This window comes from Yersinia alsatica, assembly GCF_902170305.1.
GTDB classification, from domain to species: Bacteria; Pseudomonadota; Gammaproteobacteria; order Enterobacterales; family Enterobacteriaceae; genus Yersinia; species Yersinia alsatica.
The window spans coordinates 230,685-288,355 of record NZ_CABHWW010000023.1 but is presented as its reverse complement, the minus strand read 5'-3'; the positions used below and the strand labels follow the sequence as shown (position 1 = coordinate 288,355).

Below are 57,671 nucleotides of genomic sequence, written 5' to 3'. Positions count from 1 at the left end.
TCTTCGCCAGCTAAGAACTTTTTGTTTTTCATAGGAGTCTCCAAAAAAAGCGGAGACGAACCCATGCCCTGACGGGGACGGAATCGTCCCCGCAGGGTGGTATAATTGATGTGGTTACTGAATTAACAGTTGTTGTGTTACTTCGAATAACTCACGCTTTAGATCTTTGACGTCATTAATCACAATGCTTTGAGGAAAGAATTTCTCAACACTGCGTGTTTGAATCCCGATCCCCAGCAGCTCAAAGCCACTGCGTCTGCACCGGTCAACAATGTCATGCGTGGCAGCCCAATCATCTGGGTCACCATCCGTTAGCACTATCATTAGCTTTCGCTTCTGTTTTTGCGCTAACAAACTGTTTGCCGCAAACCACATTGCTTGTGCCATAGGCGTACAACCTCGTGGTTTTTGGTCAAAACAGGCGGCCCGATGTCGAACCGATTGCTTGGGCAATAATGCGATAGAAACTTCCTGATGAATACCAGGAAAATAACTGACCGCAGGTACAACACCCGGTATGCCTTCCAGTGCCATGGCCAAAGCCAAAGCGGCTTCATTGGCAACATGAAAGTACTTTCGATTACCTTCGCCAATGGGTTTACCCATTGAACCCGATATATCGACCAGCAAGTGCACAGCAGCATTAGGCGCAATGCGAGGTTGCCTTTGAATAAACAATCTCGACTCACCTGCTTGTGAAGCGGCAAGACGATGGGTTGCAACTCGAAGACCGTGCCGTTTGGCATGATTCCGATTGTCCTGACTGGACTGAACCATGCCCCTAAGTCGGGCTCGAATTTGAGCAGACTCAGACGCCGATAAGGTCAAGATAGCCTCATCACCCAACATAGCCTGCTCTGCTTGGGGCAAACTGAGTGGTGTGACGCCCAGATGTCCTTCAGCTTGTTCCGACAACACTTCTGCCACTTGGGCAAAGGTATCGGGTTCAAACTGAGCGGCACTGGCCTCTAAGGCTTGTCGCAAATTGTCAGCTTGATCAGAGTTATCAGAATCACTCGTTTCAGCAGCATCCCCTGTTGCAGACGAACCTGTTTCCGGGGTTTGACTGTCACTACTGCTATTGCTGTCATTACTCACATCTTGTCCAATGTCATCACCGCCATCAGCATCAGACTCATTCTGTGGTGGACGAGACTCTTCTTCCAACATGGCAACGATGGCATCGACAAGTTTCAGCACTTCACCTGTAGATGCCAGGCTAGGCACTGCTGTCAGCATGGCGCTTAACCGGCTCATCGCTGCGGCAGGAAAGAGTTGTCTCACTCTTTCATCAACAGCTTGATACAAAGGCGTCAGCGCTTTCTGGCCCAGAAAATGGCATCTCAAGCGAAACAACAACCAGGCTTGCAAGTTAGATGCAGGCTCAGGCTGTTCAGGTACACACATTTGCTGTGTGTCCACCATGTACTCAATCACTTGCGAAATACTGCGCCGGGTTCCGGGGTAATCCTTTGCCAATTCGTTTTCAATGCGCACATCCTCAATAATATTGAGAAGTGCCTTACGGATCGGCTTAGACGACGCCTTCTTCACCATGTCAAAATTGGTATGCCGAATATGCGCCGCTTCATGAGCCAGATAACCCCAAGCTATCTGTTGATAGTGTGGGTCGTCTGGGTTTGCTGTTGGGATCACAATCCGCTCACCATCGGTAAACGCATCTTGTCCTTGAATAAGCACCTTCACACCAAACTTTTCGCCATAAGCGGCGGCAACGATTGGCAGTGCGTTTTTTAATGGATGATTCATGGGAGTCTCCTAATCATTAGGGGGAATACTCCCTCAGCGGGAGCGTTTCCCCGCTGGGAATGTAAGTGTTTAAACCTGTGCTTTTAGCTTATCCAGGTCGTATTTTTGACCTAACCAAGCCACCAATTGAGCTGGACTCTCGTGCTGCTCAAATGACGTTTTAAGCTGGTCTAAACTCAGGATGTCATCCAATGTCAGACCGTACTGGTCTTGTAACTGAGTAGACACCTCGTGTTGATATTGCAGCCAGGCCCGCTCATAAGCGGTTTGCTGCAATGCCATGTTTGGAACAAATACCATGGCCGTTACCCAAACTCCTTGTGCGTCCGCATCTGCGATCAAAACAGGGTTCTTGGGGATCAAGACACTATGTGTTGAGTACGACCGTTGTACTAACGTTCGACAACACGCCACTTCTGGTATCGATTCACTTTCAACCGCATCAGTCACACCACGAAAATGTGCTTCAAACTGGTTCAGTTGGCTGGGGTTATGGATGGTTGATTGCATAATTTCCTCTTACATAGTTCAGAGGACATGCGCCCTTAAGGGCAACATGCCCTCAAGGACGTTAGAAATAAAATGAGTTTGGTACAGTCGAACCAAGGTTTGGTCTGACGGTTGGTTGTGGTATTGCACGTAAGTTATCTGCCTGAGCAGATACTGGCTGTGCGGGTTTGGGTTCAGGTTTGGGCATCAGTTGTCTGATATCCAATTGACCTTCACCGTGCATTCTCATCTTGTCTGGATCAGACAAAATTAAAATGGTCGCCATCAGTTCGTAATAGAGATTGTCTGTCACAGGGCCGGTCTTTGGCAGACGAACAAATAAATTGTCCATCGCTTCAACCATCGGCTGAACTCGATGATCCAGGAAGGACAAACCATCCAACTTGTCTCTTAATCGCTTGAGCGGATTAAGGGCTCGCTGACTGATTTGATTCTTTCCTGCAACGGAACGCTCAAACAGTTCATTGGCATCACGAGCCACCTCCCTAAAGAGGGTGTGTCCCATACCATTGACCTTGTCATCTAAGCCTCCAGCTTGTTCAGCCGGTTGCATTCGATAGATGGCATAATCGAACTGAAGCCGTTGTTCCACGTCTTCGACGGGTGATAATGCACGTCGGATTGCATCTGCAAATTCCGGGTGTTTCGCAACCCAGTCAAACGTCACCTGATCATAGTTGTCCAAGAACAACTGCTTACACTGCGCAAACTCCTGACCGATCCGGTCAAGCTCTGGAACAATCTGATCAATTCGGTCTTCAGGGACGGCATAGCCACCTAAAAACCGCACACCGACTTGCTCACACAAGCGCTGCGCTTCTTTCTTAAGCCTTTCAAAGTTCGCCAATGCCTCAGGGTCGCAAATTTTTTTACTCCCTAAGCTGGCAACATCCTTCGGTGGAAGTTGGCTGCCATTGGCTAGTCTGAAATCTTCAGGCCTTAGTTTTTTTCTACCGCTCCAGATGGAACAGTCGATGTGACAAATCAAAAGTTTGTCGAGGGTTTGAATACTCATAGTGCATCCTCATGCGAGATGGGGACGCACCACTCCCAGCAGGAGCAATGGCCCCCGTTTGGGTGGTAGTAGTTGACGCGCTAATGGCAACATCACTATCAGAAATAGTAATTTTGCGAATCAGGCGACGATTGGTTGAGATCGATTTTCGCAGGCATTAAGTCCAGTGCTTCAGCAATCGGGCGAACCCGCTCTAAATCACTGCCTAGCAACCGCAATACATCTTTTTCCAACTTCAGTTGGTCGGATACTTCTATCCCTTCAGGACTCGCTACTGTGAGCGAACACAGAGGTGGTAATTGACGCTTAAAGGCCAGTAACAGCAACAATGGCCACGGGCCATCATCAGTGTTAACAATGCCAGCGCCTTCACCTGACACCATGCTGATTTGATTGGTACTAGGTAATTCGCTTTTGCAAAACCCTAATGACCATTCTCCAATCCTGACCCGGTTATCATCAATAACAGCCAAGCCATAGGCTTCAAGCAGCTTTGCCATATCGAACAACGCTTTTTGCGCCAGCGAGATTTGGCCATTGACGTCCTTGCGAGTACGAAACTCCCAACTGACGTTATTGGCGCACGCGACACTATCAAGCGCATTTGAGAGTTCAAATGGCCGCCCTTGATGATCAATACCGACGTGTCCAACAAATCGATAACCCTTGTTGATTTTCTCATTGATTCTTCGGTCTGCTTCTGCGTTAGGATCAGTCGAATCAATCAATCGCTGCTGCGACAATTGACCGGCTTTTCCAAACCGAACTTCAATCTCCTGGTTATCTGATCCAACATAAATGGCCCATTCTTTGGCTGTCCCATCAGAATGACTGTAACGGTAAAGAGCAAAGCACTTTTCCATCATCAATCCTCCCAGTGATCACCGAAGACATCAGCGGCAATACGGTGAATGGCTTCACGTTGCTCCAACTCAGCACGAGCCGTCAAAGACCGAACCAGTGCATACTCCACTGCGTTAGGAGCACCTTTAAAAGCAAGTGTTAACTTTGCCCAGCGCACCAAGGTCCGAGTGGACATGGTGATACTAAGCTCAGCACCGCCATCCGCGCCCCCAATAAAAAGACGACGAATGTCACCAGCCACTTTCACCATTTTTTGGCGAAAGACTTCTGGCAAGCCCGGCGCAACATTCTCCAGAATGGCTTCCTCTACAGAAGGCTCTGCATAGGTCGCTTCGATGATTCTAAAGCGATCAAGAAAAGCCAAATTCTGTTGAAGCACGCCTTGATACAAGCCCGTTTGGTCACCGCTGCCCGCACTGTTGCCGGTAGCGATAAAACGAAACTTGTTATGTGGCATGATGATCTCACCGCCATTTTGTGCGATGACCAACGGGGCACCTTCCAAAATGTCATTGAGCCCAGCCAGTTCAGCAGGCTCAGCAAGATCCATTTCATTAATGATCAGCAAATGGCCATGCTTTACAGCCAGTGCCAGCGGTCCATACACAAAGGTCATGTTGCCATTAACCAGCGTGTGGTGACCGATAAGATCGGACAACTCCAATCGACCGTGCGCAGTAATTTGCTGAACAGGCCAATTCAATCGAGAAGCAACTTGGCAAATTAGCGAGGTCTTACCGCATCCAGTGGGGCCTGTAATATACAAACCGTCACCGTCTGGGTTAGACAAAAACGCCAATATGTCACGTAAGTCTTCTTTTCTAAAAACATACTCATCCTTGCGAACGGGAATGTTTGGATGGGTAGTGTCGGCACCAAATCCTTCCAGAACGAAAGCATCAGGAGCCGGGACATTAAACGCTTGATTCACTTGAACCAAAAATGGGGATTGTTCAGTCATGGTAAACCTCATCTGTTTTGACGAGGCCCCATGCCCCAACAGGGAATGAAGTCCCCGTCGGGTGGTGTGTTGATTGTGGTATGGCTGTGTATATAAGAGTTCAGCTCGCTCTATCATTCGTACCCAGCATTGGCTACGAGTGAAACTGCTTTCTGATGCTCTCGATGTAAGCGCATGAGAAAGGAGCCGAAATCGGCTCCAAGTGAACGTTAAAAGTAAAATGAGCTCGGCGAGTCACCTGGCAGAACCAAGTTCTCTTGCTCAAGACTGATTTTGATTGGTGTTTCAACGGGCTGCTCTGGCTTATTGGTGCTGATACGCAACCGCTCTTGTGGCGCTTTTCGGTAAGCAGCTAAAACCTGTTCGTCCAGCTCGCCTAATTTATCGGTGGCCAATTGCTTATAGTCCACCGCACCTGCCATCATGTAGCGGCTGAGTTTGACCCCAGCATAGTCGGCATGAGCGTAGTTACCCATCATAGCGACCAATTTCGACTGAGCATCTCGCATTTCCTCTTTCAAAGATTTAATGTGGTTTTCCAGTCGGACCACTTCGGCGTGTGCTGAGCAATACTGTCGAGACAGCGATGTCCAACGGTATTGGGCTTCACCCTTGGGAACAAAACAATCTTGCTCAGGGCATTTTGGCGGTTCTTTTTTAGTTTGAACTAACTCCCAAAACTGAAGCGCCGTTTCTTGCAACTCAGTTAAGAACGCCGCGTCTCGTTGTATTTCAAACTCAATCAGTTGATCCTCAAAATAGAATACCAACCAACCACGCGTGCTATTGGCGACCAGTATTTGATGCTGTACTTGTACCCAATACAACTGGTACGCCTCGCTTTGTTCTCGGTGAGCTTGCACATCCTCAAAAACTGACTGGCAAGGACATTTCAGTTCAACGGGTTCGCCCGCATCGTTGATGCCATCAAAGCTGGCTCGAAAGATTGCGTTATGATCGGCTTCTGCACATAACGGCAGAAGAAAGTCATTATGCGCATTCTCAAATGCTCGCCTTGCTTGAGGCTCCAACCTTATACCGCGAAGCACATTTGGATTATTCGACAGGTCTTCCGGTAATACGAATCCAGTTTTTTCTGCCCATAATCGCCAAGGTGTTTTGTAGGGTGAACGCCCCATAATAATTGGGGCTTCAGATGCCGTAACCCCTGCAATGCGCCACTGGTGCCATGCAGGAGTACGTTGTGATAGGTCGATAACCTTCATATTGCCTCCTTTGAGGGGGAGACTCCCCCGAAGGAGAGAACTCCCCTTCAGGGTTAAGTGGTTACTTTGCAGCTTGCGCTAACGCTGTTTGGTGCTGAACAACACTTGCTTGAACCGAATCAATTGCCGCTTTACGGCTTGAATCGAACCTAAGACAAGGGCAACAACCAATACCAAGCGAAAAAGTGAGGCTGATTTAGTCATGGAAGATCTCCAAAAAATGACGAGACCTTCCCCCTGACAGGAGAATAATCCCGCCAGGGTTAGTAAAATGAATGCGTGGCACTAAGAAGCTAAAGGCTGTGTGAGCGCTTTGGCTGCTTGTTGCTGTGCATTAAATATTTCTTGTTTCGCAAACGTCAGTTCAACACCCTGAAAATGTTCATTGGCATATTCCAATGCACTATTCCAAGCGTTTGAAGCTTCTGCCCGCTCGATAAGCTTGTAAACAAGCCCTCGGGTTCGATCATCAACTTGCTCGGGGGGAATCACTGATGGCTCAACAACGTGTGTTGCTTGGCCTTCGATAATTCGCTCAGCTTCGTCTTGATCGAAAATTCCCACAAAGCCAAACGCAATGCGGGAACACTGGATCATGGATTTATGCCTTAGCATTCGCTTAGTGTGCGTCTGCCATGGACCATCTACCCGGTAAGGGCCATTTTTGCCGTTACCTTCAAAAGGTGGTCGATAGACTTCATCCAGATACTCAGTGATTTTGACTGGGTGCGAACGGTCGCGCCGGTAGATAATGCATTCCATCCATTCAGGGCATTCTTTCGCGCCATCCAGGGAGACTTTGTTTTCTGAAGTCTTAAACTCCATGCCATCAAACTGGTCGTGTTGATTGATGATGCGAGACCATCCATCGACACCTACCACTGGAATAATTCCAGCTTGCTTATCAGGGAACGCAAAAATCTCTTTGGTGAAAGGGTTCAAGCCGTACTGATCTGCAACCACCAAGAGCGCCATCATCTGCTCATTGGTCGGTGCACTACCGTCACGTTGCTTGAATGCTGTTGCTTTTAGGGTATCGAACAACTTGTTTGGATCGACACTAAAGCGCTCAGCAAAGCGTTGGATTAGCTTTGGTTTTTCCATTGTGGACTCCGACAATCAAAGTGGGAGTCTGACCCTGACGGGAAAGTACTCCCGGCTGGGTTAAAGCGTTTTCGCTCGGTTAAAAATCTGGTTCAGGATATGTTTGTGCCCAATTACCTTGGGAGCCCGCATCATCTGCCGGTGATGGCTCGGATGCTTTGTTCACACTATCAAGAAGCAGAAACTCGTCCGCGTCCACTTCGGTCAATCGATGCTTAATCCCATCTTTCTCCCATGAGCGCGTGCGCTGAGGCCCTTGAACAAAAAGCTTCGCTCCTTTTTGGATCAAATCTTTTGCTCTTAGCCCTAACTTAAATCCACCACGATCTCGAAAAACAACCCGATGCCATTCCGTATGCTCTTTGAGCTCATTGGATTGACGGTTGCGCCATTTCTCAGAAGTGGCCAGTGAAATGCTGGTCACCAAATCACCTGATGGATAGGCTCGCGTCTCTGGCTCAGAGCCAACGTAGCCTATGAGTGTTACTTGGTTTTTCATGATGTTCTCCTCGTCTTAGTTAAACTCTGTGCACACAGTCGTTTCTACCCGGCTGGGCAAAGAAGACTGACGGCGCAGATAGGTTGGTATTTCGAGTAAAGCCATGTCGTACTGATGTGGCTCTTTGTAAAACGCAGATGTCAAACGGGGCATACCAGGAGCTTTAGGCACTGCCATTGGACGACGTTTTGGTGTTGGTGTGAGCAATCGCTTGATTTGAGTAAGTACAAATCGAAACGGGCGCAAGCATTGACCAGCAAGCAATCGCAAAAGCGACCAGCTCAGTTTTGCAAGCAACATAATGCCTGCGATTTGGATAATAAATCCGAAGATATATTCCATTGGTGACTCCTTAATTTGGTTGTGAAGGAGTCACCCCCAACTGGGGAAAACTCCCCCAGTTGGGTGGTGAAAAGGCGAACCGCAAGGAACGCATGGTTGAGCATGTAAAAACATGCAGGCTATTTGTTTAAGGAGGCTAGCTACCTCTTAGTACCACTGAGAAAACTCAGCGGCGGGCTTCCTTTGAGCTCATGCTCTCAGGCGCAGATATTACTGAAACAGATCAGCAATATTTGATAGTCAGTGTAACCGTCTTATCCAGACAGGATAGTTAGAAAGATGCTCGATTCTTCCACCTAGCTGAAAGGCCATTACCTCACAGAGGATTAGGCTAGGGACTGATTATTGTCATATCAGGAGCAAACTTATGGCCCAAGCAAAACCCAATTACTCAAAACCCATCTTTGAACAATCATTCACAATTAACAGCTTACAAGCACAACGTGTCGTTGACCGTGTTTTTAGACGGACGGTCAGTGCGCTTTACGGAATCGATGTCATCCTGCGCATCATTGGCGATGAGAACGAAATTGATGAAGTGGAACAGATCATTAGCCAGTTGATCGAGGATTGCGCTAAGGCGGTAGACAACGAACAAGCTCGTTTGGACAAACTGATGGAGTCCAACGGCATCGATGAAGTACCTGACTACACCGACCCGATTACCTTCAACGCCAAAATCAGCTCGCCTCAGGTTGGCCAGTTTGTCGGCTTAGTTCGCAAACTCGATGCGTTGATGATCTCAATGGACACACTCTGGTTGTCTAGCGTGCTTAGCAACAAACAACGTGTTGATGGCAACTACGCATGGCAACAGCGAATTATCAAACTTGCACGACGCATTATTGATATCGAAATTCGAGCACGAAAATCAGCTCAAGCCAAGGGTAAAGAAGCAGAAGTTGAGCAAGCGGTACCTTCAACCGATGACGATATCACTGAAGAGGAAACAGATACTCCCGCCAACTAGCGAACGGCTCCCATCACACAGCCCCTCTTGAAGGGGCTTTTTCAAGATACGACGCAAGGCTTGCGCTGCATATAACTATTCAAGCATTGGTTATATATGATTTTTGTAAGCGTGGTAGTTATCGAGTACTTGATGATAAAGCATGGCCGACTTTTTTCTTGCGGCAGGATGGAAGGCATTGATGAAGACAACCCCGTCATTAACATGCACTCGTTCGCTAACTTTTTTAAGCTCAGGGAATACGTAACGTTTAACTTGATTATATGTGCCGCAAAGCACAACAATGTCAGGGTTAATCAACTCAATTTGCCTTCGAACAAAAGGGGCAAATTCTTTGGCATGGGCGTCAAATGATTTTTGGTCGGTTCGCGCACTTCCAGATGTTTTCCTTATATTTATGTATGCAATATTCTTAACTGCATTTTTTTCATTTAATTTAGCATCTCTCAGTGACGGCACAGCCCCATCATATTTTTGAAGTCCGTAAGCCCAACGCCCCACCCGACGAAGAACCTTTCCTCGCCACCATCCACTTGCCTTCACCTCAATAGCTCTATTAATAGCGTTGACAATATTTTGCTTTGCTTCATTTGTTTCCTTTAAAACAAACAAAACTTTTTTACCACAACTATCCCAGCCCTCAGTTGAAATCACTCCATCGTAGTTGAAATACCAATCCTTCGGGAATGCCTCTGACCATGCAACCATTAACTTATCAAGACAGTCTATTTCTGAAACATATTTATCATCCATAGGAAAACTCAGGCTGGTTCTTATAAAACATCATTTGGATAGATGGGTAGTTCCATTAGGTAGCCATTCAATATTTAAAGTGCCACCACCAAAACGCACAATCCCTTCCTTTTTCGGCAGCTCGTTACATTGACCTCGGTATTCTATGAAATTATCCAGAAGTTCAAGCAAGTGTAATTTGAAGCCTGATTCGGTGACCTGCTCAAAAATGTCATCTTCAAGAGTCCAAGATGTTCCGCTTAGGCGGTCTTCGTCATCTTCCGCACGAAACACCACCTCACCCGACACCTTCACAATGTCAGGGTGTTGTTTTGAAAGCATAGACAAACGAGTAGCTTCAAAGTTTTGATCGAAATTAGGCATTATTAATTTTCCTTTTATCATAAATTTTATATGTGCCAGACTATCAGCTTTTCCTTTTTGCAGCAGCCTCCTAAGTCTGAAAATGGTAAAAAAAATCAGAGCAAATTGCGCACACGCTGAACAGAAAGCATAACAGGCCCAAAGTTCCAAATTGGTTACCTTAAGGCGCAATAAGCTCATTAAAGTAACCAAGATGGAACATTATTGGCAAAGCTGTTTTAGATGGATACGCTCAATTATTCCCCGAAATTTCTTCCGTCGCCTCCTGGCAGTTTCTGTGCATCCATTCCGTTTAGCCGTTCAATGGCTCTGTCTGCGGTACTTTGACGGTTTCCATCTACGTTTAGCGTACTTCCTGAGCCGGTGAGTCTTTCCAGATCCAGTGACGACCCGATTACCTTCAACGCCAAAATCAGCTCGCCTCAGGTTGGCCAGTTTGTCGGCTTAGTTCGCAAACTCGATGCGTTGATGATCTCAATGGACACACTCTGGTTGTCTAGCGTGCTTAGCAACAAACAACGTGTTGATGGCAACTACGCATGGCAACAGCGAATTATCAAACTTGCACGACGCATTATTGATATCGAAATTCGAGCACGAAAATCAGCCCAAGCTAAGGGTAAAGAAGCAGAAGTTGAGCAAGCGGTGCCTTCAACCGATGACGATATCACTGAAGAGGAAACAGATAACCCCGCCAACTAGGAAAATAGCCCCTAATGAAGGGGCTTTAATTATACAGTAGGTTTTAGCACTTTTTTTGTCGAAGAATTTTATAAGCTATAAATTCTCTTAGGGAAGGTGCGAACAAGTCCCATGCGTGCTCTGCGTCGGCTTACAAGCCTGGATGCAAGGCGTGGTTCGCAGCAAATGGCCCTAGTCCTTTGCAAGAAGCACAACACAGCAGGCAGGCTTGTAAGCCACGCCCTTCGGGGCTTGCACAGCAATCGGCTCTCAGCGTTATCCGACTTCGACAGGCCCCGGCATGCCTTCAGTCAGATGCCTTGAACGCCAATTGCTGTGTAAGCCAGAGTGCCGCGAGGACTTATTCGCACCTTCCCAAGCTTGTTGACCGCCACTATCATCGTGATGTAGTCCGATAGCGACACGCCACTTGGCTTTTCACAGCAATCCACTATACCGCCAACGGCTTTTTTGCACTGGCCAGCATTCCCTTTAAAGACCGTACACTCGACGTTATGTTGGCCATCAGCGCCCGTACATGACATATCATTGGTCATAAACTGCGCCGCATTAAGCATGGCAGCGGCCTCTGCAAAGTTGGCCTGCTTGATTGACTCTGGCTCTAAACAATCAGTGCCCATACAGCGAACTGGCCCCTCACAGTTGTATTGAGTTTCCATTCGTGCATTTTGCACTTCAACGCTTTGTCCGCAGTCATACACCAAACTTTGGATATAACAGAAGCCTTCATGACCAGCCCCGCCTTCAGTGCATTCGGTTCTGACATACTGGCAGGCCGGGTTTTGCTCCAGCGCGGCACACGTATTGGTGGTCGTGTTTTGTCCGTTATTGACGATGGTTTGTGTATTACCATTGGCATCTACCCAGCTATCTGAGCTGCCCATGTTGAACTCTGGATGAGCAGTCGAAGCATTGTAGGTCGCTCTTGCCCTCCAGCATGAGAGCCCCAGTCCATCAGAACTGCCGCGACTGGTTAAATGAGCAGGAGACGAAACTACCGCCGGATAAAGGCTTCCAAGATTGGCCAACTCGCCACTACCAACCGTTAACCCGTCGATTCGTTTTGTGCCCGTATCCAAACACTGCCACTGCACCGCAGTAAACTGATCCGTTTGCATCAAGCATTGGTCTATGCCCGGATCACTTGATTGATGAACAACCTCCTGCTCTAAGTATTTGCCAGAGAAGGCCAATGAAGCGCTCAGTTTCGCAGGAGCCAAACACTTCTGAACTTCTCGGCTGCAAGTATCGAAATCGACTTTGTTCCAGCCGGATTCACATCTGGAACGAGTGACTTCCTGAGGTTCATGCCACGAAATAATCGACCCATTAACGACCTTACACAATGAGCCAACCAAGGTTCCTTTTGGACAGGTCATTTCAGGGTGCTTAATGGACGGTTTCGTCTCAGTCACCGTTTCCTTATTGCCCGTCAGTGAGAGTGTCGTTTTCCAACCATTTGCCTTGGATGGCGACTCAGTGATTTTTAACTCAGTATTTTGATTATCAAAAATCCTCAGCGTCGCGTTTCCAGTTTGCATGGTGCTGCTGTGCTGAGGAACAAAACTGAGCGTTTCGGAGCTAAAGCAACCACGCTCAATGGACCAGCTTTGTTGATGGGTTTCAGCGGATACACGTCGCTCTAACTGACACTGAGTAAGCGTGCTGATCTTCTCGCACACCTGGTAATCCGGTACATGCTTGGTTTCAGTAAATGGCGTAATCGTCTGAGTAGGCTCACAAGCCTCAAAACTACTTGGCATAAGGTTGGATACCACACACTTTGGATCGCTGGTTTGCAAACCACAGTCATAGGTATCGGTAAAACGAATGCATTCACCTTTATCATTGGTCTCGGCACATTCTGACGACATGAAGCCACAGGAAGGATTCGCTTCAAGCACTTGGCAGGCCTGATTTTCAATCCCCTTATAGCTTTCGTCATCCACACTGACTTGTACACGCCGACACAAAGGCGATATGCCAGTCACAGGGCTTGGGGCAAAGTAGGATTCACAAACTGAAACACCATTGACCACCGTACATCCGTTGGTTGAAGAAGGCTGATCCGTGCATTGAATGCTGTAGTCTGAAAACTTTGTCGGAATATCCGCTGCTTGTTCGATACAGGATTGCGGCGACCAACTATCATTCATCACCACCTTGGTTGGATCAAAGCGTACCTTGATGCGTGCATACCCCTCACCACTACCAGTGACCGATACGCGAATTTTTACCGGCACTTCTAAACCTGGTTCTACCGTTTTTAGCTTAGCAGTGAGATCGGTATTTGGATTGCGCTCCCAACTGGTACTGAGCTCGCAGCGGCCAGCCGTTTCTGGTGGAAAGTTATTGTTCGGCCCAGACCAGATTTTCTGATCGCCAAGCCACACTTGCATGTAATCATCCCATTTTGCGTACTCAAGAACGGCTGAGGTAATCGCATCGGGATTCACGACTTTGAGTGTGATGGCCTGTTCAAATACTTTACAACTGCCACTCCAGTAGTTGTCGCCAATTCGTCCTATCCAAACTTCAAGACACCCCTCACCACAAGAGCGAAGGTTCATCGGCCCTGAAACATGCTCAATGATGCCTGCCGTGTAATCGTGAGTAATAGTGCAGCTGTTAACCGCTGTATTGAGCCTGTCACATTGCTGGTAATTTGGGCTACCCTCACCTTGAGACTCACAGCCGGGGAAGCTTTGGGTTAATAGATTGGGGTCAGTTTGAACCGCATCAGTTAATGCCCAAAGCGGATCATTGACCATATCTGGCCGAGACCTGTCTTTGATTTGCTGTAGCGAACGAAATGCTTCACCCGTAGCGCCACTTTCGGATGCCATGCTCTCTTGGCGCTGTGTCCCCAATTGATTCATACTGGCATCAGAGCCATAAACGCCCGTTAAGACATCCAATGAGCCCTGATCCATACCAGGGAAAAGCTCTTGCAAGCTAATGGACTCATTACCACTGCCATTCGGCACCGACAATGTATTGCCATTGAGTGCGGGCATCGACCAGTTTTGCAGCAATTGCTTACCTTCTTGTTGTCCGCTTAGGCCGGATTGGCGCTGTACATCAGCGGCCACACCATGTAAGGGCAAGCACGCCATAGTGATAGATAAAATACCCGCTAACACTCGGGTAAAAAATGTTGGTTTCATAGTTAACCTCCCGAGTTACAGCAGTCTTGCCAGCGCCACAAAATGTAGAGCGCATCTTCTCCGGCACCGGGGATCGTTCGCCACTCTCCCCATTTCATGGTGCTTTCACCGATGACATGCGCACTTTCAGTTTCTGGTACAGGGAAGAACATACTCATCTTGTATTGGGATTTCGGCAGCATGGGTTCGATAACAGGTCGGCATAGCGCACTGTTCCCCATTGTTCGCCTAGCAAGACCACGCCTGTGTTGAGCCGCGATTGCACGCGCCGCTAAATGGCTGGTATTTTCTGCTAATGAGCCAAAGGCTAAGGTGTGGCCAGATAACGGATAGAGATGGCCCCAACTGCCAGCACACCAAAACAACTGGTCGATGGGTTTACCAAGCGTTGATGAAGCAGCGTCAGCGGTACAAGCCGAAATAGCCAATGGATTGGCAACGGCAGCCGCTTCAGGCTGAGTAAAAAAGGCCAGTTCATCGTTCAGCCATGTTGGGTCCAATTCGGACAAATACATCAAGTCAAAGTCCATGTAACCATCGGCATTGCAATTGCCATCCATGAACAAATCGAGCATGACCAAAAGCGGAAAGGCGTAATAATGGTAATGGTAGAAAGCGAGATCACCGGTATCGTATTCACCCTCGCCATGACCACCTTGCAGTCGCCTATCACCTAACGGTAAACGAATCCCTCCCAGGGAAGGCGAGCAACCCGGCGTTCTGACCAGTTCAATCAAACGCGCTGGCTCCCACATGCTGGTAACAATACCTGGCCTTGGCACGCCTAAGTTGTCTTCACATAAGCAAAATGACTTGTTTGATGCGCCGCTTGGGACATTGCCAGAGCCAAGAGGAAGACCGGCAACCCGGATAGGAAAAATGCATGACCAGCAAACATCCGTCAGCAACTTGCCGGACAATAACCCAGCATCTGGGCAGGTCAATTCGGCTTTTGCAGGAATAGATGCGCTTAGGACAAACATGACAACGAGAGTCCGCAACAGACGATTCGTATTATTGAGCTTTTGCATGAACAAGCTCCTTTGCTGGAATTTCTTCTATTTCAAACGCGAGTCCCTTTGCTTGAACAAACGAAGGGGTGACTTGCAGATCAAAGCGCTGCTTTAGCGAGGCATTGAGAAGGTAAACCGGACTGTTCAATGTCTTTTCGAGCGCATTGAGGCGATTCCAGCCTTGGGCACGGTCGAGCTGCGTAGTGATAAGCGTAATGCGGCGCAGTGTCCTATCTTGCGTCTCAAGCCAATGCGCTACTGCGTCCACTTCTTCAGCGTTCGACGCATTAAACACCACGAGCTGCTGAGTAAATGGCAAGGCTTTGAGCGGGTTAATACGCGTTCCTGCTGGGATCAATGTTCGGCCATTGGCATCCAATAGTGGCCGCTGCATGACGATGGTTGGATCAACCGTTCTTATCCGATACTGCGTGGCTTTGGCTAAGTCAGTAAATGTTTGGCGAGACCAGAAGCGCTCAATGGCTTTTTTCTTTAACGCGCCCAGGTCAAGCGACTGTAAACGCTGCATCGCCACTTGCATCAAATCCGGTTCTAAAATCGAATGAATTGGACCACGTTGACCCAATGAACCGGTATTGCCTGTTTCAATTTGACGCTGCAACCAGTCCTTGCTGTAAACCCCTAGTGCACTTGCAGTCACCTTGTCATCTTCTATGCGGAAAATGGCAGGCACGCTAGTCACCCGCCAGTGCACAAAGGCTTTCGGATCGATTCGAACCTGAGGAACAGGATCAAGCCCTGTCATCAGCGTATGCCAATCACGGATAGCTGCCCCCAAGGTCTTTCCTTCAGGAATTCCCCGAAACAACACAATAGCGCCGGTAGCACTGGCCTCTTTAAATAGCTGCTTCAGTGAGGAATCCCCCAGTGAGGACGACGCAAATATCAACCATTCATCGCTGTGTTTGAGCGACACAGGTTGTTCAACCGGTGCAAAAGGCTCAATAAATTCAGATGAGCCATGCACAGCACTTTGTAAAATGCTGCGGCTCATTTCGACGATCTTTTTGTCCTCGTCAGACAACGGAAAAGGCTCTTGTGCCCAGGACACTTGAACCCAAGACAATGGAGCAACCAACAAGAATAAGAGACATAGTCTTTGCATCATCTACCTCCTACCAAAGCGGCCAAGCGCGACCGACAATCTGCTCGCGCTTAACGGCATTCCAATAGCGGGAGTCGAAACTCGTTGCAGCCTCGCCGGAAAACCAATATTCGTTTTCTTGCAGCGTCAATGAGCGGCTAAATTGTGATTCCGCTACACCAAGACACTGGGCTAATGCCATGCCGGTAGAGACTTCAGCACCGTTCACCAGCACATGCTCAGGCGTCACCTTGACTTCATCCCCAGGCATCCCTGTTAGGCGTTTCAGCATCCGAGTACCATCGTTATATAACGGAGCGAGTCCTTTTGAGTGGAAGGCATACAGACCATCCTTAACGGGCTCTTTATTCCATAAGTCAATCAGATACACCGTGGTATCAGGCAGGCATCGCTCTTGCTGGGTATCGATACCTATTCGGTAGCGCATCATGGCGTAGGTTCCTACCACGGCCATGATTAACGCAAGAACGGTCAACCGGATGAGATATGGCCGCCAAGGCATTCTTTTACGGAGTATCTGCATGAGACACCTCCTTTGAGCCTACTGGCACAAATATGGAATCATCAGCACCCACCACCGCTTGGGCATCCAGCACGATAAAACCGGCTGCTTTTAGCTTTTCAATTTGCTGATTGGTCTGAAGCAACCTGGACTCGATGTCTTGTTCGCTGGCATTGGGGCCCAGTGACAACACCGCCTCCCCAAAATCCACGACTGCAATGGGCGTACTTAACGCCAACTGGCTGTGGATGGGTTCGAGTGTTTTCATTAAAAGCCAGCTGGTCATTAAACCGCTACCAGCAATAGACAAAGTAATAGAGGCCATAAATGGCCAAAGCGTGGTCTTATTCATAGCCTCGTTCCTTCAACAACTGAGAGATGGCATCAGCAACAGAAAGGCCTTTGCGCGTTAACTGTTTAATCGCGTTTACATCTTCTGCACGGGACGAGTACAACAGCTTGTGAAACGGATCGACGATGAGGCGGCCAATCCCGGTGCCCATTTCGGTAATAAAGAAAATTTCGGAATAGACACCCGTGACGGTATGAACCGTTTTTAGGTACTCATAACCGCCTTCACCTAGTGGCAAGCGGCCTTCTTTTTTGAGCGCGTTGATGGTTTCAGCTTTTTGGCCAAGCAGGTACATATTGGCCGAGTTTTCAGCGATGGCTTTACCTGTAGGACTGTCATACAAATCGTTGACCGACTGCGTTACCGTTACAGCACTGCCGCCATATTTTCGAAATCGACGGTAACCCGTTTCGATAAACTTACCGACATCACCTTGAGTCAGCAGATCCCAGGCTTCGTCAATGAACACAATCTTGCGACGATCCCGCTCACCTAAGTACATCTCCTGTTGGATTTGGTAGATAAGCTGAAGCAACACCACTTGTTGCAGATGCTTACGCCCCTTGAGCTCTTCTAACTCCAGAACGGTGAAACGGTTTTTGAAGCGAATATTGTTGTGACCATTAAAGAAACGGCCATATTCGCCCTGTGTCGTAAACGGATAGAGCTGCTCACCCACGTCTTGCACACGACGGTCATCGTGATTTTTTAAAGCCTCTGCCACATCATCAACCAACATGGCACGACCTTTTTTCTCCCACAGTTCACGGGTCTGACGCTTTAGATTGGCCATCTGAAAATCGGTTAATGACTGCGTAGGTGCGGCCATTGCGGCCAATAACCCAACCAACACATCCGCTTCTTCGTCATAGTCCTCAACGATTTCAAACGGATTTAAGCAAATGCCACTGTCCCGCCCGAACTGTAAGAACTCACCGTCATAGACTTCACACAGCTTTTCATAAGAGCGGCCAACATCAATCACCCAGCATTGCCCGCCTTCAGATAAGTAGGAGGAGATGATTTCGTTCACCAGGAAAGACTTGCCCGACCCAGATTGCGCAGCTATGCAACAGTTGTAATTACTGCCCGAGTCATAAAGGGATACACTCATGATCTGGCCATTACGGGAAACAAAGTTAATCACTGGCGTGCCCGTGCCTTTCCAATCCGCAAACAAAGGCAACAGAGGGATCACATGCCGTGTCGCCATGGTCTTGAATCGAAACAAGTCGTTCATCGCCTGGCGGTCAGCACCAAATGGCAAGGCATTCAGGAAAATGGGCAAACAGAAGTACTTGTCTTCCATCAGCTCAAATCCGAGTTCTTTGAAATAAGTTCGAGCATTTGAAACAGAGCTGATGGACGCCTCTTCCGTTGGTGAAAACAGCGTTAAATTCATATTTGCCCGAATAGGGCGATCACCTTCTTGCAAAGCTTCAAAAAGAACATCAAATCCCTTTTTCTTGGCTGCAAGCACCGGCACAAACTTCAGCATCGGACCATAGGCCTGATTGACCGCCCATTGACGCTTCGTCTCTAAACGAGATCGCATCGCCTCAGCTGAAGGAAAGTGAATGGTGACATTCAGCAAAAAGCTTCCGCGTAAACCGCGACTGCCCGTCATCATATCGCCCGCAAAACTTGCGGCATGACCAAACCAGATCCGCTCAGGCAAGCGCTTAAACGATAAGGTTTTAACTCGGTAATCGCCCAGCATCAGACCTTGGCTATCCACTTTGATAGCCCGGTCATAATCCAACACTTGCTCCCGAAGTGGTTTATCTGCCTCACTGCGGATTGGTGATGGATTGCGCCAAGATGCATCTTTTCCCCAGTTAAGCTGCGCACTTAATGCCGCGAGCCAATTTCGGTCAGTCATCTCAGTGACGCGAAAACCAACCGTTGCCAGCGCTTGCGAGAAAGAAGCCCGAAGCGCGGATGCTCGACTCAACTCACGCTCCGTCGGTATAGGATTTTCCAAAGGCAATTTGCAGGTGACTATCAGTTGAAAGTTGCGTACCTGAGTCTGGGTCGATTCTTCTATCGGTTGAACCGTGCCCCCATCGAGGAAATCCGCACGTTTGCGTATCGACGCCCTGAGCAATGGATCGGATTGACGATGCCGTAAGCCCATCATGCGCTGAAGGTCGGTTTGAATATCAGGCGAGGCGTACAGGCCAAATTGCAGCAAAGTATCTTTTGGCCAGTCGTTGTTGAGTAGAACATTAACCCTGTCTGCAACAGACTCATCACCACCCGGCAATGGGTCACATAGAAAACCAAAGCCAACACTTTGGTCTTCCATGAAAAACAGTTGCTCATCGTCGGAATAGGCCAATACTGGCAAGAGCTCTGAAGCGCGTTGCCCTGAATACAGAGAGGCTTTCATCTAAATCCCCTCCAACCAAGCAGAAAGGTCATAAGGACGGCCTCGGCTGATGCGACCATCATTGGCGACAATGAAAGGCACACCTTGAATGCCCAGGATTTGAGCGGTCACCAAGGTACGCTGCATTGGCTCTAAGTTGCAGGCATCATCCTGCTCTAAGTTACTAATTCGACCATTGAGCAATGCATCGGTGGCCGCTTTCTTGTCACGCGCACAGCCAAGCTGGCGAACCTGACGCTCTGAATCAGGACCAAGCACTGGCACAGGGAGAATTTGGAAGGTGTATTCTTTGGTTAGCGGTAAAGCTTGTTTCAAAAGCTCATGGCAGTGCGGGCATCGTGGATCAACAAAGACCACCACTTTCTTTTTGCCTTCACCCAGCGTCAGTGGATTCAAATCATCCATTTTTAAGCCAAGACGACTTAAGTCCAGCGTGTTTCCCGCTTCTCGAATTTCTTCAAGGCTGGTAAGCGGCTTTTTGGACCAGGCATCATAGAGCGTGCCATCAATGACAAACCGGCCACTGTCTGACATGAAAACAATACGGCCATTGCTTTCGACCGCTTTCATACCCGTGACAGGTAAAGAAACCATGCCGTCAATTTTGCCAACGGGCGACACTTCAGACACAGGTTCAGCTTGAACCAATGGAGACAGCGCAAGCGCCAGAATAATTGGAGATAGTTTTCGCATGAGGAGTCCTCGTTAATGTAAATCGAGGCTCCAGTCTATGCAGTTGTCCTATGTGGACTCGGTTAGATAGATTGAAGAATTGGATGCCTTGCTAGGGTGCCACGTGTTGTTACGCACTATTTGTAAAGGTATAGCTTTCATCTAAATCCCGCGAGAAACCCCGTCCTTTAGGGAGGGGAGCAGTCAATCTGCCAGTCTTACAGACTTCCCCTCTAGTCATCTGGTTTAGCTGATTCCTTTTTTTCATACCTTAGGTGTTAATTTTTGCAATGTTTTAAACCAGAAAGAGTGACATCCCCTCGAAATCAAACTGACCTACTCTCAAAGTTTCACGCCCAATAATTCGTATATCTATTGACTACACGGAAAAGTCATTTAAACTGTGTATTAAATAGATATACAGAGGATGGTGTCATGGCTACAAAGACAGCGCCAATCAACATGCGAGTACTGCCATCGGTAAGAGACATTATCGATGCCGCAGCAAGTTTAAAAAAAGTTGATAGAACCGTATTCATTCAGCAAGCCGCGCTCAATGAAGCGCATAACGTACTGGCCGAACAGCGGGATTTTGTTCTTGAAGCAAAAGCTTTTGAAGCGTTTGATAACGAACTTCGTGCTGAGCCACAGACTCTTGAAGGCATGAAAGATCTGTTTAAAAGGAAAGCGCCTTGGGAATAAGTGCACCAACCCTACTCACTGATGAGCACGAGATTAACGCCTTTCACTGTGGCATTGAAGAACTCGATACTTGGTTAAGAAAACAGGCGTTAAAGAGTCAAAAGCGGGGAACCGCGAGAGTGTATGTGGTCAATGACACTGACGCCCATCAAGTGGCTGGGTACTATGCCATTGCCATGGGATCAGTTTCCAGAGAGCAAGCTTTCAGTTCATTAAGAAGAAATAGCCCAGATCCCATTCCCATGGTGATTCTAGCCAGGCTTGGAGTAGATAACGCCTATCAAGGTCAAGGCATTGCGGCAGGTCTTTTAAAAGATTGTATCATTCGCTCAGTACAAGCAATGAACGCTGTCGGTGGCGCAGGTATCTTAGTCCATGCTATTGATGGTAGTGCGCAAACGTTCTACAAGAAATTTGGCTTCAAAGAATCGACGTTTGATCCTTTAGTACTCATGGCAAGGATCTGCGATATCGAAAAATCATTGTCGATAGACTGAGATGACGGCTCCCCTTGCACAAGAGAAGCCGTCAATATTATTAGGTGCCCAGTAAAACGGCGCTGATTGCTGGAACTGTTGTGCCAATGACTTCTTGAGTGCTGGCAACGACAGGTAAAGTTGCAGACATAACACTTTCAACGACGGTTGGCGTATTGTAGAGACCCATACCGCCACCAATGCCCAAGGCAAAGGCCATCAAGCTTTGGCGAGCGATACCGCCCACAATACCCACCAGTACCATGGCTCCCGCTACGATCCGTCCCAAAGTACCTTGGGTCCAATCTTTTAGGGTATCCCACACATCAGTGAAAGCATCACCACCGGTGCCCGCAAATGAGGGCTCCGAAATCATTAACGCCATCAAACCAAGCGCACCAATGGTCATTAGGCGCTGAGTTTGAATAGTGCGAACTGCATTTGTCATTCGTTAGTTTCTCCGTAGATACTCAAGTTATCGCGCTTACCATCAGCTCCCGCTGAGGCTGAATCGCTTTGAGTCTGAAGTGGACGTAGCACTGGCGAAACCGTTCGAGGTGCTGACACCCCAATATCCCACCGGCGCGGTTCAATTTCGGTAAACACGTAGCTGGATAAATTCAGATCTCCACGGTCATCCTCCCAAGGCGCAATCCAAATCCGCATCACCCTTGAAGGAATGCGAAGAGGTGCAGATTGCTGCGTCTCAGGTAATGCTGGATGGCTCAGCAGTCCTGTCTCTAAATCAGATTGTGAATACCCAGAGGGAGAACCAATTCGAGTCGCCACAGCATCAATCGTCTTGGGTGCAGCGCCATTAGTGGTCAGCTCATAGACTTCACGAGCGGATAAACAGCGCACACCGTCAGGCATACCTGGGCATCCATATTCACTACTCCCAAGACCCAATGAACTACAGCCAGACAATAAGGTTGAGCCGACTGCCAATAAAAGTAATCCAGCTTTAGACCACTGTTTTGACTGGTGCTTTGGGTTATTCTGCATTGATGTCGTCATGGTTAACTTTCCTCTGGATACACATCTTATTGTCTGAAACGGACTTCGATCGGTTAGCAACATGCAGGATTTTTTCATCTTCTTGCACCTCCCCCTTGCGAAGTAGCCAACGACAACGAGGCACCACGAGTGACTATGACTTCAATTTTCCTTGCAGCGTCTACCTCTATGACTGGGAACATATTTTCAGCCATGTCCAAATAGAACTTGGCCACTCGATCCAATGCTTTACCAGTGCCTTTAATCGCAGCACCTTGTAATGCTTCTTGGCTCATGACTTGCTGGTACAGCTGAGTATCACCGGCATTACCCGTCTGAATCGTCGGAACAGGATTTACATCAAATGCGCCAGCCAAGCCCTGAAGGAATCCGGCCATCATTGATTTGGCCACCAGTTGGCCTTGTTTCGACACTAATCGGCCACGAATACCGGCTTTGCCGTCTTCACCCACGGCATAAGAATCCAGTCGCGTTTCAATGACGCCACCATCTTCTCTCACACATGAAATGGTCTCGCCTCGCAAATAAGCACGCTCAGAGCTCAAATCACCGTAACCTGCGGCGATCAAGAAACACTCTTTGATATCCGCTCTAAATCGGTTGGGTAAAATGGCTTCCTTTTGAATCCTCAGCAATGCAGGAAAAGGTTCGCGTCTTGCGGACTCGTGAGTAGGGGCATCCAAACCCGTGATCAAAGTACCTGAGATGATGCTGCCCGCCGGTAGATACAAAGGCGGCGCTTCTTGCACAACAACCTCTGGTTCAGCAACCACTTCAGGCTCAATCATACGAATCGTGATTGGCGGCAATGGAACATCTCGTGCTCGTGTACCTTGACCATTGACTGGCTGCTGATAGAGCGGATCAGGCAGCGGCGCATTGGCAAAATAGTCGTCTGGGTTAGACGGCAGTGGCTTTTCGTCTTTAGGCAATTCCATGGCAGATAAAGGCACTTCAAAACGGCTATTTGTGCCTTCAACTGCTGCATCACCTCCTGCGCGAACATCATCAAGTTCCGCTCTAAGGCGGGCCAGCTCCGCATTGACCTCACTTGGTATAGAAGGTGAACCTGGGCTTAGCCGTCCTGAATCGACGTCACGACGCAAGCGCTCAACTTCACGACGTAACTGTTCATTGCGCTCACTAAGTAGTTTTACGTTCGCAGCCAAACTATCGATCCCAACATCACGAGTATTGGTATCCGTAAGAATGTGCCGGATCGTTTCCTGCCGGTTCCGACTGCTTGAGCCATCGTCAGGATTAGGTGAAAACACCATCACCATAAGGATGAGACCACCAACAATACCAGCAACCGATAGACCCCGCTTCATGTTCGGGCTCATTTGTTCCCATTGTGCTTTCATCGTTACTTACCTCCCACAAGAAGCGAAGGTCGCTGACTTTCCACTGGTTCTTCACGATGATTGCGAACAACCACATACAACTCAGTCTTTTCACCCGGCAACAAGATATTGCGAGGCCAGTAGGCGCTTGCCACTATATCTGGTGCATGACAGGCTATTTCACTGGCTTCTATCGGCTCATCGGCAAAGCTTTCAACCAGTCCTACATAGACTGTGAAGTAATGTCCCGTCACAATTTGCCCCTGCTTAAAGCCAAACTTTAAGCCCGGCTGAAAACATTTCGGGCTTGTGTCAGTTTGGCCAGCTAAACGGATGTCATAGCCTTGTGGTAACTCATTTAGTGCAAGGCGTCTGAGTAAATCACGTAAGCTATCGACGTATGGCTGAGCCGTTTCCCAAGTGGCGGCTTTTCGGTTCACGACGCCCTTAATAGGCCACTGCTGACCATCAATAGCTAAGGTGATTTCACGCGGTGGAATACGACGAGGTACTAAGGTGACAGATAACGCGGGCGCTTCCTGACCAGGCGGAGTGATGTAAAGTGAAACCGGTGATTCTTTGTCCGTGGCCACATATACAACATTCCCCTTGATTTGCGTCTGAGCATCACTGGTTGTTCTCACCTGAGGCGATTCAAACGGCGTCACAATTCGATTCAGATGGCCAAGTGCTACAGGGATCAGTTCATTGACTCCCGGTGTCATCAGTAACGTTGTTGGCGCATCGGTTGCAACCGTATTGCTTTGAACCGGTGGATTTGCAGTAGCAGACTGCTTCATCACACTTGCTGGCACAATCGGCAATTCCACGTCTGCATAAGAAGCTTGAGATAACAGGACGCCACTCAAGCTCATTGCGATTAAGCTTGGTGTCATCCATCGACTAAGTTTGGTTCGCATCATTCACCCTCCGGTTTTGCTCTTGGGTCAACTTTTCACGAACTCGCTTCGTTCTAGCTTGCCCCTCATACGTATCCATCCAACTGAGCTTTGGACGGTATTGCTCAATATCGATGTCAAACTCATAGGTGCGAGTTTGGCGCTGTTCATCTCCAGATGGCCCAGAAACCAAGGAATAACCGGTCACAAAGACATGGCCGGTTTCATACTCATACTCCACTTGTCTGGGTTGGAATTTGAGCGTGACTCGGTCTTCACGGATCTGTCTTGCCTGAATCTCCAGTGCATCGACCACTTGCTGGTACACCGCTGGAGAAAGTAGCGGCTCAATGGCAACCCGGATGAAAGACACATTACCCGGCGTCACGTTGCCCATAAGCTCAGCCAGGTAGAGTCCCCAGGATTCAAGGTAAGGTTGAGTGGCTTGGTTTCGTGACACTTCAGCCGTTTCAGACAAGGTTGGTGGTTGAATAGCTACCACGGTATTGCGAGAAAATGCCGCTATCGCAAGCAGCAAGTTAGATAGCACCAGCACCGCAATCAGGAACCGCTGCCATCGGTTCTCTAATTGCGTGCCTTGCCATGATTTTAAAAACACGTCGAACTTCACGGCAGATAGCTCCTGATAAATGGGTTAGGGATCGTCTTGGCTTTGGTTGGCAACAGCCCAGCCCAGTAGATGGCGTGAAGAATAAAACCATCTGGGCGACCATCACGAAAACGCCGATAGAGCTTGGTTGTCACCAACCCCAACAGGCATAAAACCAAGGCATTACCGGTAAAAATGCCGATCACTAGCCCCAACAGAATGGGAGCCATTTCATCGGCACTCCAAAGCAGGAAGTGCGGCGGTTCATCGATATAGGACGGAATAGTCACAGGTTCCATAGTCACTCCTCGTTGTTTGAATTGAGAAGTGAAGAATGCCTTGGGATTGGCAGGTTCAGTGGTCAGCTAGATGCCGAATTCTTGAAGGTTTTGAGGTGGCTTGGTGATTCTGCTCTTACAATCAGATTGATATCGCAACCTTAATGGTTACAATTAGTGCACGATAATTGGCTCTCAATCTTCGTGTTTTTAACACAAGTGTGCCAGTTTATACCGAGTGCTCCGCCCCCCGGCTTCACTTTTTACCAAGCAACCAAGCTCGACCAACGCCGCTAAATGACGAGATGCGGTTGGCTTACTCACTTTCGCCACTTTATGGTATTGCGACGTATTAATGCCTTGGTCAAAATCCCCATCAAGCATTCGATTGAGCACTTTTACTTGTTCCGAGGACAGTCGCGTTTGATCGACATTTCGCCAGAAGTTTGTTTTAAAAACCGTTTGGTCGATTTCTTCGAGCACATTGGTGAATGTTTCACCTAAGGTGTTTAAAAACCACATAAGCCACGCGGTAATATCAAGATCACCTTTCTGGGATTGCTCTAATATTTCGTAGTAGCTTTTACGGTTGGCTAAAATCGCCACTGACATTGCATAGAAACGGACAGATTGACGCTCAGCCTGGGCCAGCGCCAAATCAGTGAGTAAGCGGGTGATCCTGCCATTGCCGTCATCCAAAGGGTGGAGCGTCACGAACCAAAAGTGCGTTATCGCAGCCCTAAGCAAAGGGTCTAAAGCGGGGTCCTCACGAGAGTCATTAAACCAGCGAATAAACACGTCTAGTTCTGACTCAAGCACATCTCGGCTCGGTGCTTCAAAATGCACCGTGGGTTTATCTATTCTTCCCGACACAACCTGCATTGGCTCGTCCCCGCGCAACTGCCCTCCTATAACAGGATTGAACAAGGTGTAACACTCAGGAAACAGTCGTTTATGCCACTGCAATATTCTTTCAAGTGAGAGCAGCGAGTCTAAATTCTCCACCGCATCTAACATTATTTCTGCTAAGCCATCAGTGCGTTCAGTAGTTGGAAATGGTTTTTCTTCAGAAAGACCAAGCTTATTGGCCAAGGACGAGCGAACAGAAAAAGCATTGAGCTTCTCACCTTCAATGGCACTCGAATGAATAATGTTCGCCAATAGCGTGTCTAACATACTTTGCTTTTGGTCTTTAGGTTGGCTCGACATCTTGCCCAACAACATGCCTTGGTGAAAGCGAATGTCGCGTAACTTGGGTTCAATGACTTTTTCATCCCAGATAAAGTTTGGCCAATCAGCTTGTTGCCAGATCCACATCTTGTCGCCTTTTTGATTTAAATAACAGTCTATTCAAATCATAGCATGATTCGAATCAAACCCAAAATCGAATCAAATAATGATAGGAATAAGCCAGATATTCATATCATCCTGTCTTGGTGGCCATTAACCGAGGCCTCAAATCTTCTTCTGCAAGTGACTTAACGCCAACCCCGCCATCAACGCCAAGCCGATGATCATCGACGGTAGTACCACCGGTGGAATAGCCAGCGGGGCAAACAATCCCATAAACAGCAAAATGACGCCTGAGCCCAGGATAATCATGCTGTAGCGGTGAATGATAGGGCTCGAAAAATCAAAGGTTGTTTTCTTAATCTTCCAGGTCATCAAGCCGTCCCACAGCGCCGGTAACATGAGAATAAGCGCAAAGGGCAACCAGACCATCAGTAAAGCAAATCGAGTGAACACTTGGTACAACACATCAAAAAATGCCTGAATACGGTCTTCTACCCAGACAAACCAAAAGCCTCCCATGTTCTCCATCCCTTTAGAGCGCAGTCGCTGCTCTTCAGTGGGGATTAGAAAATCACGCACAGATTGCTCCACCTGCGTATCCACAATCCATGACTGATACCAGCGATGGCTAGTTTGACCAATCCAATAGCTTGTTTGTGCGCCCAATTGGTTTTGGATCATCAGCTTCTCTTTACTGATGACCCGGCCAGTCCAATCACCGGGCACTAACACGCCAATAGCAATAATCTCCAGCATCAGTGCCAGACACAGTAGCCAAACCGACTTATGCTTGCTCATGCCAAACATCCTCTTCAACTCGCGCCAGCATGGCTGCAACGGTTGGCGTCATAATCCGGGCTTTAATCACTTGTTGAAGCCGCTTTGTCGTCGTATGACCGCTGACATAACGCACATCGATGCGTCCTTCAGCCAAATACGCCATCCGATTTGGACGATTACGAATCCAGGAGTAGAAATACACACCATCTACGGCAGCCCACTCGAAATGGTCAGGATCACGCAGGCGAATCCCCGTTAAAGCACTGGCGGCAGTCCAGGTAAGTGCCTCAATGAAATGCCACAGTCGTACACTGTCATCATCACAACTGACTTCTTCATAACTACCCAAGCCATTGCACAGACACAAATCAAAGATGGAATGGCCATCTAAAGTGAGCGCATCCGTTAAATAGTCCGCCAAACAGTGCACTGAAGCCAAAGCATGAGGCCAGTCGGTTTCAAGCAGTCTTAAGGCTTCCTTGAATTGAGGGTTATGTTGCTGCCACTGAGCGAGCATTTCTTTACTGGTAAGTGTTGTCATTTTCAGACAGACAGAATGATGCATACAGACTCCTTATGCTGCCTGTGTAGAGCTGGTTAAAATAGGAATGCGGCCTTTGATCACGCGGCCACCTGAAAGCTTGGCGATGTACTCCAGGTTGGGAAGCTGGCCTAATAACTGCGGTGGAAACATATCGCCTTCTTCCTCCATCAAGCGTTCGCCATGATTGCCGGTAAACAACGCGGGGCTGTCCGAGTTGGACGACATACCTTGAGTTTGCATGATGTACTGCAACCGAGTCTTAGGCAGATTGTCAGTAATATACTGCTGCGTTTCGGCGTCCATCACCCGAAGGGCTATCAAGTTGTTGATGTTACCTAACACCTGGCGAGCCTTAGCTTCACTGCCTGTTCGAGCTGCAAAGTCAGCAAAGGTCTGAGTAGCAATCACACAACGCATTTTTGCGCCACGACCTTTGTTGAGCAGTTGAATGAAGGGATCGTTGACGACTTCAGCAGCCTCATCGATGAAAATATTTACGGGACGATTTTCAACACCATAGTTATAGCGGTCACCGGCCACGGCGGTGAGATCGGATAAAAGCAACGAACCAATGGCGCTGCCAACCATGGCGTCGGTCAATGAATCCAACCCGATATAGGCCACTTGGGCATTGTTGATAATACGGCCAGAATCCGTAATTAGCCGGCTGTCATCCACATCGTTTGCAAGCGGTGATAGCAATGGACCTAGTTCACTTGATGTGAGCATATTGAGCACCGGCATCAATGAGGCCACCATCTTGGAATAGTGGGTTCTGTCATGTTCAAACATGCTCAAAAGGCCCTCTAAATCAGTATTGGCGGCAACGGGCTGAATGCGTTCGTAGTAAAATAGCAGCATCGCCATAGCTTGTTTAGCCAAGGTATTGGCCTTTTCGGTAAAGCGCTTAATCTCCACACTAAAGTTCGGATACACCTGCTCCCCCCAGGCCGTAACGGCTTTTACTACCAAGCCTTCTGGGCCACCTTCCAAGAATCGCCTCAACGTTTTCAGATCAGGACGTTGTGACGTAAGCAACAAACCTTGCACTATGTTATTCAGTGCCATTTGGCCAAAGGCTTTAAATGGATCAGCACCGGTTTCAGAGGGGATTAATGCCGCAATTCGGCTGGCAATTTCAGTACCCCGGTTAAAGTTCCTCAGGGGATTTAGACGTACTGAATGCTCTGGAAAACCCGGATGAAAATACACAAAGCGCTCAGGACTACCGGCGGCAATACAGGCTCGCTGTGCATTATCCTTAAGTTCCTTGTCTCCCTTAGGGTCAATAATAATCACGGCTTCATTACGCAAAATGGCCTGAGTGATCATCGCATCAAAGCATCGGGTTTTCCCGGCACCGGTCGTGCCGACAATTAAGGTGTGCCCCTCAGTGTGACCAACTGGCTGGTACACATCTTCTTCTTTGGGCTCAACACCATGAATCCAGGTCGAACCCATTTGGCTATTCTTTCGATAAGAGGCGTGACCTTGGTTAAGCAAGGTTTGCTTATCCCGCTTTAGGATTTCATAAGCGCGTTGCGCATGACGTTGGTCCCACTCAAAGCCATAGCCTAACCACAATTCATCAGGATGTTTTGCCATTACCTTTTGTAAATGCGACAGCTCCATAAAAGCCAAAGGTTTGCCTTTTAGCCCCTTCTGCAACTTATAAAGACGGTAAGCCTCAGGCAGGCGATACAACGCCATGCCCGAGGAAATCCCTGTCATCCACCAAAATGGCTCAGGTGGTAACTCAGTAAGTATTTCTGCTGCAATTGCCCCAGTTGCCCCAACTAGCCAACCTGCTGCTGCCATGGCTTCATAGTTCGTGCGCCAGGGCATCTCGTATGCGTTTTCTTTCATTCATGCTCCCCAAAATAACCGTTTGCAATCGCTTAATTTCAAAAGGATTAACGTTTAGCGTGAGCGGTAAACAGAACCGTTTCCCCCTCATCAAACTGGCATTGGTCACTGGCCGAGATCCCCCGAAGCAATTGCCCGGCTGGAATACCATGCTCATTGGCGACTTGGCGTAAGGTTTGAATCGTGACGCGAATACCATCGGCACTATGATCCACGTCTGGGTAATCGCCATCGGTCAGTAAGATGGGCAAATCTTTCACAAAACTAACCATCTGTTGCCGCTGCACGTGTTTGGGGTCTGTACTTGAGTTCGCATTGGCCACAATCGGCTTTTGCTTACGCTCCGCTCTTGTGGCAGGTTCTTTTGCTTGGGCATTGGTTGTCTTAGTTCGACTCGGTCGCGGTGAAGCCTCTTCGTTCTGAATTGCTGTCACTGATTCTGCGTCTTGTTTGGGAAGGTCAATCAGTGCAGTAAGCCCTTTAGAAATAGATACTTTCAGCAGCAACCCTTGCTCCTGAACGCCATCATTCGTAGTAATAGTTCTGGCCTTACGTGTCGGGTTTGCGGGATCTAATTCAAGCCAATCTAATCGACTGAGTTCAGCAAGCAGTTTTCGGGGAGCACACCAATGTCTTACGGCATCGGGATAGCGGATCAGTATCTGTTCACCAACCATAACCAACGCACTGCTGGCCTCTGGGAGCCACGCCAAAGATTCAGGGAGATTCAATGCTTCTGCATCGTGCTGGTTTACGTTATTTGAGATAGCGCCATCATATGAGTTGTTAGGCTTTTCACATCCATCATCTGGAGCATTTTCATTTGCCTGGGGGTTATTAACATCACTGGCAAGACGAAGTTCATCATCTTGTTCGGACGAGTTTGTCGATGGCGACTCAGACGAATTGCCGTGTTCGATTGATGATGACGCTTCAGGCAAGTCTGAATGCTCACTGGAGCGACTCTGTGACTCTGCTTGTGTTTGCTGTGTTGCTTCCCACTCAGATTTGCTAAACAGTCTCACGCTACTTGGTACATTCGAGCTGAACAATAAATCGGCCTCAGATATATGCAGCATGGGTAGCCAGATTGGCTTGTCGTCTTTGATCAGCACTTCAGGGGCAAGGCTTTCGTATCGCTCATTTGAGGCGGATTTAGTGGCCAATCCTCGCTCAATAAGGATGTCCGCAAGGGTATCGGGATCTCTTGGGATGCCCGGTATCTTGTCTTTGGCCAACAGCTCAATGATGTCCTTAGCCGCGCTTTTCCAGACCAGGTAAAGATTGGTTGATTGATTCAATTTTCGTACCCAAACTCTGGCGTCTCGCTGATTGACTAACCATTGGGAACTGGCAAGTAATCGCCTCATGGCATCAAGTAGATAGCGTTCGACTGGGACACCAAGGGCATTGTCGTCAACGGAAATTCGTTGAGCTTTAAGGTCTCGCTGGACGCTGGTTTGGTCAGCTTCAATAACCAATTTAGACAGGACATGCTCGGGATCGGTATTGCCAATTGCCTCCAGCATAGCTTGCAAAATCTCAGGGCCCGGCTGGGTTAACCAGGCGAGCAACTCAGGTGTCATCACCCGGTTTAATACCAGAATTGAAAATTGCTCGTGCCGCTTGCACCGTCCGTCGCGCCAGCGAATGAAATAGCGTTCAATGCTGTTATTAGTGGTCCACTGAGATAATGTTTCTAAAAAAGGGTTCCACTGATAGCGTCCATCTTCGTCTGTAATGGACAAGTCTGAAACTGGCTTACCAATATCATGGAACAAACCGCCAAGAGCCGCCGCAACACGCCACCTTGGCTCTAGCTCTTTTTTCTCAACCGGGGTGCCACTGGCAACAAAGATGATCCCTTCAGCTGCTTGTGCCGCCCAGAAAGCAACTTCCAACGAATGACGTAATAAACCACCAGCACCACTGTGATGATGATGCTCAGAAGCTGGCAGCAAGTGAACATAGGACGCCAGATGATCAATGCAGGGCTGAATTAGCCTTTGAAAATCACGCAGGTTAAAGCCAAGTACTTGGCGCAGTTTGGCAATTAGCTCGTCTTGTGTGGACTGCAAATCCTCGGGTGACGCTGCTGGCAACCCCTTTAGAAATGGCGGATAGCGCGGAATGTCTGCATCGAGTTGAGATGACAGCTCTGGTAATGCTTTGGCTTGAAAAAATAGGTTTTTGAACATAGTGAACCTCCGACACGATAGTGTGAAGGTTCATAAACTCACCGGCGGTGAATTAGATGTAAAAGAACCGCACCTATTTGACTAGGAAGTGGCGAAGCAGTTTTGTCTTAATTGAAACTAATTTTGCAAAGGTTTCCAACTTTTAGAAAAGCCAGCGCTTTTCGAAGTTGGCGCATTTGCAGGACGTTTCATTTTCACAGTCATAGGAAATGGGAAATCGACTCCTAACAACAACGCTTCTCCTTGACCCAAGACAGGGAGAAAAGATGCTGAACGTTGATCAATAGCGCCAACAGCCTTTTTTACAATTTCTTGGTCCAGCTGATTGGTCAACCTATGCACAATAAGTGTACCAATCTGACTTAAAACATCTTCAGGAATGTCACGTGGTCGCTGAGTAGCAATGATGGTATTTAAACCATACTTTCTACCTTCTTTAGCAATATTCCCAAAGGCATCCAACTCAAACCTGTTCGTTTCTTCACCAATTCGCTTATTGAGAAATTGATGAGCTTCATCAATAAATACTAATAGAGGTGCACCATGATTTATTGCACCTTGCCTGGCTACAGATAACAACTTTCTACCAATGGCATTAACAAGTATTTCTCTTGAGTTTGCTTCAAATGGAACTTCAGAAAGATCTAATCTCAGCACATTATTGCTACTTATTGGCGAACAGAAATCATCAATAAGATTAGGTAATGTCTTTAATTTATCATCCGGGTCAATCATCCATTTTAAATTTGGGTTGTTTGAATAGGCTTTAATCCGAGCTATCAGGTTTAAACAGTGGCCAACATCATTATCAGCTCTACCGCCCCAAATAGTGGGGTTAGGATTATTAGCATTACCGCCATTTGGCCACACACATTCGTTTACAATCTGGTCAGCAATGTATTTAAACATCCATGGAGCTGTCTGGATAGAGCTATTCATAGACAATAGAGCAGCTTCGTAAGGAGCCTTTGCTTGGCCAGATTTGTTCAAAAGATAATTTGCATTGATATCAAGGCCATGATTTTGTTGCTGCCAAAATTGCCAAACTATTTTCTGACTCTCGATAGCAGCCTCCAGTTTAGGCGCTTGGCTTTGTGCTGAAGGCCTTAAAAAGGCTCTAATATCTGAGTCTGTAAACTGCCAATGTGGAAAAGTTAACTGATTCAATGGAGTTGCTTTTGCATGATTCCCAACATAGTAACTGTCACAGCCAAGTGACTCATATTCCCCCGTCGGGTCAATAATAATTGCTTTGCCTCCAGCCTTAATCACTTGCTCTATGATGTTTGTCATCGAGTAACTTTTCCCGCCACCTGTTGCTCCTAAAATAGCGCAATGGCGTGAAAATAATTTTTCTGGGGTAACGTGAACAGTTACGGATTCATCATGCGGAAGTGAGGCTAACGGTAAATGAATTTGGCCAGGCTCTTCATCTTGTTTACCTTCAGCGATTATTGATACCAGATACGGGTGAGCTGAATATATTTGGCTACCTAATCTCGGATGCTGCTTAATTCCTTTGTAGTTACGACCATTAGCTGGGTTCAAACTCACCAATAATTGAACAAGTCCAATTGGATGATTTTCGGATGGTTTATCAGCCAAACCGTCAACACTTAATCTCTCTCCCCCCTCAATCCACACTTTCACTAAGCGCCCAAGTATCGCTGTTTCACCTATGTCGATGAATACAAATTCATTTACTTCTCCAGCGGCTATTCGATTTCCGAATGACCAACTGGGCTCACCAGATCCCGCTTTAGATAAGTTAATGATAAGCTCGGTTGCAGATACGCTTATGACGCTACCAATCCGTCTTGTTGGATCGTACGGGGAAAACCAGTTTTTCCGCTCCATGAATAGTCTCCCTTATTTAATACTCGCTGTGATTTTCTCAAATGCTTTGAAGAGTTCATCCTCGGGAGTTGTTGATCTTCGTTCAGGTAGTAGACTAGAAAACTGTTTAAACGTTGAATCCATTATCGCGATTCTGCCATCCCCATGGTCAATAGCTGCCATTAGCAGATTCCTAATCTCATTATTAAATGAACCCGTTACACTGAATGGGTCTTTCGTTGCAACCATCAGCATAAACTCAGGATTAGTCCTAAGCGCCATAGTTAGCGCATTATTTATATGCTTATCATTAAAACCAAAACCTAGACACAATACAGCCGTTTTTGGTTGTTTAACTACTTCCAAAAAAGAAGTCATCATATCTAAGTAAGGAGAATCATAAGATGTCTGATACTTGCTACTGCTTGGATAGATAAAAACAGGTTCACCAATTTTGCTATCAGCACCTAGCTTTCTAACTCTGCCGTTAAATTTTCTCCAGTCCACAGAGCCATGCATCTTGTATAGCTGAACCACATTGGATATGTATGCGCCTTCACTGCTCTTGGAGTGCCCACGGTTCACTATGTCATACTTGAACCACATAGGATTAAAAAAAGAGGGGTTAGAAAACTCAAAACCATCAATAACAACAAAACCAGTATTTGATGCAGCGTGCTCAAAAGCCAAGTCATAATTAGTCGTGAAAAGTTTAAGTCGTTGTTGCTGAGCACTCCTTCTACCTACTGCACGCATAAATTTATCATGACTAACCCAGTCTGATTCAGGGATCGATTCAGTAAAGGTAGTTTTAGCTAAAATTATGTTTTTGGCTTGCTCAAGGAACTTACTTACTTGATTAGTTCTTTGATTTGAAAGGTTCCCAACGGCTAAAGAAGAATCGCAAAGAGACAATAATAGTTCAATGTCTGGCTTTGCATCACCGTTTGCTTCACGATGTTTTTGAAGGGCATCATAATTTGTTGCCTTCAAAACCAATTGGAAAAGATTCTCATCTGCTTTTTTACAATAGTCCCAAAGGTGCCACATACTTGGAGCGATAGGCGCTTTGTTCTGCTGAGAAAGCGTATTAAATGTTAAAGACGTGCCTGAACCAGCCAGTATGACTAAGTTATCAGTATCCAAAACTTTATTGATAAAACGAAAAAATGTGGCCAGCTCGTCATCTAAGTCATCATTAGAAAGATCAATTTCGATTGGCTCTCTCTTCGAAGACGCGGAGTTCCTTTTTATGTCTGATGACAAAAACCTTACTATGTTTTCATTTTCCATTTTTTAATTCACCTTCCACGTAAAAGATAACCAGCCTAGAAATCAATAAATTTCAGACGCTTGCGCTATTTGACTTCGTTCCTGAACAGCACGTAATAACACTTATATCTGCCCACCCACACCTTTGAATTTTTCAACAAAAGCGGCAATTTTCTGAAACACCGTTTGCTTCTGGGTTCGGTACTGTGGGTTCAATGGGCTAAGTTTGGGCAGCGCCTCATTAAGTGCAGTGCCATTTTCAGAGGCGTACTCACGTTTGAGTGATGACGCAATATAACGTTTGGCAGCATCGATATTGAGCTTTTCAGAGGCAATAATGGCATCGGCTTCGCGCTTCTGCTCCGCCTGGGCGAATTTGAAGAAAGCGTCGATAATGCTGGCCTTGTCATTGATCTCATCTAGGTTTGTCTGGTTAATAAAATCAACCACCAAGCTCTCTTTCGCTCTATTGCCAAGGCTACCGCGGATCATACGACGAACTTCTTCAATCAAGCCTTCTTTGCTCTTGTTCTTCTTATTGTGATCAAAAATAAGCTCAAGAATGTAATCGAGGTTTATTTCCTGAGATTTAAGCAAATCAATTTCAAAGACCACATCGTCCCAGTCTACCGTTGACTTATCTTTGTCCTGACCTTCTTTATCGCGTCGCAACCAGTCACGGGTATCGTTGTAAGTAGAGCGATAATCTTGGATAGCACGTTCGCTTGGCATATCGATGGTTTGCATTGCCTCGATGTCAGCATCGTCTAGATAGTACTTTGACTTGAACTCTTCAACAGCTTGTTCATCACTGGTATCTAAGCTTTGCAGCGCTTTTAATCCAGCAAACTCATCGTAGTTTTGTAAAATATTTTCTGCTTTGAGGTATTCACCAAAGAGCTTGGCAAACTCTTTTTTATCTTGTTCTTTTTCAATATTTTCTGGGTTTGGAAAGCGTTCTTGCAGCTCTTTTACGATATCAACAAAACCTCGACGCGCTTGGCCAGTAGCAATATCGTTAAAGCCTTCCATGTATTCTTTGTAGCTCTTCTCCAACACCACGTTTTTGGTGTTTTTGTCACCAAACAAGGTGATGGCGTCAATGGTTGCCTGTTCCAAGTCCCGGAAGGTAACAATATTGCCAAAGGTCTTCGTTGCATCATAAATGCGATTGGTGCGAGAAAACGCCTGCATCAAGCCGTGATAGCGCAAATTCTTGTCAACAAACAAGGTATTGAGCGTAGGCGCATCAAAGCCCGTTAAAAACATACCGACCACGATAAGCAGATCAATTTCTTGATTCTTCACGCGCTGGGCAAGGTCACGGTAGTAGTTCTGAAAACCATTACTGTCCACGCCATAGTTAGATTTAAACATGGCGTTGTAATCGTTAATCGCGGCGCTCAAAAACTCTTTAGCGCTGCTGTTCATCGCGCTAACTTCAAAGCTCTCATCTAAAATATCACCAATGGCGTCCTGCTCTTCATTGGCTGCAAATGAGAAGATAGTCGCAATACGCAGAGGTTTACTTGTAGGTCCATTTTCGGCCTCGGCCTGCAATGTTTTAAAGGTTTCATAGTACGCTTTCGCAGCATCAACACTACTGACCGCAAACATGGCGTTAAACCCTTTGGCACCAGAATAGGCTCGATGCGTTTTCTGGTTGAAATGGTTCAGAATATACTGCGAGATTTCACGAATGCGCATTGGATGTAAGAACGCTTTCTTGTTCTCCGCCGCACTAAGCTTCTTATCATCCTGCTCAGTCTCAATGCTCTTAAATTGCGGACGAACGTCGTTATAGTCCACTTTGAACTTGAGTACTTTTTCATCACGAATGGCATCAGTAATCACATACGTGTGCAACTGCTGGCCAAACACGCTGCCCGTGGTTTCAGCACCCAAGGCGTTTTCAGGGAAAATTGGCGTACCGGTAAAGCCAAACTGGTAGTACTTTTTGAATTTCTTCTTCAGGTTTTTCTGCGCTTCACCAAACTGGCTTCGATGACACTCATCAAAAATAAACACAACTTGCTTGTTGTAGATCGCTAAATCGCTTTCACTTTTGATTAAGTTGTTGAGCTTTTGGATGGTGGTAACAACAATCTTGTTATCGTCTTTATCCAAGTTGCTTTTTAGCCCTGCGGTACTGTCTGAACCGTTCACACTATCAGGCGAGAACCGCTGATACTCTTTCATGGTCTGATAGTCGAGGTCTTTTCGGTCCACCACAAAAAAGACTTTATCGATACAGTCTAAATCGGTGGCCAAACGTGCCGCTTTAAAGCTAGTGAGTGTTTTTCCTGAACCGGTAGTGTGCCAAATGTACCCGCCGCTTTCGGTGTTGCTCCAATTCTTAGCATTAAACGCGCTCTTTATCTTCCATAAAATGCGCTCAGTGGCCGCAATCTGGTAGGGGCGCATTACAAGTAAGGTATTGCTGACGTCAAATACCGAGTAACGCAAGATCACTTCAAGCAAGGTCTCTTTCTGGAAAAAAGTGGCGGTAAAGTCTTTTAAATCCTTGATCAGTGTATTGTCAGATTTTGCCCAGTTCATCGTGAAGTCGAAGCTGTTTTTGTCTCGCTTCGTGGTATTGGCAAAATAGCGCGTGTCGGTGCCATTAGAGATCACAAACAGCTGCAAGAACTTGTACAACGAGTTCTCTGCATTAAAGCTTTCTTTGCTGTAGCGATGTATTTGGTTGAACGCCTCGCGGATTGCCACACCACGCTTTTTCAGTTCAATTTGCACCAAAGGCAAACCATTGACCAAAATCGTCACATCGTAACGGTTGGCATGGCTTCCCGTTTGCTCAAACTGCTTAATGACCTGCACTTTGTTACGAGCAATGGTCTTCTTATCAAACAGGTAGATGTTTTCTATATGGCCATCATCAAAGACAAAATCGAAAATATAGTCACTGTGCACTTTGCGAGTTTTATCAAGAATATTGTCGCTTGGTGTGTTCAGGTATTGCTCGCAAAAGCGAGCCCACTCGGCATCGGTAAATTCGACCTTATTAAGGGCTTGTAGCTGCTTGCGCACATTCGCCAGCATGGCATCGGGCGTGGTTAGTGCCGATAAATACTCATAGCCCTGGTTGCTTAGGTCCTGAATCAGCTCACGTTCTAAATCACCTTCGCTTTGAAAGTTTTCTGCAACTTTCCAGTCTTTGGTGTATTTATCTAACACAATAAAGTTGTTCGATTCTGCCACCGCTTTATAAGTCGTCATTCGTTTACATCCTTTTTTGTTAGCCGTGGTGTTTTCCAAAATGGAACCAGCCACTGCATCGCATTATTCAATTACTTGCCAATGGCCGGTTTTATCTGAACCTACCCGAGTTAACCTGCCTTCTTTTTGTAGTTTGCTAATGGCGCGACCAATGGTTCTAACGTCTTTATTCAAGGTATCAGCGAGTTGTTGTCGGGTCAGCTCGGGCGTGTTACTGAGCAATGCTAAAATAGCCTCAGGCGTTTTAAGACCCGTTACATTGATAAGGGTATTTACAGGGGCGTTTTTACCTTCTTTTAGAGGGGCGCTTACAGAGGCGTTTTGCGCCAGCGTTTGCTGAATAACCGACAACATAAAATGAATAAACGGCGTACTGTCTGCTTGGTTATCGGCCTGCTCAAGGGCGTGATAATAGGCTTGCTGATGGTCTTTAATCACACTTTCTAGCGGCAAAGATAAAAACAACGGATGCCACTTGGATAAAATCAGCGTTTGCCATAACCGCCCCATACGACCGTTACCATCGGCAAAGGGGTGAATAAACTCAAATTCGTAATGGAATACACAACTGGCGATCAATGGGTGATCTTTTGTTTGCTTAAGCCATTGGATCAAATCGGCCATTAAACCAGATACTTGATGGGCAGGCGGCGCAACATGGTGCACCACACCAGCTTTATGGATACCCACGCCTTTACTGCGAAACTCACCGGCATTTACAAGAATATCTGACAGCATTAAACCGTGAGCTGTGAGTAAATCGTCAATGGCGCTAGGTGTAAAGGTAGGCAGTGCATCATAAGCGGCAATCGCGCCTTTTACCTCGGCTAGCTCACGCACGCTGCCCAGCACAGGTTTACCCTCAACAATGGCGGTGATTTGTTCTTCAGTTAAGCTATTGCCTTCAATGGCCAGCGTGCCAGTAATGGTTTTAATGCGGTTTTGCTTGCGCAGTTGCGGCGAGGCATTGAGCTGGCTGGCGTTTAATTCACCCACCTGCTGGCTGATTTGTGCCACCAAGTTCAAAATATCGCTGGTGATGGTAAACGGTGGTTGATAGGCCATTAAGCTGCCTCTTCAGGTTTCGGCCCGCCTGCCGGACAAGCAGGGAAGCTTAACAATAGGTCACGATAATACTCGTATTGCTTTTGGCGGAGTTCTATTTCGCGGGGCAGACCTTCGGTGATTGAGTTGGTGAGAGCGTCGAATTTATCGAGGATTGTAGCTATTCGGTTCTGTTCTTCATGCGAAGGAATCGGAACAACAATCTTTGAAAAGTCGCTTTTATTTATGAGTGGCATTGTTCCTCCGCCCAACTCCCCTTGCCGACGCAGTGCCTCACGCATAGCAGTCAGAACGTGGAATAGGTAGCCGACTTGAACGCTATCATCGGTCAATGTAATTGCGTTGATTTGTTGATTGGGGATGCAGTCGTTAGCATTAATTACTGTCTTACCCATATCAGCGCCGATACACGTGACTAGCAATGAGCCACTAGGGAGCAGAACTTTTGACATCGAAGCTGCTCCTTCAGCTGATAAACGACGACTTGGAAATGCGATGTTTCGCATCCCGTTCTTGATATCGCTGGGGGTTACAAAATCAACATCATTACCCCATGCAGACTTATCTGACGACTTTGGAGTGCGGCCAGTCACGATGTGACCAATCTCCCCCAACGCCTTCCACTCAACGTCACCCTCTTCAAAACTCAACAACTGGTCGCGGTAGTAGTTGTATTGTTTTTTCCGCATGTTAAGCTCGGCTGTCAGCTCGGCGGTCATGGCGGTAAATGCGTCCAGAATGCGCACTATTTCAGCTTGTATTGCCAGCGATTTTTCTGGGTTGTTTGGGCATGGGATGGGGATTTGAAACTGTTTCAGTTTACCTAGGCTAATGATTCCCATACCACCATTTTTATTGGCATTTTCAGCACACCACTTACCGAACTTGAAGAAATAGTGAAACATAAACTTAACATCAACTTTTTCTCTATATTCGTCATTAAATGAAAAGCTCGTTATTTGTTGATTAGTTAGAAATGGCACTTCAATAAGAGCGTGTTCACCAAGTGTTGCGGTTGTAGACATTATTAGTGAGTTGGCAGGAATTAATTTCCCCTTTACCGCTAATTTTGAAACGCTTTGGATAGCAGACTTAAGAACTCTACCATTCGTACGAATATCCTCCATTCTGAACCACGGAACTTCCCCATTAGCCCAATACGCAGAGTTTGCTTTAGAAGGTGTGTATCCATTTTTTAGATCAAATATTTCGCCGACTGGCTTCCATTCAACCTCAACCCCATCCAAGAGTTTCTCTAAATAGTTCAACTGACTCATGACTCAACCTCCTCACCTTCAATTTCCGCCACAATGGCGTCAATATCACTGCGAAGTGCATCAATTTTAGCGACAGTGGTTTTAAGCTCTGCATTAAGCTCTGTAATGTCCACTAGCTCGCGGTTGTCTTTGGCTTCCACATAACTGCTCACCGATAGGTTGTAGCTATTGCCTGCGATAACATCCAAATCAACGGATTTGGCAAAGTGATCCACGTCCTCTTTGCTGGCAAACACTTTCATGATGTCTTCGATGTGCTGCTCAGTCAGTACGTTGTTATTGGTTTCTTTTTTAAACAAACCGCTGGCATCAATAAACTGGGTGGTGGTGTCGGTTTTGTGTTTAGACAGCACCAAAATATTCACCGCAATGGTGGTGCCAAAAAACAGGTTTGGTGCCAGTGAAATCACGGTTTCAACGTAGTTGTTATCTACTAGGTACTGGCGAATTTTTTGCTCAGCACCACCACGGTAAAAAATACCGGGGAAGCAAACAATCGCTGCACGGCCTTTGCTTGATAGGTAACTGAGCGCATGTAATACAAAAGCAAAGTCTGCTTTTGATTTTGGGGCGAGTACACCTGCGGGCGCAAAGCGGTCGTCGTTGATTAGGGTGGGGTCGTCGCTACCAATCCATTTCACCGAATAAGGGGGGTTAGAGACAATGGCATCAAACGGCTTGTCATCCAAAAAATGTGGCTCTGTTAAGGTATCACCCAACTGAATATTAAACTTGTCGTAGTTAATGTTGTGCAAAAACATATTCATACGCGCTAAGTTGTAAGTGGTGTGGTTGAGCTCTTGGCCAAAAAAACCATCTTCAATGATATGCGCATCAAAGTGCTTTTTAGCTTGTAAAAGCAACGAGCCCGAACCCGCCGCCGGGTCATAAATTTTATTCACACTGGTTTGGCCGTGCATGGCCAGCTGCGCGATCAATTTTGAAACGTGCTGAGGGGTGAAAAATTCGCCACCGGATTTACCCGCGTTGGCGGCATAGTTTGAAATCAGGAACTCGTAGGCATCACCGAATAAATCAATTTGGTTGTCTTCAAAATTACCAAAGGTTAAACCTGCCACGCCTTTTAACACGGCTGCCAGGCGTTTGTTTTTTGCTTCTACCGTATTACCCAGACGATTACTGGTGGTATCAAAATCCGCAAACAAGCCTTTGATGTCTTTTTCTGAATCGTAGCCATTGGCTGAGTTTTCGATTGCAGCAAAAATTGCTGCCAAATCCGTATTTAAATTTTCGTTTTTGTGTGCATTAGCCGCCACATTGCTAAACAACTGGCTAGGGTAAAGAAAATAGCCTTTGGTTTTAATGGCATCTTCTTTCGCAAACTTGATGTTTTCATCATCGTCAGACATGGCAGCATAATTAACGCTCTCATCTCCGCCTGTGATGTAGTTGACAAAGTTTTCACTGATAAAACGGTAGAACAGCGTACCCAGTACATATTGTTTAAAATCCCAACCATCCACTGAGCCTCTTACATCGTTGGCAATCGCCCATATTTGGCGTTGAAGTTCGGCACGTTGTTGTAAACTTGTCATTTGTTAATTCCTGCTTTTAATTCGTCATAATTCGTTTATGGGTTACACAATGTTCACTGTCGTCGAACATCATTCGTTAAATCCTGGAGCTAAATTCAAATTTCCGACCCCGTAGAGTGTCGGAGTATTCTTTAACCAAAGTTGGTATTCAGTGCCTTGAAGGCTGTGTGCTTTGGAACAATCCACATGCCATTGGCGAAGCAAATACCCAGCAGTTGCAGCTCTAATCTCAAGCTTTAGAACGCCGCCCGTCATACCATAATCCAGTTCAATCGCTTCGCTGTGCTCTATGCGTGGGTGTGGTACTAACTCAAGCTCCACAAATCGGTTCCATTGCCTGTCCTGGCTTTCGAGCTCCGTTTCAGACAAAGTGGAATCCTCAAGCACACCCGCTGCTTTAATTCGGGTCAACACAAAGTCACGGAACTCATTATGCTTGCGGTCAAAACCACGAACATGCCAACGCAGGCCATTGTCCACCAGCGTATGCGGCACAATTTCACGCGTTGTTTCACCACTCGATAACGACACATAGGTGATACTCAAGGCTTTGCCTTTGTGTATGGCCTCGGTGACCTTCGCTACTATCGATAAACTTGGCTTGTTAAGGTGATAAGGCGCCTCACAAGCAAGGGGTGGTTTTACCTTTCCAGTAAAGCCATCTCCGTACCCTTGGCTAATGGTTGCCAGTGTTCTCACAACGTCGTAGTCGAACAAGGGCTCAAAAGCTTCACCACGCTTATGCAATTTGAGCTTTTGGTCATACTCAATGTTGCCTGGCGCAAGCTCTCGGTACATTGTGAAGTCTTTCGTTGCTTGTGCAGCAGCTATGCTGAACCGATCTACTAAGTCTGCCCGTACCGCTTCTCCCTTAAACAATAAGGTGAAATCGATATGGGCAATGCGATCCCTTGTTGCTTGTGGCAACTGCGCTATCTGCGAAAGCCGATCTGACTTCGCCACTACTGTTTGTTTCAGACCATCATTTGTCATGCGTCTTGTTTATCCAATTCAACCAGTTTCTTAAAACTCTGTTTATAAAGTACGGTCAGACATCGCGTAATCACATTGAATAGTGTCACTCAATGCTGCTCTTTATCCGCAATGACTTAGCAGTCTCTACCGGTTGAAGCTGAACAGATGACCATAAAACACTGAATAGGCTTCAACCTAATTAATTTTATTAGGTGTCATCCTATCACAAATTGTTTTGTAGGGAAGAGTAAGCGGCAACTTTTTGATCTGGATTACAATTGCCGCTGAGTCATGAGCGTGAAGACCTTGTTTCGTGCCAATGCTGATAGCCGCTATCAATGCGCTACCCGAACCAGTGGCACCACGATGTTACCGCGATGAGATCCCCCTTTGTCCGACTCTGTAGACATCGGGACTCGTTGCTCACTTTCCCGAATGCGCCTAGCAACTTCTGCCTGGGCTGGTAGCAATGGCAGCATCCCTTCAGCAATCGCGTCTGGGGCAGACTCTTGGCCACAGGACATCAAGTGCTTCCATGGATCTTTAAGAAAGCGCTCGAACGTGATGCCAAATTCAATGATGCGGGCAGAGACGAAGATTTCGCCCCAGTAGTGAACTACTCGCAGCTAAAGCAGCGAGCTTCCAAGATAACCGCCTAAGCCGCTAGCTTTTCTTTTTTGACGCTTCGTTGGACACCGCTAGTCGAGCTTTTGGCTCGGCTAGTCTTACGATTGCCTCCACGTCCACTATCTGACTGAGTTCTTAGAACTCCATCGTCAGACAACACCGTTCCAGTGTCTAATATTAGATTAATTGCCCGTTTCTTAATGACCAATGATGCGTTGTTGTCTGCATTGTCAGTATTGCCACAATTGCCGCACACAAAGAGTTCTTGTGATTTTCGGTTGTCGGGGTGAGTGTGATCGCACTGAGCGCACTCCTGACTGGTATACGGAGCAGGGATTTTGAATACGGCTTTACCCGCTTGGTAAGCCTTGTATTTGGTGTAGGTTTCTATGATGTGCCAACCAACGTTCAGAATAGACTTGTTTAGCCCTGCCTTTTGTTTGGCTTTATTTGACACATATCGGCCTTGCTCGTTTTGTTTTGCCTTTGGCTTGCGCGTCATGCGTGAGGTACTTAGCGCCTCGAACACAATAACCTTAGCTTGACTATCGACTAATGAACGACTTGTTTTATGCGCAAAGTCATTACGTATGTTCGCCTTTTTAGCGTGATGCGTAGCAATACGGTGCTTAGTTTTGTTCCTGCGGTTTGAGCCTTTAGTTTGACGCGCCAACTTGCGTTGTAGTCGCTTAATGTAGCGATCAACTTTGGTCATCTTCTTTTTCTGATTGTCACAGAAGTCGAACGTCATTGAGCCAGCATGAGCAGGGATGGCAACACCACTGTCTACACCGATAACGCTTTCTTCCAGATACTCTTTTGTTGAGCCTTGCAGAAACGCCAAGTGTTCAGCATTGCTCGATAGCTCAACTTCATTCTTTCCATTCTCATAACAGAAAGACACCGTGTATTGACCGCGCTCTTTACGCACATACAGCGAATTAGGGATCTCAAACTTACGATGCGCTTTAAACGATAAATAACCAATATTATTAGTCTTAGTGCCAATAAACAGGCGTAAATTACCATCTTCACAACGGTCGAAATGGAATACTTCACGGGTAAGATAAATGCTTCCCTTGTCGGTTTTTGGCTTGCGCTTTGGCCGTCCACATGCGCCTTTCATGAACTTTTGATAGGTTTGATACCAGTTAACAGCACTATTGCGGAGTATTTGGCTAGGACACTGGTATAGCCAAGGAGATAGTTCTTTCGATTTAAACTGCGATGTCTTTTGATCAAGCGGCGCGTAAGTACCAATCGGGTAATACTTCCTTGCAAAAGTGCGGTAATACCTTTCCTCATCCACTTTGGCATTCCAAATGCTACGCGCACAGCCCATCCACTGGCTTAATACCAGTTTTTGATTGGATGTAGGGTTAGCGCGGAGCTTGATACCAGTGAGCAAAGAGTACCCCATCAATGACCTGTATGGATATGGCTCTTCGCCGTTATTGGTGGAATCCCATATCCAGCTTTCCGAAATGAAACAATATCGCACGTCGAAATCGTGCCGAATTCCGATATCCCATCGCTTTTACTCTTAGTTGCCTAACTTGGCTATTTATCGCTTCCGCTAGTCCATTTGATAGACCAAAACGCATAGCGTTAAGGATCCCCCAGAGCTTATTCTCTATTGTGTCTGCCACTGCGATTAACGGTTTTAACTCTGTGGCTTTGGCCAACGCTATCCAGTTGCTCCAGCGTTGTTTAGCTCCTCTCACTCGGTTGCTGTACCAGATATTTCTTGCGAGTTCTTTAAAATACCAAGCCAGTGCAGTATTCATCATGGCGGGAACAAGCTTATTAACCCTTTCTTTGTCTGTATCGCACAGATTTTCTTGCCGCTTTAACCAGCTAAAACGAGTCCTATGTGCTTCTTGTCTCATTGATGGTGCCAATCCGAAGAGGTCTGCTTTACGGATCTTATTGACCGCTTCAGTCAGTAATTTAGCGATATGGAAATGGTCAAAGGCTATTTTCCTTTCGGCATTTGGTATGTGTCGTCTTGCCGCCTTAATGTAGGCAGGGCTCATGTCCATACACACCGACTGAGTATGACTTACTGAATTTGCAGGGAGTTGTGCCAAACAATCAGCAAAACTGGTCGCTGAACGCCCTTCTGATACCGCCAGTACTTGCCCTTCGTGGTTTGAAAGTAAGGTGACATATTCATGTCCCTTTTTAAGAGCCGTCTCATCTACTAATAAATGCTGGGTATTCACCGCACTGCGTTTTGCCAAACCACGATTAACCGCTCGCTCCATGATCCTATCAATTGCCCCCCAACTGAGTTTGAAAAATCGGCTGACAGCATTAAGGGTACTCATCGACAACAGCGTAAGGACACGCATTTCAAATAATTCGGTATAGCGGCTACTTTCATTTGCCCAGGGAACCTGAAGGGTCTGGTAACCATGTGTCGGACAGTGAATACGCGGAACATTAGCCTGAATAAGTGTTTGATACTGGCAAGTATCTAAGTGCCGCCATGTTCTCTGACGGGAGTCATAGTGACGACTGGGAGCCTCGCATATTGGGCATTGAATGCTTGATGATGCAGCATATTCAACAATGACAATAATACGCTGATGTTGTTCATCAAGATGAACATTAGAGACGTTCCAGGGAGGGGTTAATCCCAAGATTTGTTGATATAAGGCAGCTTCGCTCATCACTGAATTTTGAGAGTATGTTGTGGGTGAACTTTAACTGTTCCACCACATTCAGTGAAGAGCCATGGATATACAGTATTTTATCATACTTCTTGACGTTTGCAAGTTGCTGCCTTGCAGCTAGTTACCTCTTGCTTGACTCGCCCTTGAAAGGGCGAGATTGCGCAAGCATAATGTTCAATGTAGGTGTCTTGGTACATGGAAAGATTCCTCTTGTTGGTTAAACCATGAGTTCACTTTCCATTTTCCAGAGGTTTTCAAATATGCAAGGCTTACCTTGTAGAGAGCTACAAAGCTTTAAATCGATTGCGGGCATCTTTGTAGTCATAGTGGGCATGTTCTGAGCCACGATGATACAAATCATCCAGGTAAGTTTGTTCCTGCGGCAACTCGTCTTCGCTGATTTCGCGCCACCAATGTTTATTGGCACCTTTAACACCGTCATGCCAGCGGTAACCACGCTCTTTTAAATAGTCCTTTACGTCAAACGGCGCACCAAACGCACGAACTAACACAGTTCGCCTGTCTGCTTCAGACAACAAGTTTGCAACGGACTCGGGCAACAAATGAAACAACCAGGCCATCGCCAAACAATCGGTTGCAGCTCGGTGTCCTTCATAGAACCAACCTAATCGAAGCAGCAGGTACTCAAGTTTTCGACTTTCAAAACCCAGAGCCTTCCAATCTATGCCACTGGCTGAACAGGCCCAAGATAGATGTCCTAATGCAGCAAAACGCTTTTCAAAGAAAGGACGATCAAACTGTGCATTGTGTGCAACCACCAGCGGATCATCGGATAACCAACTCGCTACCACTGCATCATCAATATGCTGGCCTTGCACCATATCATCGGTGATACCGGTTAACTCGGTAATCAGCTCGGGGATTGGCTTGCCGGGATCTTCATACAAGCTGATCACATCAACAATCGACACAATCCGCTGAGCAGATGGGCTGTAAAGCACCTTAACCATACCAAGCTCAATAATGGACTCATCATCGGCAGACAGTCCGGTTGTCTCTGTATCGAGCAGCACCATTGGCTGTTCATCACCGACCACAGGAGAAAGTTCAAGTGGCCAGGACTGCGGTTCACGCGTTAATGGAATCCGTTCCAGCAATCTAAAATCTTCTGGTCTTTCTGGGATATCTGCGAGGCGCTCTAGCGGAAATGGCGCAGGGGCTCTTGTCATTGATGGTTCCTCTTCACTTCTATTGTTCGCTTTGGGTTATCACTGTGCCACAGGTTTCTCTAAATGCACCTTGGATACCTCAGCGTTTTTTTAATCTTTCTACTGGGTGAACCCATGTATGAAGGCTTTGGCTAAGCCTTTCAGAAAGCCTTAGCTAAACCGTTTAGGTAACCCTTACCGATACCCTTTACGTATGGCTTAGCCAACCCCTTTTCAAACAGTTGAAAAAGGCTTGAACTGAGTTCGACTGAGCATTTTAATGATGCTCCTGACTTCGCTTTAAGCCAGTAAATTCAATACGAAGCAGAATTTTACTAACTGTTTTTAAACCCTTTGAAAAGGGTTCAACAAGCCTTGTCTGACGGTTACTTGACCCATGCGTTAACCAGTAGCAGTAACAGGATCAGTAACAGAAACAAGAGCAGTAGGCAGAAGCAGTATTGTCCAAGCCTTGCAGGCTTTGACGAGGGCGAGCAATCCCCCACATCTAGTTTTTCATCACAAAAAAGAAATCACCCACGACACAACGTCTTACTCGAACAACACCAGTTTTACCTACAATTTTACTTGTAGAAATCAGCATAGCATTAGATACTGTATAAACAAACAGTATCAATTGTAATTTTTCGAGGTTCGTCATGAGTGTCTCGCTGATAGGCCGTAGCGGCGCACTTGCCTTCATCAAAGCCAAGCGCCTTCGTATTCCATTGTTCATGGAACGTGTTTCTGCTGGTTTTCCCTCACCAGCGCAGGATTATGTTGAGCAAACGCTCGACCTTAACGAGCTGTGCATCAAGCGACCGGCTGCAACCTTCTTTGTGCGTGTTGAAGGTGATTCAATGATTGATGCCGGGATTCACCCAGATGATATTTTGGTGGTTGATCGCTCTGTTCAAGCCGAACACGGTGACATTGTCATCGCTGGCATCCATGGTGAACTCACGGTAAAGGAGCTTCAGCTGAGGCCATGCGTAAAGCTGATCCCAAGAAACCGGGCGTATGAGCCTATTCATATTCCTGAAGGGACAGAGTTAGAGATATTTGGTGTGGTCACCAATGTGGTGCGAAACATGCGCCGCAAGTCGTGACTATCCCATGCCTGTATTTGCCTTGGTGGACTGCAACAACTTTTACGCCAGTTGTGAGAAGCTGTTTCGTCCTGATTTAAAAGATACGCCGGTTGTGGTGCTGTCCAACAATGACGGTTGCGTGGTTGCACGCTCGCGTGAAGCCAAGTCACTCGGTATTAAAATGGGCGTACCCGTCTTTCAAATCAAAGCTGAAATGCAGCGTCATGGTATTTTGGCATTCTCGTCCAATTACGCGCTGTACGCAGATTTGAGCAGTCGAGTGATGCGCACTTTGGAGGAGATGGCACCACGAGTAGAGGTTTACTCCATTGACGAAGCGTTTTTGGATTTAACCGGTATTGAGTCGGCCATATCCCTTGTCGAGTTCGGACAACAAGTGCGAGAGCGCATAGGCCACTGGATTGGGATCACCGTTTGTGTAGGCATTGCACCGACTAAAACACTCGCCAAGCTGGCTAACCATGCCGCCAAAAAGTATCCGGCCACTCAGGGGGTTGTAGACCTGACCAATCCAGATCGGCAACGTCGATTGCTCGCATTAGTCCCGGTTGATGATGTTTGGGGCGTTGGTAAACGGCTTTCTAAGCGTTTAAATACGTTGGGTATCACCACAGCCTTAGACCTCGCCAATGCCTCTCCTAGAGCCATCAGAGACCAGTTTTCAGTAGTTTTAGAGAGAACCGTCAGAGAGCTCAATGGTGAGTCGTGCATTGAACTTGAAGAGATCCCGCCAACTAAGAAGCAAATCGTCTGTAGCCGTTCATTTGGCGTAAAAGTAACGCAATTTGAATTGTTACGTGAGGCCGTATGCGAATACGCAACCCGCGCCACTGAGAAGCTACGCAAAGAACAGCAGCAAGCCAAAGTGATGACCGTGTTCATACGTACCAGCCCCTTTAAGGACAACGAGCCGCAATACAGCAATTCCGCATCGGGCGAGTTGTTGATCCCCAGTTGCGATACGCGTGATTTTATCGAGCTGGCCAATCACTTACTCAAGCGGATTTGGAAGGATGGTTTTCGTTACGCCAAAGCGGGCGTCATGCTGTCTGACTTTTACGATCCTGGCATGTTTCAACCAGGACTATTCGATGACGTATCGACCCGCTCCAATAGCCAACAGTTAATGTCTGTATTGGACACCATTAACCAAAGCGGTGCCGGAAAGGTTTTCTTTGCTGGACAAGGTACGAAGAAAGATTGGTCGATGAAGCGAGAGCATTTGTCTCCCGCTTATACAACACGCTGGGACCAGTTACCGCGAGTGAAATAATGAAAAAAATGTAAATTAACCACACAGCTAGACATAGAAAGGAGCTTTACTAAAAGTTTATAGGCACAAAGAACAAAAAATGCTGTCACTGTCATAAAATCCAACACCATAGGCATCACCTCCACTAACGTTTTAACGACTTCAACTTTCAACCCGCATCGGTCCGTAGACTGGTATCCGTCCGTTATCGTAGGTATTTTCTATGTTGCTGTGGGCCGGGTAATGTCTAAGCTATCAGGATTTCCAATCCTCCGCAAGAATGCCGAAATATAACTCAATGTATAGAAATCGGACTCTAGTGTGTTTAGCTTCGACAAGTTATTGATTAGGTAGTTAACGCCGAATTCATCAAGCAAAAAATCCAGTGCAATTGTATTTACTTTGCCGCCCTTCCTATGAAGCACCCCGGATTTTCTTATACAAGGATTCTCTCTCAAAACATCAACAATACTCATTAAATCAGAAGGATACTGAGCACCATCAGGAAAACTGTTATATACCTTGCTGTTTTGAAACTGCTTACATGCATGAGTGTTAGTACTTAAAATATAACAATCAACAAATTCGACACCATGTAACTGCATTCGCTCAAAGGAAGTTGAAATCAAAATGCATCTTTCAAACTTAAGGCCGTCATGTGTACACTTTTTAAAATGAGTTCCCTGTAAAAAACAGTTTTCAAATCTCACATTATTGAGATTGCAATATTTGAACTTTGCACCAACCAGAGATGTATTTTTGAAATGTGACCCGCTAAATACGGAGCTAAAACTCGAAGTTTTATTGAAGTTTTTGTTGTAAAATTTAGTGTGCTCTGCCTGCTTTTGCACATAACTATATCGATTATTTTTTTTGTTCCTTGCCATAACTCTTCCTGTTAAGCCTAAATTTTCAAACAACTATACAACAGGAGAACCTAGTCTCCTTGATTTTTAAGGAAATCATATACGCCATTTCTGTTTTTTTGCTGCTTTAGAAAATCAAATACGTCAATATGCATTGACTCTTCGACGAAGCATGTTGAGCTTATCAACCTGGCGTCGAATATCACTGAAGAATTCTTCTTTCTCCATGGCCAGCGCTAACTCCCATTCTTTGGCTAGACCTTGGCAGTCCAAAAATGAGTATCTCAGCTTCGTCTTTGAAATACGCAGTCCCTTGCTAAAGACCACGCGCTTGCCTCGTTGACCGTGAAAGCTGTTGATGTACCACTCTATGCCAAAGCCATACTTAAAGTCTCTGATACGGACACCAAGCAGCCCCCAGTCTTTAAAGGGCGCATTCTCGCGAACCTTGTAATGGGTAACCCAAAAGTCATCAACTTCAGCTCGTGCCAGTGCTTTTAGCCTGTCCGTTTCTTGCTGAAGTAAATCTGATACCTCTGCTTTCCATTGTTCATTGACGATTTCTACCAAACCAATTTCCCCATCCAATTAACCCCAAAAGCCAAAACCACTATCCGTTTGGCTTTTGGATCGAAACGCCAAACGTAAAACTGCCGTAACAATCACTGTTTGGCGTCTCGATATAAATCAACTCGCGCAATCCCATACCTGACAGGCGATACAGCCCGATTTCACTTAAAAACGCTTAAAAAGACGTATCGTCATGAAGATGCAAACCGTTTGGCGAGTTCAGGCCAGAATGCAAACGACGTTTGGCGTCTCGATTTTTTTGGCTCAGTCATCCGCCGCCAAACAGCGCCTATTCTCATACTTTTGCGAAAATGCAATAGGCAGATAGATGAAAGGATTTGTCACCTTTCTGCCCACCGCCAGTGCACCGAATCCTGATAATGACATTTGAGTAAACCGCCAGAGCACATGGAAATGCCCAAGCGTGAACAGCGCGGTTGATTGAAAACCGTTAGAGCACTTTGAGTGCACAGGAGATAAGTATGTTTGTACTAGGCGTAGATATCGGTTACTCAAACCTGAAGCTGGCAATTGGCCAATCAGGCAGTGAACCGAAAACCATTATTCTACCTGCGGGTGCCGGTCCAGCGGATCGTATGCCGGAGCGTATCGGTGGAGGCGATGATGAAACTTGTTTGTATGTGTCAGTCGATAATGAGCGTTGGGCCGCTGGTGTTTCTGCTGGACGCCTTCAAGGCTGGGAACGAGAGCTTCACCCGGAATATCCCACCACAAAAACCTATAAGGCACTTTTTCATGCCGCCTTGTTAATGGCTGAAACAGAATCCATCGATTTGGTTGTTACTGGATTACCGGTTTCCCAGTTTAATGAACCACAACGTAAGTCAGACCTTGTGAAGCGTTTAAAAGGTGTCCATCAAGTAACGCCTAAGCGCAGCATCACCGTTCATGACGTCAAAGTGCTGCCGCAGCCTGCCGGTGCCTATATGGATCTGGTTCAAACAGGTGGAGATTTGGGCTTGATTGAAGAAGGTCGCGTCGTCGTCATAGATCCCGGCTTTTTTTCTGTTGACTGGGTTGCCCTTGAGGCCGGAGAAATTCGCTACAGCTCATCAGGAACCAGTCTTCAGGCAATGTCCGTGCTACTGGAAACCATTGATAAGCTGATTTCGGAAGATCATGGTGCCAAAGTGGGTATGGATCGACTTGAAAAAGCCATGAGAACCGGCGACTTGCAGGTGCTGCTATTTGGAGAAAAAGTCGATATTTCACCTTATCTGAATGCTGCCATGAAAAAGGTAGCGCCTGTCGCTCTTACAGCCATGCGCCAATCCATGCGTGACGAAAGCATCAATGCGGACTTGGTTTTGATCGCCGGAGGGGGAGCCTTGGCTTATAAGGAAGCGGCCAAAGAGATTTTTTCACGAAGCAAGATCATCGTGCCGGAACAGTCTGTTTTGGCGAACGTCCGAGGCTTCTGGTTTTATGGGGCCTGATCATGAGAGTTGTCGTCAACATTCCCCCAGGGAGCCACCCTGAACTGCTAAAAGAATTAGAAAAGACGCCGCCACGGGAACGCGCTGAGCGTCTGCGGATGCTGGCCACCTTTGGGTTAATTCACATGAGCCAACCCAATCTATCCACGTCATCTGCACCGGTGGATGGCCATGCACCAGATGGTAAAGTGCCTTCTATGAGTACAGCGCCAGAACCCAAAGCAGAATCACGTAAACAATCTTTAAAATCAAAACTAGGGCTGGGCTTATAACATGGCGTTATCAGTTAGCTGGCTCGATGCCAGGTTAAATAAGGAAGCAAAAGAAACCGTAGTAAAAGCCGACCGAGATGGGCTAAGTGCTCGGGTATCGCCCAAGGGCAAAATTGTCTTTCAGTTTCGTTATCGTTTCGATGGCAAGCAACAGCGGGTAGACATAGGTACTTACCCACTTATGAAGCTTGCTGAAGCCAGGAATGAGCTGGATAGGTTAAGGGCTATACTTGATCAAGGCCGAAACCCTAAGCTCTACCTTCAGCAGGAACGGGCTAAGTATTCTGCCAACCAAAGCTTCGAATCGATTTTTCGAGACTGGATAGACTCTGCCGGTAAGCAAGGGCTAAAGGAGAAAACGTGGCACTACCAAAAACGCAGCAGTGAAATATATTTGCTGCCCCGACTTGGCAAGTATCCATTAACTGACATCACTGAATTGTCCTTGCGAAACTGTCTTCGTGAGGTTTCGGAATCGTCTCCGTCAAACACAGAGCGCCTAGTGTCTGTACTGCATAAGTTCTATGACTGGCTGATTGATGAACAGATCTTGGAAATTAACGCTGCCGCTGGGATCACAGCAAAAAAGGTTGGCGGTAAGAAAGGCAAACGAACTCGGGTGCTAAATGACAACGAGATCAGGATACTTTGGCGCTATTTGCACGAGTCAAAAATTACTGAGAAGAACCGCATCTACATAAAATTGCTTCTGCTATTGGGCGGTCGCAAGGGCGAACTCATTCAAGCTGAAAAGCATCACTTTGACTTGCAATCTGCAATGTGGACAGTGCCTATAGAGATCCGCAAACAAGGTGAGAAAATTGGAGCGCCGATCATGCGGCCATTAATTAAACCAGCTATCGAGCTGATTGAACTGGCGATGCAGATGAGCAAATCAACTTACTTGTTTCCCGCGAACGGACAAGAAGAGCTTGCCACAAATGGCTTTGATACCACTATTCCTAACAATGTGAAAATCTGGGCTCGCAGGTCGCTTGGTATTGAGATGGAACACTGGTCTATGCATGATCTTCGCAGAACGATGCGAACGCGAATGTCTGCCATCACGACGCAAGAAGTTGCCGAGTTGATGATTGGCCACAGCAAAAAAGGGTTGGATGCTATCTACAACCAATATCAGTACCTGGATGAAATGCGTCATGCTTACGACGTTTGGTATCAAAAACTAGAAACCATCATCGAGCCGACAGGCTTTCCATTCAACTGGCGTTTCGGACAATAAAAGAAAGAGGCTCAGTCCTCTTTCTTCTCATACTCTTCCAAGTCTTCAATGTGCCAGAGTTTGTTTCGCGTATTTCGGTTGATACGAGGTTGCGGCAAGCTGCCATCTTTTATTCTTCGCCAGAGCGTCGTATAGCTAATGTGGTAACGAGCCATCACTTCGTAAGACGTTAGAAAAGGGGTTACCTGGTGCGCTACTGCTGTCATCTGCATTCTCCTGAAAATCAATGTAAAGCTATCATCGCCTGATTCATCACTAGTTGATGGTCAGAAAGATGCATGATTTGTTCAGAAGATCAGCCTTATCAAAACACCGGTATCATTGTGCAGTTTACAAAATTTCTAGTTTACGGCGCTAAGCGCCGTAAAATCGCGTGAAGTTAAACCATCTTTATCGATATGCACGCTCTAGCAACTAAATAACTGATCCTAATTCTGCTACAGCTCTGCCAGTCCATGTTGGTTCCCGGGATAGGGTGAAGCGGTTTCCATAAATCGCTTCACCCTTTGCAGTAACTGCCACATCTGCGAACACTTATGATTGCGTGTCACCGTTTCATGAAGTGCATGCCACAGCTTCTCAATCTTATTCACCCAAGGGCTATAAACAGGCTGAAACAATAGCGTGAACTTGGGATTGTTACTTAGCCAAGCCTGCACTTTTTTGCTCTTGTGAATGATGTAATTATCCACGATTAATGTGATAGTTTTTGCTTTGCGATAGCACTTCCGAAGCAATTCCATCAGCTTAATAAACAACGCCGAACATTTTGAGTCGCTGCCGACATATTTCACTGTGCCAGTGCCAGCATGTAAGGCACCCGCAAGATAATATTTTTCGTTCTGGCCAGGTGTTGCCACTAACCGTTGTTTCCCGCGAAAGCCCCAGTCTGCCCCTATCTTCGGATTTAAATGGATATCCACTTCGTCTTCATAGAAGACGGGATTATCGGCATTACAGTTATCCAACGCAGCTTTAATCGCCGCTAACTTTTCGTCCTTATGTGGGTCACGAATTCTGAGTGTCGGAGCGGCCCGACGCCATACTATCCCGAGTTCGGGCATCCATCGGCGTAACGTCGAACTATGAATATGAATTCCTGCATGTTTTTGTAATACTTTGGCGAGCAACTCTGTACTCCAACGACTGCGCTGGTAGCCTAAATCTTGTGGTGACCAAGGGATTAAAAAATGCAGCAGCTTCACTATGGCATCGCCGGGTAAGTATGGAGGTTTACCCAACTCGGCATCTTTCAATCCGTTTATCCCCAGTTCGCTATACTTGCGACACCAGCGATTTACGGAAGAACGAGCAGCGCTAAGCAAGCTAGCGACTTTCTGTCGGGATAGTCCTTGATGCACAAGTAACACGGCATTTGCGCGACGGCTGAAACGTTTATCTTTGCTTCGCTGGACGATTTTCTCTAATCGGCGTCGCTCGGCACGATCAATCAATGTTATTCTGTTCATACTCAGTGTGGATGTGTATTAGTGACCGTTTGGCGACTGATCTGATCGCTCATTTCACACTGAGTTCCCTTCTCGGGTGATCTACACTTCGGAACAGTTATTTAGGTGTTCAGCGTAGCGGTATGCTTCGTAAGTGCGTTTCGATGGCTTCAATCACTGATTTAGTAAGTGGTAAATGCGCTTTTTCTTTCGCCCATACCTCATGGAAGCCTGCTACGGTTTGCTTTGCGGTATCTAACACCAATTTTTCTGGCAACATGGCTTTGGCCGCTAAGTGTGATAGCTCATCCAGCGCGAAATCGCTGAATTTCTTGCTACGGCTCACCTTCAGCGACGCACTATCATCTGGGATATAAGGAATGGTTGAAACAAAGTCATAAGCAGGTGCAATAGACGCTGTGCGCTTATCTTTGTAGATCAAAGACCAATTCTTCAAATGCATATCGGCATTACCAATCAGGGTATTGAACACCAATCTGCGCGTAAACTCTGCGATGTCTTCGTCTTGGCCTTCGATGCCGATAACCTGAGCAATATTGCGCATACTGGCTTTTTTGTATTTATCTTGAGGATAAACGCCAAACACTTGCGCAAAGTCCTCAATGTGCACAGTTTGACCATCTGCACGGTCAAAACGTTTGATCACAAACGCACTGTCACCAAATTTGCCAATGCCATTTGGGATATTAGCAATCCGATTAATAGGCAGTAGCTGCGTTTCTGGCACGTCCATTCCCAACATCCGAGCCAGTTCCATCATTGAATATTCATTTTCTGGCACAGCGTCAAATCGAGACGACGGTAATTTTACAATCCAAGAGCCACCTTGACCGGTTGCTGGGATCGTTAAACCGCCATTTGCTTGCTGCACAGCTGAAAACTTCAATTGCACTCCCGCCAATGAAAAACGCATTGGTCCATCTGTCTTCGTTTCATCTTCTATGTCTTGATGCACATTAGGTGGTAAGGCTTCACCATTCGCAGGCTCAACCGTGATTGCGCCAGCCAAATCCTGTCCAAGTACCCACAATAGAAAAAACTCCCGCGCTGGATTAACACCGGCACGCTCAGCCAGGTAATGACGCATGGTTTCTTCTGGCAAAAGGTTAGAGAAAAACGGAGTTAACTTGGTTTGGGTCGGTTTGAAGTGAGTCAGCAGGCCACCGAGCGAATCTTTAAAGCCAAGTCCTAACACAGGACGCGATTCGTCATGAATGTACGAATCCATAAAGGCAAAAAGCGTTCTGTCATTGCCCACGTTGGTGATCGTTGCAATGGGTTCACCGTAAAGCAAAACGTTGAGCGTAGAGACATGGTTAGTCATTGTCGTCTTCCTCTAACTGATATGCGGGCGACATTGGCTCACCCTCGTCGCTGATGCCGTTAACACCTTGGCCACTTCGAATGATCGACTTGATGGCAGGTACAG

Annotated in this window: 57 protein-coding genes (2 of these 57 cut by a window edge); 9 read left to right on the top strand and 48 right to left on the bottom strand. The window is 46.8% G+C overall.

What is annotated here, in order from left to right; genetic code table 11:
* The 11 genes from radC to FTA96_RS12925 all read right to left on the bottom strand — a co-directional run.
* A protein-coding gene (gene radC, locus FTA96_RS12970) for a RadC family protein (RefSeq protein ID WP_145574003.1) crosses the window boundary here: on the bottom strand, positions 1–32 show its 5' portion. 466 nt of this gene lie to the left of the window's left edge; 32 of the gene's 498 nt are visible here — the first part of the coding sequence; it begins with the start codon at positions 30–32; its stop codon lies beyond the left edge, outside the window.
* A gap of 82 nt (positions 33–114) precedes the next feature.
* Complete coding sequence (locus tag FTA96_RS12965; RefSeq protein WP_145574002.1) at positions 115–1,770, bottom strand: VWA domain-containing protein; 1,656 nt, start codon at positions 1,768–1,770, stop codon at positions 115–117.
* 69 nt (positions 1,771–1,839) lie between these two features.
* Positions 1,840–2,280 (bottom strand): hypothetical protein, encoded by a 441-nt coding sequence (locus FTA96_RS12960; RefSeq protein ID WP_022614431.1) that lies wholly within the window; start codon positions 2,278–2,280, stop codon positions 1,840–1,842.
* A 61-nt stretch (positions 2,281–2,341) separates the two neighbouring features.
* Positions 2,342–3,295, bottom strand: a complete 954-nt coding sequence (locus tag FTA96_RS12955) for a DUF3150 domain-containing protein (RefSeq protein ID WP_145574000.1) — start codon at positions 3,293–3,295, stop codon at positions 2,342–2,344.
* Between the two features lie 98 nt (positions 3,296–3,393).
* Positions 3,394–4,161, bottom strand: a complete 768-nt coding sequence (locus tag FTA96_RS12950; RefSeq protein ID WP_145573999.1) for a hypothetical protein — start codon at positions 4,159–4,161, stop codon at positions 3,394–3,396.
* Complete coding sequence (locus FTA96_RS12945; protein ID WP_145573997.1) at positions 4,161–5,120, bottom strand: AAA family ATPase; 960 nt, start codon at positions 5,118–5,120, stop codon at positions 4,161–4,163. The genes FTA96_RS12950 and FTA96_RS12945 overlap by 1 nt, the downstream gene beginning before the upstream one ends.
* A 209-nt stretch (positions 5,121–5,329) precedes the next feature.
* Positions 5,330–6,346, bottom strand: a complete 1,017-nt coding sequence (locus tag FTA96_RS12940) for a YqaJ viral recombinase family nuclease (protein WP_145573996.1) — start codon at positions 6,344–6,346, stop codon at positions 5,330–5,332.
* Positions 6,347–6,424: 78 nt separating this feature from the next.
* Complete coding sequence (locus tag FTA96_RS23705; RefSeq protein ID WP_261172628.1) at positions 6,425–6,550, bottom strand: hypothetical protein; 126 nt, start codon at positions 6,548–6,550, stop codon at positions 6,425–6,427.
* A gap of 81 nt (positions 6,551–6,631) precedes the next feature.
* A complete protein-coding gene (gene bet / locus FTA96_RS12935) occupies positions 6,632–7,450 on the bottom strand; it encodes a phage recombination protein Bet (RefSeq protein WP_000414662.1) in 819 nt (272 codons plus the stop codon).
* Between the two features lie 79 nt (positions 7,451–7,529).
* Positions 7,530–7,949 (bottom strand): single-stranded DNA-binding protein, encoded by a 420-nt coding sequence (locus tag FTA96_RS12930; RefSeq protein ID WP_145573994.1) that lies wholly within the window; start codon positions 7,947–7,949, stop codon positions 7,530–7,532.
* A gap of 15 nt (positions 7,950–7,964) precedes the next feature.
* Positions 7,965–8,291 (bottom strand): plasmid-related protein, encoded by a 327-nt coding sequence (locus FTA96_RS12925; protein WP_145573992.1) that lies wholly within the window; start codon positions 8,289–8,291, stop codon positions 7,965–7,967.
* Between the two features lie 367 nt (positions 8,292–8,658).
* Here FTA96_RS12925 and FTA96_RS12920 point away from each other — a divergent pair, with 367 nt between their 5' ends.
* Complete coding sequence (locus FTA96_RS12920) at positions 8,659–9,261, top strand: hypothetical protein (protein WP_025574392.1); 603 nt, start codon at positions 8,659–8,661, stop codon at positions 9,259–9,261.
* A 90-nt stretch (positions 9,262–9,351) separates the two neighbouring features.
* Here the strand turns inward: FTA96_RS12920 and FTA96_RS12915 are convergent, their stop codons facing one another.
* Both FTA96_RS12915 and FTA96_RS23515 read right to left on the bottom strand, forming a co-directional pair.
* Complete coding sequence (locus FTA96_RS12915) at positions 9,352–10,014, bottom strand: uracil-DNA glycosylase family protein (protein ID WP_145573990.1); 663 nt, start codon at positions 10,012–10,014, stop codon at positions 9,352–9,354.
* A gap of 30 nt (positions 10,015–10,044) precedes the next feature.
* Positions 10,045–10,557 carry a hypothetical protein gene (locus FTA96_RS23515; RefSeq protein ID WP_235897486.1) on the bottom strand — a complete coding sequence of 171 codons (513 nt, stop codon included), beginning with the start codon at positions 10,555–10,557 and terminating at the stop codon, positions 10,045–10,047.
* 183 nt (positions 10,558–10,740) lie between these two features.
* On the opposite strand from FTA96_RS23515, the gene FTA96_RS12905 reads away from it, so the two are divergent.
* Positions 10,741–11,079, top strand: a complete 339-nt coding sequence (locus FTA96_RS12905) for a hypothetical protein (RefSeq protein WP_453894833.1) — start codon at positions 10,741–10,743, stop codon at positions 11,077–11,079.
* Positions 11,080–11,369: 290 nt separating this feature from the next.
* On the opposite strand, the gene traN is transcribed toward FTA96_RS12905, so the two are convergent.
* The 7 genes from traN to FTA96_RS12870 are packed head-to-tail and all read right to left on the bottom strand — an operon-like array spanning position 11,370 to position 20,324.
* Complete coding sequence (gene traN, locus FTA96_RS12900) at positions 11,370–14,246, bottom strand: conjugal transfer protein TraN (protein ID WP_453894831.1); 2,877 nt, start codon at positions 14,244–14,246, stop codon at positions 11,370–11,372.
* 2 nt (positions 14,247–14,248) lie between these two features.
* Positions 14,249–15,229 (bottom strand): TraU family protein, encoded by a 981-nt coding sequence (locus FTA96_RS12895; protein ID WP_008305499.1) that lies wholly within the window; start codon positions 15,227–15,229, stop codon positions 14,249–14,251.
* Positions 15,230–15,260: 31 nt separating this feature from the next.
* Positions 15,261–16,388 (bottom strand): TrbC family F-type conjugative pilus assembly protein, encoded by a 1,128-nt coding sequence (locus FTA96_RS12890; RefSeq protein ID WP_235897484.1) that lies wholly within the window; start codon positions 16,386–16,388, stop codon positions 15,261–15,263.
* A gap of 7 nt (positions 16,389–16,395) precedes the next feature.
* Positions 16,396–16,908, bottom strand: a complete 513-nt coding sequence (locus FTA96_RS12885; protein WP_186372875.1) for a S26 family signal peptidase — start codon at positions 16,906–16,908, stop codon at positions 16,396–16,398.
* Positions 16,892–17,239: a hypothetical protein gene (locus FTA96_RS12880; RefSeq protein ID WP_024008830.1), complete on the bottom strand. Its 348-nt coding sequence runs from the start codon at positions 17,237–17,239 to the stop codon at positions 16,892–16,894. Before FTA96_RS12880 ends, FTA96_RS12885 begins: the two co-directional genes overlap by 17 nt.
* Positions 17,232–19,631, bottom strand: a complete 2,400-nt coding sequence (traC, locus tag FTA96_RS12875) for a type IV secretion system protein TraC (RefSeq protein WP_145573987.1) — start codon at positions 19,629–19,631, stop codon at positions 17,232–17,234. Before traC ends, FTA96_RS12880 begins: the two co-directional genes overlap by 8 nt.
* The gene (locus FTA96_RS12870; protein ID WP_001228925.1) at positions 19,632–20,324 is read right to left on the bottom strand and encodes a DsbC family protein; all 693 of its coding nucleotides are present in this window, start codon (positions 20,322–20,324) and stop codon (positions 19,632–19,634) included. It lies immediately after the preceding gene.
* A 414-nt stretch (positions 20,325–20,738) separates the two neighbouring features.
* Between FTA96_RS12870 and FTA96_RS12865 the strand changes: the two genes are divergently transcribed.
* Positions 20,739–21,005: a type II toxin-antitoxin system TacA family antitoxin gene (locus FTA96_RS12865; RefSeq protein WP_001963895.1), complete on the top strand. Its 267-nt coding sequence runs from the start codon at positions 20,739–20,741 to the stop codon at positions 21,003–21,005.
* Complete coding sequence (locus FTA96_RS12860) at positions 20,996–21,502, top strand: GNAT family N-acetyltransferase (RefSeq protein WP_001963894.1); 507 nt, start codon at positions 20,996–20,998, stop codon at positions 21,500–21,502. The genes FTA96_RS12865 and FTA96_RS12860 overlap by 10 nt, the downstream gene beginning before the upstream one ends.
* A gap of 40 nt (positions 21,503–21,542) precedes the next feature.
* Here FTA96_RS12860 and traA read toward each other — a convergent pair whose 3' ends face one another.
* The 22 genes from traA to FTA96_RS12750 form a co-directional block, all read right to left on the bottom strand.
* Entirely contained in the window at positions 21,543–21,929 is a 387-nt protein-coding gene (gene traA, locus FTA96_RS12855; RefSeq protein ID WP_000180225.1) for a TraA family conjugative transfer protein, read from the bottom strand.
* The gene (traV, locus tag FTA96_RS12850) at positions 21,926–22,498 is read right to left on the bottom strand and encodes a type IV conjugative transfer system lipoprotein TraV (protein ID WP_145573985.1); all 573 of its coding nucleotides are present in this window, start codon (positions 22,496–22,498) and stop codon (positions 21,926–21,928) included. The genes traA and traV overlap by 4 nt, the downstream gene beginning before the upstream one ends.
* Before the next feature lie 74 nt (positions 22,499–22,572).
* Positions 22,573–23,829 (bottom strand): TraB/VirB10 family protein, encoded by a 1,257-nt coding sequence (locus tag FTA96_RS12845; protein ID WP_453894824.1) that lies wholly within the window; start codon positions 23,827–23,829, stop codon positions 22,573–22,575.
* Positions 23,830–23,864: 35 nt separating this feature from the next.
* Positions 23,865–24,764 carry a TraK domain-containing protein gene (locus FTA96_RS12840; RefSeq protein WP_391592630.1) on the bottom strand — a complete coding sequence of 300 codons (900 nt, stop codon included), beginning with the start codon at positions 24,762–24,764 and terminating at the stop codon, positions 23,865–23,867.
* The gene (locus FTA96_RS12835) at positions 24,745–25,359 is read right to left on the bottom strand and encodes a TraE/TraK family type IV conjugative transfer system protein (RefSeq protein WP_453894822.1); all 615 of its coding nucleotides are present in this window, start codon (positions 25,357–25,359) and stop codon (positions 24,745–24,747) included. The genes FTA96_RS12840 and FTA96_RS12835 overlap by 20 nt, the downstream gene beginning before the upstream one ends.
* 8 nt (positions 25,360–25,367) lie before the next feature.
* Positions 25,368–25,649 carry a type IV conjugative transfer system protein TraL gene (gene traL, locus FTA96_RS12830; protein WP_145573979.1) on the bottom strand — a complete coding sequence of 94 codons (282 nt, stop codon included), beginning with the start codon at positions 25,647–25,649 and terminating at the stop codon, positions 25,368–25,370.
* 189 nt (positions 25,650–25,838) lie between these two features.
* Entirely contained in the window at positions 25,839–26,945 is a 1,107-nt protein-coding gene (locus FTA96_RS12825; RefSeq protein WP_145573977.1) for a Fic family protein, read from the bottom strand.
* 138 nt (positions 26,946–27,083) lie between these two features.
* A complete protein-coding gene (locus FTA96_RS12820) occupies positions 27,084–27,719 on the bottom strand; it encodes a DUF4400 domain-containing protein (protein WP_145573975.1) in 636 nt (211 codons plus the stop codon).
* On the bottom strand, positions 27,706–28,266 hold the full coding sequence (locus FTA96_RS12815) for a conjugative transfer protein (RefSeq protein WP_145573973.1): 561 nt from the start codon (positions 28,264–28,266) through the stop codon (positions 27,706–27,708). The genes FTA96_RS12820 and FTA96_RS12815 overlap by 14 nt, the downstream gene beginning before the upstream one ends.
* Before the next feature lie 9 nt (positions 28,267–28,275).
* Complete coding sequence (gene traD, locus FTA96_RS12810; RefSeq protein WP_145573971.1) at positions 28,276–30,111, bottom strand: conjugative transfer system coupling protein TraD; 1,836 nt, start codon at positions 30,109–30,111, stop codon at positions 28,276–28,278.
* A 47-nt stretch (positions 30,112–30,158) separates the two neighbouring features.
* A complete protein-coding gene (gene mobH, locus FTA96_RS12805) occupies positions 30,159–32,309 on the bottom strand; it encodes a MobH family relaxase (protein ID WP_145573968.1) in 2,151 nt (716 codons plus the stop codon).
* 117 nt (positions 32,310–32,426) lie between these two features.
* Positions 32,427–34,166: an ATP-binding protein gene (locus tag FTA96_RS12800; RefSeq protein ID WP_145573966.1), complete on the bottom strand. Its 1,740-nt coding sequence runs from the start codon at positions 34,164–34,166 to the stop codon at positions 32,427–32,429.
* A 12-nt stretch (positions 34,167–34,178) separates the two neighbouring features.
* A complete protein-coding gene (locus FTA96_RS12795) occupies positions 34,179–35,438 on the bottom strand; it encodes an SIR2 family protein (protein WP_145573964.1) in 1,260 nt (419 codons plus the stop codon).
* 102 nt (positions 35,439–35,540) lie between these two features.
* Positions 35,541–38,654 (bottom strand): HsdR family type I site-specific deoxyribonuclease, encoded by a 3,114-nt coding sequence (locus tag FTA96_RS12790; RefSeq protein WP_145573962.1) that lies wholly within the window; start codon positions 38,652–38,654, stop codon positions 35,541–35,543.
* Positions 38,655–38,717: 63 nt separating this feature from the next.
* Positions 38,718–39,719 (bottom strand): Fic family protein, encoded by a 1,002-nt coding sequence (locus tag FTA96_RS12785; protein WP_145573960.1) that lies wholly within the window; start codon positions 39,717–39,719, stop codon positions 38,718–38,720.
* Positions 39,719–40,996, bottom strand: a complete 1,278-nt coding sequence (locus tag FTA96_RS12780) for a restriction endonuclease subunit S (protein WP_145573959.1) — start codon at positions 40,994–40,996, stop codon at positions 39,719–39,721. The genes FTA96_RS12785 and FTA96_RS12780 overlap by 1 nt, the downstream gene beginning before the upstream one ends.
* Complete coding sequence (locus FTA96_RS12775) at positions 40,993–42,552, bottom strand: type I restriction-modification system subunit M (RefSeq protein WP_145573957.1); 1,560 nt, start codon at positions 42,550–42,552, stop codon at positions 40,993–40,995. Before FTA96_RS12775 ends, FTA96_RS12780 begins: the two co-directional genes overlap by 4 nt.
* Positions 42,553–42,621: 69 nt before the next feature.
* Complete coding sequence (locus FTA96_RS12770) at positions 42,622–43,545, bottom strand: WYL domain-containing protein (RefSeq protein WP_145573954.1); 924 nt, start codon at positions 43,543–43,545, stop codon at positions 42,622–42,624.
* A 317-nt stretch (positions 43,546–43,862) separates the two neighbouring features.
* Positions 43,863–44,051, bottom strand: a complete 189-nt coding sequence (locus tag FTA96_RS23845) for a hypothetical protein (protein WP_453894816.1) — start codon at positions 44,049–44,051, stop codon at positions 43,863–43,865.
* Positions 44,052–44,182: 131 nt separating this feature from the next.
* Positions 44,183–45,562 carry an RNA-guided endonuclease InsQ/TnpB family protein gene (locus FTA96_RS12760; RefSeq protein WP_145573951.1) on the bottom strand — a complete coding sequence of 460 codons (1,380 nt, stop codon included), beginning with the start codon at positions 45,560–45,562 and terminating at the stop codon, positions 44,183–44,185.
* A gap of 43 nt (positions 45,563–45,605) precedes the next feature.
* Positions 45,606–46,829: an ISL3 family transposase gene (locus FTA96_RS12755; protein ID WP_145573948.1), complete on the bottom strand. Its 1,224-nt coding sequence runs from the start codon at positions 46,827–46,829 to the stop codon at positions 45,606–45,608.
* A gap of 287 nt (positions 46,830–47,116) precedes the next feature.
* Entirely contained in the window at positions 47,117–48,022 is a 906-nt protein-coding gene (locus tag FTA96_RS12750) for a 3'-5' exonuclease (RefSeq protein WP_145573946.1), read from the bottom strand.
* Between the two features lie 638 nt (positions 48,023–48,660).
* Here FTA96_RS12750 and umuD point away from each other — a divergent pair.
* Together umuD and umuC are read left to right on the top strand one after the other, a co-directional pair.
* Complete coding sequence (gene umuD / locus FTA96_RS12745) at positions 48,661–49,110, top strand: translesion error-prone DNA polymerase V autoproteolytic subunit (protein WP_032479288.1); 450 nt, start codon at positions 48,661–48,663, stop codon at positions 49,108–49,110.
* Positions 49,111–49,117: 7 nt separating this feature from the next.
* Positions 49,118–50,386: a translesion error-prone DNA polymerase V subunit UmuC gene (gene umuC, locus FTA96_RS12740; protein ID WP_145573944.1), complete on the top strand. Its 1,269-nt coding sequence runs from the start codon at positions 49,118–49,120 to the stop codon at positions 50,384–50,386.
* 200 nt (positions 50,387–50,586) lie between these two features.
* Here the strand turns inward: umuC and FTA96_RS12735 are convergent, their stop codons facing one another.
* The gene (locus tag FTA96_RS12735) at positions 50,587–51,252 is read right to left on the bottom strand and encodes a pentapeptide repeat-containing protein (RefSeq protein ID WP_145573942.1); all 666 of its coding nucleotides are present in this window, start codon (positions 51,250–51,252) and stop codon (positions 50,587–50,589) included.
* Positions 51,253–51,375: 123 nt separating this feature from the next.
* A complete protein-coding gene (mobI, locus tag FTA96_RS12730) occupies positions 51,376–51,801 on the bottom strand; it encodes a conjugative transfer protein MobI(A/C) (protein WP_201284758.1) in 426 nt (141 codons plus the stop codon).
* A gap of 482 nt (positions 51,802–52,283) precedes the next feature.
* Here mobI and FTA96_RS12725 point away from each other — a divergent pair, with 482 nt between their 5' ends.
* Genes FTA96_RS12725 through FTA96_RS12715 form a run of 3 tightly spaced genes read left to right on the top strand, consistent with a single transcriptional unit; the run spans position 52,284 to position 54,773 of the window.
* Positions 52,284–53,258, top strand: coding sequence for a ParM/StbA family protein (locus FTA96_RS12725; protein ID WP_145573940.1), 975 nt, complete (start codon positions 52,284–52,286; stop codon positions 53,256–53,258).
* Positions 53,259–53,260: 2 nt separating this feature from the next.
* The gene (locus FTA96_RS12720) at positions 53,261–53,530 is read left to right on the top strand and encodes a hypothetical protein (RefSeq protein WP_040513628.1); all 270 of its coding nucleotides are present in this window, start codon (positions 53,261–53,263) and stop codon (positions 53,528–53,530) included.
* Position 53,531: 1 nt separating this feature from the next.
* On the top strand, positions 53,532–54,773 hold the full coding sequence (locus FTA96_RS12715; protein ID WP_145573938.1) for a tyrosine-type recombinase/integrase: 1,242 nt from the start codon (positions 53,532–53,534) through the stop codon (positions 54,771–54,773).
* Between the two features lie 11 nt (positions 54,774–54,784).
* Here the strand turns inward: FTA96_RS12715 and FTA96_RS12710 are convergent, their stop codons facing one another.
* The 4 genes from FTA96_RS12710 to FTA96_RS12695 all read right to left on the bottom strand — a co-directional run.
* Positions 54,785–54,979 (bottom strand): helix-turn-helix transcriptional regulator, encoded by a 195-nt coding sequence (locus FTA96_RS12710; protein WP_000127614.1) that lies wholly within the window; start codon positions 54,977–54,979, stop codon positions 54,785–54,787.
* Between the two features lie 231 nt (positions 54,980–55,210).
* Positions 55,211–56,242 carry an IS630 family transposase gene (locus FTA96_RS12705; protein WP_145573936.1) on the bottom strand — a complete coding sequence of 344 codons (1,032 nt, stop codon included), beginning with the start codon at positions 56,240–56,242 and terminating at the stop codon, positions 55,211–55,213.
* 109 nt (positions 56,243–56,351) lie between these two features.
* The gene (locus FTA96_RS12700; RefSeq protein WP_145573934.1) at positions 56,352–57,566 is read right to left on the bottom strand and encodes a type II toxin-antitoxin system HipA family toxin; all 1,215 of its coding nucleotides are present in this window, start codon (positions 57,564–57,566) and stop codon (positions 56,352–56,354) included.
* Positions 57,559–57,671, bottom strand: partial view of a helix-turn-helix domain-containing protein gene (locus FTA96_RS12695; protein WP_109248253.1) — the 3' portion only. It continues 208 nt past the right edge of the window; only the last 113 of its 321 coding nucleotides appear in the window; its start codon lies off the right edge, out of view — the gene reads right to left on this strand; its stop codon occupies positions 57,559–57,561. The genes FTA96_RS12700 and FTA96_RS12695 overlap by 8 nt, the downstream gene beginning before the upstream one ends.

Excerpts from the sequence above, each read along its gene's own strand:
- FTA96_RS12965 (WP_145574002.1), bottom strand. The coding sequence starts at position 1,770 with ATGAATCATCCATTAAAAAACGCACTGCCAATCGTTGCCGCCGCTTAT.
- FTA96_RS12960 (WP_022614431.1), bottom strand. The coding sequence starts at position 2,280 with ATGCAATCAACCATCCATAACCCCAGCCAACTGAACCAGTTTGAAGCA.
- FTA96_RS12955 (WP_145574000.1), bottom strand. The coding sequence starts at position 3,295 with ATGAGTATTCAAACCCTCGACAAACTTTTGATTTGTCACATCGACTGT.
- FTA96_RS12950 (WP_145573999.1), bottom strand. The coding sequence starts at position 4,161 with ATGATGGAAAAGTGCTTTGCTCTTTACCGTTACAGTCATTCTGATGGG.
- FTA96_RS12945 (WP_145573997.1), bottom strand. The coding sequence starts at position 5,120 with ATGACTGAACAATCCCCATTTTTGGTTCAAGTGAATCAAGCGTTTAAT.
- FTA96_RS12940 (WP_145573996.1), bottom strand. The coding sequence starts at position 6,346 with ATGAAGGTTATCGACCTATCACAACGTACTCCTGCATGGCACCAGTGG.
- FTA96_RS23705 (WP_261172628.1), bottom strand. The coding sequence starts at position 6,550 with ATGACTAAATCAGCCTCACTTTTTCGCTTGGTATTGGTTGTTGCCCTT.
- bet (WP_000414662.1), bottom strand. The coding sequence starts at position 7,450 with ATGGAAAAACCAAAGCTAATCCAACGCTTTGCTGAGCGCTTTAGTGTC.
- FTA96_RS12930 (WP_145573994.1), bottom strand. The coding sequence starts at position 7,949 with ATGAAAAACCAAGTAACACTCATAGGCTACGTTGGCTCTGAGCCAGAG.
- FTA96_RS12925 (WP_145573992.1), bottom strand. The coding sequence starts at position 8,291 with ATGGAATATATCTTCGGATTTATTATCCAAATCGCAGGCATTATGTTG.
- FTA96_RS12920 (WP_025574392.1), top strand. The coding sequence starts at position 8,659 with ATGGCCCAAGCAAAACCCAATTACTCAAAACCCATCTTTGAACAATCA.
- FTA96_RS12915 (WP_145573990.1), bottom strand. The coding sequence starts at position 10,014 with ATGGATGATAAATATGTTTCAGAAATAGACTGTCTTGATAAGTTAATG.
- FTA96_RS23515 (WP_235897486.1), bottom strand. The coding sequence starts at position 10,557 with ATGAGCTTATTGCGCCTTAAGGTAACCAATTTGGAACTTTGGGCCTGT.
- traN (WP_453894831.1), bottom strand. The coding sequence starts at position 14,246 with ATGAAACCAACATTTTTTACCCGAGTGTTAGCGGGTATTTTATCTATC.
- FTA96_RS12895 (WP_008305499.1), bottom strand. The coding sequence starts at position 15,229 with ATGTTTGTCCTAAGCGCATCTATTCCTGCAAAAGCCGAATTGACCTGC.
- FTA96_RS12890 (WP_235897484.1), bottom strand. The coding sequence starts at position 16,388 with ATGATGCAAAGACTATGTCTCTTATTCTTGTTGGTTGCTCCATTGTCT.
- FTA96_RS12885 (WP_186372875.1), bottom strand. The coding sequence starts at position 16,908 with ATGCAGATACTCCGTAAAAGAATGCCTTGGCGGCCATATCTCATCCGG.
- FTA96_RS12880 (WP_024008830.1), bottom strand. The coding sequence starts at position 17,239 with ATGAATAAGACCACGCTTTGGCCATTTATGGCCTCTATTACTTTGTCT.
- traC (WP_145573987.1), bottom strand. The coding sequence starts at position 19,631 with ATGAAAGCCTCTCTGTATTCAGGGCAACGCGCTTCAGAGCTCTTGCCA.
- FTA96_RS12870 (WP_001228925.1), bottom strand. The coding sequence starts at position 20,324 with ATGCGAAAACTATCTCCAATTATTCTGGCGCTTGCGCTGTCTCCATTG.
- FTA96_RS12865 (WP_001963895.1), top strand. The coding sequence starts at position 20,739 with ATGGCTACAAAGACAGCGCCAATCAACATGCGAGTACTGCCATCGGTA.
- traA (WP_000180225.1), bottom strand. The coding sequence starts at position 21,929 with ATGACAAATGCAGTTCGCACTATTCAAACTCAGCGCCTAATGACCATT.
- traV (WP_145573985.1), bottom strand. The coding sequence starts at position 22,498 with ATGACGACATCAATGCAGAATAACCCAAAGCACCAGTCAAAACAGTGG.
- FTA96_RS12845 (WP_453894824.1), bottom strand. The coding sequence starts at position 23,829 with ATGAAGCGGGGTCTATCGGTTGCTGGTATTGTTGGTGGTCTCATCCTT.
- FTA96_RS12840 (WP_391592630.1), bottom strand. The coding sequence starts at position 24,764 with ATGATGCGAACCAAACTTAGTCGATGGATGACACCAAGCTTAATCGCA.
- traL (WP_145573979.1), bottom strand. The coding sequence starts at position 25,649 with ATGGAACCTGTGACTATTCCGTCCTATATCGATGAACCGCCGCACTTC.
- FTA96_RS12825 (WP_145573977.1), bottom strand. The coding sequence starts at position 26,945 with ATGTGGATCTGGCAACAAGCTGATTGGCCAAACTTTATCTGGGATGAA.
- FTA96_RS12820 (WP_145573975.1), bottom strand. The coding sequence starts at position 27,719 with ATGAGCAAGCATAAGTCGGTTTGGCTACTGTGTCTGGCACTGATGCTG.
- FTA96_RS12815 (WP_145573973.1), bottom strand. The coding sequence starts at position 28,266 with ATGCATCATTCTGTCTGTCTGAAAATGACAACACTTACCAGTAAAGAA.
- traD (WP_145573971.1), bottom strand. The coding sequence starts at position 30,111 with ATGAAAGAAAACGCATACGAGATGCCCTGGCGCACGAACTATGAAGCC.
- mobH (WP_145573968.1), bottom strand. The coding sequence starts at position 32,309 with ATGTTCAAAAACCTATTTTTTCAAGCCAAAGCATTACCAGAGCTGTCA.
- FTA96_RS12800 (WP_145573966.1), bottom strand. The coding sequence starts at position 34,166 with ATGGAGCGGAAAAACTGGTTTTCCCCGTACGATCCAACAAGACGGATT.
- FTA96_RS12795 (WP_145573964.1), bottom strand. The coding sequence starts at position 35,438 with ATGGAAAATGAAAACATAGTAAGGTTTTTGTCATCAGACATAAAAAGG.
- FTA96_RS12790 (WP_145573962.1), bottom strand. The coding sequence starts at position 38,654 with ATGACGACTTATAAAGCGGTGGCAGAATCGAACAACTTTATTGTGTTA.
- FTA96_RS12785 (WP_145573960.1), bottom strand. The coding sequence starts at position 39,719 with ATGGCCTATCAACCACCGTTTACCATCACCAGCGATATTTTGAACTTG.
- FTA96_RS12780 (WP_145573959.1), bottom strand. The coding sequence starts at position 40,996 with ATGAGTCAGTTGAACTATTTAGAGAAACTCTTGGATGGGGTTGAGGTT.
- FTA96_RS12775 (WP_145573957.1), bottom strand. The coding sequence starts at position 42,552 with ATGACAAGTTTACAACAACGTGCCGAACTTCAACGCCAAATATGGGCG.
- FTA96_RS12770 (WP_145573954.1), bottom strand. The coding sequence starts at position 43,545 with ATGACAAATGATGGTCTGAAACAAACAGTAGTGGCGAAGTCAGATCGG.
- FTA96_RS23845 (WP_453894816.1), bottom strand. The coding sequence starts at position 44,051 with ATGTCCTGTGGCCAAGAGTCTGCCCCAGACGCGATTGCTGAAGGGATG.
- FTA96_RS12755 (WP_145573948.1), bottom strand. The coding sequence starts at position 46,829 with ATGAGCGAAGCTGCCTTATATCAACAAATCTTGGGATTAACCCCTCCC.
- FTA96_RS12750 (WP_145573946.1), bottom strand. The coding sequence starts at position 48,022 with ATGACAAGAGCCCCTGCGCCATTTCCGCTAGAGCGCCTCGCAGATATC.
- umuD (WP_032479288.1), top strand. The coding sequence starts at position 48,661 with ATGAGTGTCTCGCTGATAGGCCGTAGCGGCGCACTTGCCTTCATCAAA.
- umuC (WP_145573944.1), top strand. The coding sequence starts at position 49,118 with ATGCCTGTATTTGCCTTGGTGGACTGCAACAACTTTTACGCCAGTTGT.
- FTA96_RS12735 (WP_145573942.1), bottom strand. The coding sequence starts at position 51,252 with ATGGCAAGGAACAAAAAAAATAATCGATATAGTTATGTGCAAAAGCAG.
- FTA96_RS12725 (WP_145573940.1), top strand. The coding sequence starts at position 52,284 with ATGTTTGTACTAGGCGTAGATATCGGTTACTCAAACCTGAAGCTGGCA.
- FTA96_RS12720 (WP_040513628.1), top strand. The coding sequence starts at position 53,261 with ATGAGAGTTGTCGTCAACATTCCCCCAGGGAGCCACCCTGAACTGCTA.
- FTA96_RS12715 (WP_145573938.1), top strand. The coding sequence starts at position 53,532 with ATGGCGTTATCAGTTAGCTGGCTCGATGCCAGGTTAAATAAGGAAGCA.
- FTA96_RS12710 (WP_000127614.1), bottom strand. The coding sequence starts at position 54,979 with ATGACAGCAGTAGCGCACCAGGTAACCCCTTTTCTAACGTCTTACGAA.
- FTA96_RS12705 (WP_145573936.1), bottom strand. The coding sequence starts at position 56,242 with ATGAACAGAATAACATTGATTGATCGTGCCGAGCGACGCCGATTAGAG.
- FTA96_RS12700 (WP_145573934.1), bottom strand. The coding sequence starts at position 57,566 with ATGACTAACCATGTCTCTACGCTCAACGTTTTGCTTTACGGTGAACCC.